41 protein-coding genes (2 of these 41 cut by a window edge) are annotated in these 57,671 nt (G+C 50.9%); 18 read left to right on the top strand and 23 right to left on the bottom strand.

Annotated elements, in window-relative coordinates; translation table 11 throughout:
- From cysD to FN808_RS10315, 4 genes are all read right to left on the bottom strand, one after another.
- Positions 1–532 carry the 5' portion of a sulfate adenylyltransferase subunit CysD gene (gene cysD, locus FN808_RS10330; protein WP_142714514.1) on the bottom strand. The gene continues 374 nt to the left of window position 1, outside the view, so the window shows 532 of its 906 coding nt (coding positions 1–532); its start codon is at positions 530–532; the stop codon falls past the left edge of the window.
- 165 nt (positions 533–697) lie between these two features.
- Positions 698–1,228 carry an adenylyl-sulfate kinase gene (cysC, locus tag FN808_RS10325; protein ID WP_142714513.1) on the bottom strand — a complete coding sequence of 177 codons (531 nt, stop codon included), beginning with the start codon at positions 1,226–1,228 and terminating at the stop codon, positions 698–700.
- 128 nt (positions 1,229–1,356) lie between these two features.
- Entirely contained in the window at positions 1,357–2,121 is a 765-nt protein-coding gene (gene cysQ, locus FN808_RS10320) for a 3'(2'),5'-bisphosphate nucleotidase CysQ (RefSeq protein ID WP_142714512.1), read from the bottom strand.
- A gap of 167 nt (positions 2,122–2,288) precedes the next feature.
- Entirely contained in the window at positions 2,289–4,058 is a 1,770-nt protein-coding gene (locus FN808_RS10315) for an SLC13 family permease (protein WP_142714511.1), read from the bottom strand.
- 261 nt (positions 4,059–4,319) lie between these two features.
- Here FN808_RS10315 and FN808_RS10310 point away from each other — a divergent pair, with 261 nt between their 5' ends.
- The 3 genes from FN808_RS10310 to FN808_RS10300 all read left to right on the top strand — a co-directional run bounded on the left by FN808_RS10310 (position 4,320) and on the right by FN808_RS10300 (position 9,165).
- On the top strand, positions 4,320–6,044 hold the full coding sequence (locus FN808_RS10310; protein ID WP_142714510.1) for a capsule assembly Wzi family protein: 1,725 nt from the start codon (positions 4,320–4,322) through the stop codon (positions 6,042–6,044).
- Between the two features lie 60 nt (positions 6,045–6,104).
- Positions 6,105–7,859 (top strand): capsule assembly Wzi family protein, encoded by a 1,755-nt coding sequence (locus FN808_RS10305; RefSeq protein WP_185958347.1) that lies wholly within the window; start codon positions 6,105–6,107, stop codon positions 7,857–7,859.
- A 172-nt stretch (positions 7,860–8,031) separates the two neighbouring features.
- Positions 8,032–9,165, top strand: coding sequence for a glycosyltransferase (locus FN808_RS10300; RefSeq protein WP_142714508.1), 1,134 nt, complete (start codon positions 8,032–8,034; stop codon positions 9,163–9,165).
- 42 nt (positions 9,166–9,207) lie between these two features.
- Here FN808_RS10300 and FN808_RS10295 read toward each other — a convergent pair whose 3' ends face one another.
- From FN808_RS10295 to FN808_RS10265, 7 genes are all read right to left on the bottom strand, one after another.
- Positions 9,208–9,966: a sugar transferase gene (locus FN808_RS10295; RefSeq protein WP_142714507.1), complete on the bottom strand. Its 759-nt coding sequence runs from the start codon at positions 9,964–9,966 to the stop codon at positions 9,208–9,210.
- A gap of 267 nt (positions 9,967–10,233) precedes the next feature.
- Positions 10,234–13,599, bottom strand: coding sequence for a peptidase MA family metallohydrolase (locus FN808_RS10290; RefSeq protein WP_142714506.1), 3,366 nt, complete (start codon positions 13,597–13,599; stop codon positions 10,234–10,236).
- Position 13,600: 1 nt separating this feature from the next.
- Entirely contained in the window at positions 13,601–15,790 is a 2,190-nt protein-coding gene (gene rnr / locus FN808_RS10285) for a ribonuclease R (RefSeq protein WP_142714505.1), read from the bottom strand.
- Between the two features lie 44 nt (positions 15,791–15,834).
- On the bottom strand, positions 15,835–20,481 hold the full coding sequence (locus FN808_RS10280; RefSeq protein WP_142714504.1) for a translocation/assembly module TamB domain-containing protein: 4,647 nt from the start codon (positions 20,479–20,481) through the stop codon (positions 15,835–15,837).
- 66 nt (positions 20,482–20,547) lie between these two features.
- Positions 20,548–21,663, bottom strand: a complete 1,116-nt coding sequence (gene aroB / locus FN808_RS10275) for a 3-dehydroquinate synthase (RefSeq protein WP_142714503.1) — start codon at positions 21,661–21,663, stop codon at positions 20,548–20,550.
- Positions 21,650–22,195 (bottom strand): shikimate kinase, encoded by a 546-nt coding sequence (locus FN808_RS10270; RefSeq protein WP_185958346.1) that lies wholly within the window; start codon positions 22,193–22,195, stop codon positions 21,650–21,652. Before FN808_RS10270 ends, aroB begins: the two co-directional genes overlap by 14 nt.
- Before the next feature lie 13 nt (positions 22,196–22,208).
- Positions 22,209–23,798: an NFACT RNA binding domain-containing protein gene (locus tag FN808_RS10265; RefSeq protein ID WP_142714501.1), complete on the bottom strand. Its 1,590-nt coding sequence runs from the start codon at positions 23,796–23,798 to the stop codon at positions 22,209–22,211.
- A gap of 52 nt (positions 23,799–23,850) precedes the next feature.
- On the opposite strand from FN808_RS10265, the gene FN808_RS10260 reads away from it, so the two are divergent.
- Positions 23,851–24,504, top strand: a complete 654-nt coding sequence (locus FN808_RS10260) for a hypothetical protein (RefSeq protein WP_142714500.1) — start codon at positions 23,851–23,853, stop codon at positions 24,502–24,504.
- A gap of 137 nt (positions 24,505–24,641) precedes the next feature.
- On the opposite strand, the gene FN808_RS10255 is transcribed toward FN808_RS10260, so the two are convergent.
- The gene (locus FN808_RS10255; protein ID WP_142714499.1) at positions 24,642–24,938 is read right to left on the bottom strand and encodes an HU family DNA-binding protein; all 297 of its coding nucleotides are present in this window, start codon (positions 24,936–24,938) and stop codon (positions 24,642–24,644) included.
- Between the two features lie 211 nt (positions 24,939–25,149).
- Between FN808_RS10255 and FN808_RS10250 the strand changes: the two genes are divergently transcribed.
- From FN808_RS10250 to FN808_RS10235, 4 genes are read left to right on the top strand one after another with little or no spacing between them, the layout of a single operon-like run.
- A complete protein-coding gene (locus tag FN808_RS10250; protein WP_246068330.1) occupies positions 25,150–26,820 on the top strand; it encodes an alanine/glycine:cation symporter family protein in 1,671 nt (556 codons plus the stop codon).
- A gap of 11 nt (positions 26,821–26,831) precedes the next feature.
- Positions 26,832–27,473, top strand: coding sequence for a uracil phosphoribosyltransferase (upp, locus tag FN808_RS10245; protein ID WP_142714498.1), 642 nt, complete (start codon positions 26,832–26,834; stop codon positions 27,471–27,473).
- Complete coding sequence (gene lptC / locus FN808_RS10240; RefSeq protein WP_185958345.1) at positions 27,460–28,023, top strand: LPS export ABC transporter periplasmic protein LptC; 564 nt, start codon at positions 27,460–27,462, stop codon at positions 28,021–28,023. The genes upp and lptC overlap by 14 nt, the downstream gene beginning before the upstream one ends.
- 1 nt (position 28,024) lies before the next feature.
- Positions 28,025–29,584, top strand: coding sequence for an OstA-like protein (locus FN808_RS10235; protein WP_142714496.1), 1,560 nt, complete (start codon positions 28,025–28,027; stop codon positions 29,582–29,584).
- Here the strand turns inward: FN808_RS10235 and FN808_RS10230 are convergent.
- Positions 29,581–31,710, bottom strand: a complete 2,130-nt coding sequence (locus FN808_RS10230) for an elongation factor G (protein ID WP_142714495.1) — start codon at positions 31,708–31,710, stop codon at positions 29,581–29,583. The genes FN808_RS10235 and FN808_RS10230 overlap by 4 nt on opposite strands.
- Positions 31,711–31,921: 211 nt before the next feature.
- Between FN808_RS10230 and FN808_RS10225 the strand changes: the two genes are divergently transcribed.
- Together FN808_RS10225 and FN808_RS10220 are read left to right on the top strand one after the other, a co-directional pair.
- Entirely contained in the window at positions 31,922–32,920 is a 999-nt protein-coding gene (locus FN808_RS10225) for an asparaginase (RefSeq protein WP_142714494.1), read from the top strand.
- A 2-nt stretch (positions 32,921–32,922) separates the two neighbouring features.
- Positions 32,923–33,630 carry a ribonuclease H-like domain-containing protein gene (locus FN808_RS10220; protein ID WP_142714493.1) on the top strand — a complete coding sequence of 236 codons (708 nt, stop codon included), beginning with the start codon at positions 32,923–32,925 and terminating at the stop codon, positions 33,628–33,630.
- A 161-nt stretch (positions 33,631–33,791) separates the two neighbouring features.
- Here the strand turns inward: FN808_RS10220 and FN808_RS10215 are convergent, their stop codons facing one another.
- Positions 33,792–35,063 carry a glucose-1-phosphate adenylyltransferase gene (locus FN808_RS10215; protein WP_142714492.1) on the bottom strand — a complete coding sequence of 424 codons (1,272 nt, stop codon included), beginning with the start codon at positions 35,061–35,063 and terminating at the stop codon, positions 33,792–33,794.
- Between the two features lie 19 nt (positions 35,064–35,082).
- Positions 35,083–36,519, bottom strand: a complete 1,437-nt coding sequence (locus tag FN808_RS10210; RefSeq protein ID WP_142714491.1) for a glycogen synthase — start codon at positions 36,517–36,519, stop codon at positions 35,083–35,085.
- A gap of 295 nt (positions 36,520–36,814) precedes the next feature.
- On the opposite strand from FN808_RS10210, the gene FN808_RS10205 reads away from it, so the two are divergent.
- Together FN808_RS10205 and FN808_RS10200 are read left to right on the top strand one after the other, a co-directional pair.
- Positions 36,815–37,735 (top strand): ABC transporter ATP-binding protein, encoded by a 921-nt coding sequence (locus FN808_RS10205; protein WP_142714490.1) that lies wholly within the window; start codon positions 36,815–36,817, stop codon positions 37,733–37,735.
- Positions 37,736–37,738: 3 nt separating this feature from the next.
- On the top strand, positions 37,739–39,028 hold the full coding sequence (locus FN808_RS10200; RefSeq protein ID WP_142714489.1) for an ABC transporter permease: 1,290 nt from the start codon (positions 37,739–37,741) through the stop codon (positions 39,026–39,028).
- Between the two features lie 58 nt (positions 39,029–39,086).
- Here the strand turns inward: FN808_RS10200 and FN808_RS10195 are convergent, their stop codons facing one another.
- Both FN808_RS10195 and FN808_RS10190 read right to left on the bottom strand, forming a co-directional pair.
- The gene (locus tag FN808_RS10195; RefSeq protein ID WP_142714488.1) at positions 39,087–40,463 is read right to left on the bottom strand and encodes a CehA/McbA family metallohydrolase domain-containing protein; all 1,377 of its coding nucleotides are present in this window, start codon (positions 40,461–40,463) and stop codon (positions 39,087–39,089) included.
- Between the two features lie 63 nt (positions 40,464–40,526).
- Positions 40,527–42,890 carry a M1 family metallopeptidase gene (locus tag FN808_RS10190; RefSeq protein ID WP_142714487.1) on the bottom strand — a complete coding sequence of 788 codons (2,364 nt, stop codon included), beginning with the start codon at positions 42,888–42,890 and terminating at the stop codon, positions 40,527–40,529.
- Positions 42,891–43,069: 179 nt separating this feature from the next.
- On the opposite strand from FN808_RS10190, the gene FN808_RS10185 reads away from it, so the two are divergent.
- Together FN808_RS10185 and FN808_RS18910 are read left to right on the top strand one after the other, a co-directional pair.
- The gene (locus tag FN808_RS10185) at positions 43,070–44,086 is read left to right on the top strand and encodes an alcohol dehydrogenase (RefSeq protein ID WP_221930012.1); all 1,017 of its coding nucleotides are present in this window, start codon (positions 43,070–43,072) and stop codon (positions 44,084–44,086) included.
- Between the two features lie 143 nt (positions 44,087–44,229).
- Positions 44,230–44,367 (top strand): hypothetical protein, encoded by a 138-nt coding sequence (locus FN808_RS18910; RefSeq protein WP_185958344.1) that lies wholly within the window; start codon positions 44,230–44,232, stop codon positions 44,365–44,367.
- A 288-nt stretch (positions 44,368–44,655) separates the two neighbouring features.
- On the opposite strand, the gene FN808_RS10180 is transcribed toward FN808_RS18910, so the two are convergent.
- Both FN808_RS10180 and FN808_RS10175 read right to left on the bottom strand, forming a co-directional pair.
- Positions 44,656–45,978, bottom strand: a complete 1,323-nt coding sequence (locus FN808_RS10180; protein ID WP_142714486.1) for a glycerate kinase type-2 family protein — start codon at positions 45,976–45,978, stop codon at positions 44,656–44,658.
- 29 nt (positions 45,979–46,007) lie between these two features.
- Entirely contained in the window at positions 46,008–46,775 is a 768-nt protein-coding gene (locus tag FN808_RS10175; protein ID WP_142714485.1) for an inositol monophosphatase family protein, read from the bottom strand.
- Between the two features lie 125 nt (positions 46,776–46,900).
- Here FN808_RS10175 and FN808_RS10170 point away from each other — a divergent pair, with 125 nt between their 5' ends.
- Positions 46,901–49,072: a Tex family protein gene (locus FN808_RS10170; protein WP_142714484.1), complete on the top strand. Its 2,172-nt coding sequence runs from the start codon at positions 46,901–46,903 to the stop codon at positions 49,070–49,072.
- A gap of 851 nt (positions 49,073–49,923) precedes the next feature.
- Here FN808_RS10170 and FN808_RS10165 read toward each other — a convergent pair.
- Positions 49,924–50,148: a hypothetical protein gene (locus tag FN808_RS10165; RefSeq protein WP_142714483.1), complete on the bottom strand. Its 225-nt coding sequence runs from the start codon at positions 50,146–50,148 to the stop codon at positions 49,924–49,926.
- A 923-nt stretch (positions 50,149–51,071) separates the two neighbouring features.
- Between FN808_RS10165 and FN808_RS10160 the strand changes: the two genes are divergently transcribed.
- A complete protein-coding gene (locus tag FN808_RS10160; RefSeq protein WP_142714482.1) occupies positions 51,072–51,512 on the top strand; it encodes a hypothetical protein in 441 nt (146 codons plus the stop codon).
- Here FN808_RS10160 and FN808_RS10155 read toward each other — a convergent pair whose 3' ends face one another.
- From FN808_RS10155 to FN808_RS10145, 3 genes are all read right to left on the bottom strand, one after another.
- Complete coding sequence (locus FN808_RS10155) at positions 51,513–52,532, bottom strand: threonine aldolase family protein (RefSeq protein WP_142714481.1); 1,020 nt, start codon at positions 52,530–52,532, stop codon at positions 51,513–51,515.
- A gap of 333 nt (positions 52,533–52,865) precedes the next feature.
- Positions 52,866–53,567, bottom strand: a complete 702-nt coding sequence (locus FN808_RS10150) for a DNA-binding domain-containing protein (RefSeq protein WP_142714480.1) — start codon at positions 53,565–53,567, stop codon at positions 52,866–52,868.
- Between the two features lie 357 nt (positions 53,568–53,924).
- Positions 53,925–54,773, bottom strand: a complete 849-nt coding sequence (locus FN808_RS10145; RefSeq protein WP_142714595.1) for a 3-hydroxyacyl-CoA dehydrogenase family protein — start codon at positions 54,771–54,773, stop codon at positions 53,925–53,927.
- A gap of 281 nt (positions 54,774–55,054) precedes the next feature.
- On the opposite strand from FN808_RS10145, the gene FN808_RS10140 reads away from it, so the two are divergent.
- Entirely contained in the window at positions 55,055–57,499 is a 2,445-nt protein-coding gene (locus tag FN808_RS10140; RefSeq protein WP_142714479.1) for a penicillin acylase family protein, read from the top strand.
- An 84-nt stretch (positions 57,500–57,583) separates the two neighbouring features.
- Positions 57,584–57,671, top strand: the start of a protein-coding gene (locus FN808_RS10135) for a serine hydrolase domain-containing protein (protein ID WP_142714478.1). Its footprint extends 2,858 nt past the window's final position; only the first 88 of its 2,946 coding nucleotides appear in the window; it begins with the start codon at positions 57,584–57,586; its stop codon lies off the right edge, out of view.

Genomic DNA, 57,671 nt, shown 5'->3' with positions numbered 1-57,671 from the left:
CGTGGTTTTTCCGGCCGTTATACAAATTCCAAAGTTCCGGCCGCTGGTTCTTGGGGTCCCACTGGCCGAACTCATCCCGGTGAGAGAAGAAACGCTCCTTGGCACGTGCTTTTTCCTCGTCCCGGCGGGCCCCACCAAAGGCCGCATCAAAGCCGTGCTCCTCGAGCGCATCCAGAAGGGCGGGAATCTGCAGTTTGTTTCGACTGGCATTGGGGCCGTTTTCCTCTTTAACCCGTCCGGAGTCGATCAGGTCCTGTACCTTGGCCACAATCAGGCGAACGCCCAGGTGATCCATCAGCTGATCACGAAACTCAATGGTTTCATCAAAATTGTGACCGGTGTCCACATGTAAAAATGGAAATGGAATCTTGCCCGGCCAAAATGCCTTCTCTGCCAGGCGGGCCATGGTGATAGAGTCTTTCCCACCCGAAAACATAAGAACCGGGTTTTCAAACTGGGCGGCAACCTCTCTCATAATGTGAATAGATTCAGCTTCTAACTGCCGAATGTGGCTTAACTTATACTTTCGCATACAACAAGTTCATTGATTTATTTTACAAAGCTGCTAAAACTAAGCATTAATAGATATAAATACCATTAGAGAACGTCTCCAACAGTTTTTATTGTACTCTTCTTATTTATTTAGAAGCAGGAATGTTTCATCCTATGATTCTTGAGAGAACACACCTGCCTGGTTCTAGTCTCTATTTCTGAGATAGTCCAGAACCATCTGTACGCCTTCCTCCGGTGTAATATCTGTCGTATCTATGGTAAGCTCTGGATTTTCCGGTTCCTCATAAGGGTCACTGATGCCGGTGAAATTATCGATCTCCCCTTTCCGTGCTTTGGCGTAGAGCCCCTTGACGTCCCGTTCTTCGCATACTTCGAGCGGCGTGGATACATGAATTTCCACAAAATCCCCGCACATCTCGCGCACGAAATCCCGTGCTTCCCGATAGGGAGATATAAACGAACCAATGACAAAGACATCGTGCGCCTGAAGCCGGCTGGCGATATATCCCACTCTTTTGACGTGAGCATTCCGCTCTTCTTTGCTGAAACCCGTTTTCGGGAAAATCTCGCGGATGGCATCTCCGTCCAGATGTTCAACCCGGTAGCCGAGCTCTTTCAGGGCCGGGTATACCTTTTCCGATATTGTACTTTTTCCAGATCCCGACAAACCGGTAAACCAGAGAACAGCCGGCTTTAACTTCTTTTCTTCTGACATTGCGTAAATATACTTTTATTCCGTTTAATGTATTATTGTGGTTGCTTAAATTCACTGATCATTTTCGCATGTTTGCCCGGGAAGCCCTCCCAAATATCCTGAAACAGCCTTTTGTCAACAAAAGCTAATTAAAGTTCAATCTGTTCCTCGAGCCCAATCAGGAAACCACTGTTTTTTAAATCCGGCTTGTTGTAGGTCAACGGAGATGCGTGCATCCCATCACGGGCCGAATAGCGATAGACACAATCACCGGCGGCCACATCCCATTCCATCGTCGGTCCCATACGCGGATAAATATCAGCTTTTCCTTCAGCTACCAGACAAAACTTAATTGAACTGCCCGCCGGAACGGTTTCTGTAACCTCCAGGCCTTTTTCCTGCAGCTGGCTTATCAAACTGTCGGATCCATGTGAGCGACTCTGAACGGCCGACAATTTCTTTTCCCTGCTGCTGGACTCAGAATAAATACGTCGCGGAGCCTCATCGTTCACCTGTTTGTACGCCCCCGCTTCCTTCGTCGCGTAATAGGTCGTTTTTTGATCCGGAACATAGACAACCCCCAAAACAGGAACCCCCTCATCAATGAGGGCGATATTGACGGTAAACTCGCCATTCTTTTTTATAAACTCCTTCGTTCCATCGAGCGGATCCACAATCCAGAACGTTTTCCAATCCTTGCGGTTTTCATAATCAGGAATACCTGATTCCTCAGAAATAACCGGCGTATCCGGATCGATTTTTTTCAAAGCGTCGATGATAATTCGATGGGCAGCCAAATCAGCTTTTGTCAGGGGCGAGTCATCATCCTTGTGCATGACATCTATCTCATCACCATAGAACTCGAGAATAGCTTCACCCGCCTTTTGAGCGGTCTCAATAATTTCCTTCAACATCTAAATTTATGGTCTCTTCAATTAACTGTGATTCAGGGGCAGCAAATATAGCAAAAATATTCCTGATTTAAGATTTTTGAATAATAAAAATACCCTCTAATTGTATTGGCATGAATTCAAAATGTTCCTGTAGATCATTTTCATACCCGGCTATTCCCGGTTTTAAACTAAAACGGCCAAATCATCGGAACCAGTATAATTGTAATTGTTGCAACAATAAGATTCAGGGGGAGGCCAATTTTCGTAAAATCCGTAAACTTGTACCCTCCCGGTCCGTAGACCATCAGGTTTGTCTGATATCCAATGGGGGTTGAGAAACTGGCAGAAGCAGCCATGATAATGGTGATAACAAAAGGCATGTAATTGACGCCAAACGATGCCGCCATGGAGACAGCAATCGGGAAAATAAGAACCGCCGCCGCATTATTGGTAATCATTTCAGTAAGTATCCATGTAGCAATATAAGTACCTATCAGAGCTCCATAGGGATTTGATTCTACAAACCCCAGAAAACCTTCGGCCAGCGTCGCTGCAGCCCCTGTTTCCTGCATGGCATTACCGATCCCGAGCGAAGCCGCAATGACCAGCAGCACCGACCAGTCAATATAGCTTTTCGCTTCAGCCGCCCGGCAGCATCGAAATAGAATCATCATTCCGGCCGCTAAAAAGGAAGCCTGAAACATAGACAGGAGTCCCAGGGCAACTGATCCTATCATAACGCCCAGGGTAGCCCATGCGACGCCTGATTTTTCATAATTCGGGGGACTGGAATTACTGATGCCACTTATCAAATAATAGTCACTGGAATTTCGGTACTGTTGTAAGAAATTGGGATGAGCCTCCAACAGGAGTGTATCTCCTGTTTGAAGTTCAATATCCCCGATCTTCTCCTTGACCCGTTCCCCGTTGCGCGCCACCGCCAACACTACAGCATCATACAAGTTGCGGAATCGGCCCTCTTTTATCGTGCGTCCATTAATCGGGTGAGTAGGCGATACCACGGCTTCAATAAGAAGGTGTTCCCGGCGTGAAGAATCAAGCTTGAACAGCTGGTCCGTGGCCGGACTCAGTCCATTGGTCTGCTGCAGATCTATAATAGAATCTACTATACCCGTGAAAATCAACCGGTCATTTCCATTTAATCTTATTTCCGGATCTACTGCCGCCATAATCTGACCCTCGCGGTATATTTCAACCAGAAAGAGGCCGGGCAGGTTGCGAAGTCCAGCTTCTTCAACCGTCTGTCCCACCATCGGGCTTTCGGTATCCACCAGCATCTCTATCGTATATTCGCGAGGGTCTTTAAACGTATCAAAACCGGATCCTCGAATGGGAAGCAGCTTTCGACCGAATACGGCCAGATAAAGAAAGCCGGCTATAGCGCAGGGAATCCCCACAAGAGCAGGTTCAAAAATTCCGAGTGAGCCTGCCGCCGTTTCTTCAATCAGGAGTCCATTTACAATGAGATTGGTGCTGGTCCCTATAAGGGTACACGTCCCGCCCAGAATAGCCGCATAGCTGAGTGGAATCAAAATTTTTGAAGCGGGGATGCGATTTTTTCGGGCCCAATCTTCCAGCGCCGGAATAAAAGAAGCTACAACAGGGGTATTATTCAAAAAGGCACTCAACACCATGACCGGGGCCATCACCCTCAGCTGGGCGCGCCGAATGCTCCTGGAGCGACCAATAATCTTATTCACAACATACTGAATGGCCCCGGTTTCTTTCAGGCCGGCGGCCACAACATATAAAGCCGCCACCGTTAGCATCCCCTCATTGGAGAAGCCGGTCAAGGCTTCGGAGGCAGGTACTACCTGGCTGACAATCAAAATGGTAAGTCCGCCCAGAAAAATAACATCCGCAGAAATACGCGTCTTGATAAGTAGAATCAAACACAATACGATGACGGCAACAACCGTCCATCCAGCTAGAGTCATGAATTGTTGGTTCAGATTGGTTAATAATTTCGGACCGTGATTAAGAAAAAGAAATATTCTAAGTTTTCAAATTTGTTCATTTCATTTTACCTCCTGAGCCGCTGGAGATCAGCCTTCACTGACGAAACTTTACGATTCCATCGGTTCGGGAACAAAAAGCATTAAAAAAGGCTATCCAGATTCGGGTAGGTCTCAATAGATTTTAGCTATTTTAGCCACATTCTTTTACTTTGGTCCATTTAACAATTAGCCAAGATTACCTTGAGTCGTAAAAAAGTTTTTTCCTCTTCAGTTATTGCATGTGCCAAGCTGGCCCTGTGTGTCTTTATCCTGTGGGCCTTTCCCGTGCAACACCTTTTCGCACAGCCTGTTCCGGTTGGCGACATCAAGGATAACCAGTACCGAACCTTACAGCTTCTTTCAGATTCCACCATAGCAACCTCCCTTACCAACCGTCCGCTCTGGATGCCTGACTACCGGGCTCTGACAAGCCAGTTTTCCCCCCCGGCCAACGCCTGGTGGTCCCGGTCATTGGAAGGCCCCCGGACCACTTTTTTTGACTTCTTTGAAGCAGGAATATATGAGCCGGTATTGACCAATACCTACAACAGCAGCCTTCCGTACAGCGAAAATAATGACGCTGCATGGTATGGCCGCGGTCTTAACAGTGAATTAAAAGGTGGGTTTTATCTCACCTCGGATTACCTCACCCTTACCTTTCGACCGCATCTTATCTACACCCAGAACCGGGATTTTCCCACGCCGCGTTTTATCCCGACTGACAGCGAGGGGAATCCCAGATATACCGCTATTTTCTCCAATATTGACATGCCCTTCCGGTTTGGTCCTGATTCGAACAGTGATTTTAGCCTGGGCCACTCCTCGGCCCGCATTCACTATAAAGGGATTGAGGCCGGGGCCAGTACGGAGTCGCTCTGGTGGGGACCCGGGGTACAGTATGCGCTGATGATGAGCAATAATGCCGCCGGCATCCCCCATCTTTTCTGGGGCACGCGCGCTCCCATCCCCCTGCCCCTGAACATCGGGGCTATTGAATTTCGCTGGGTCTGGGGCTGGCCGCGCGATTCAAAGTATTTTAGCCGGAACAACAACCAGCGGTTCCTTAATGCTCTTAACTTCAGCTATTCCCCCTCTTTCATCCCAAACCTGACCGTGGGATTAACCCGCTCATTCCACCAGTATGTGCCTGAAAGCGGGCTCGACGCCGACGATTTCTTTGATATCATCCAGGCCTTTCAGAAAACCAGACAGGACGAATCGGACAGCAGAGGGCTCAACGATACAAAAAACCAGCTGGCTTCGGTCTACTTCCGATGGGTTTTCCCTGAAAGCAATGCCGAGATTTATGGAGAATATTTCCGGGAAGACCATAACTATGACCTGCGCGACTTTATGATGGAACCGGACCACGACCGGGCCTATACGCTGGGCGCTCAAAAGATTGTGGAGAGCAACTGGATCGACTTTGTCAAGCTGAATGCCGAAATCAATTCACTGGTTCCCAACAGGATTGACGAGGTGCGTCCCCAAACCTACTATTACCGACATGCCAAAATCAAGCAGGGGCATACCAGCGAGGGGCAGGTGCTGGGAGCTGCTATCGGGCCCGGCTCCAGCAGCCAGTACATCGGCGCCGAAGGCTATTTCCAGGAAGGCATGCTCGGATTATTTGTTCAGCGCGTGGCTGAAAATGATTTCTTCCATTATGAATATTATGATCGGCCCGATCTGGGTACCGGATATAAAGACATCTGGCGGCACCGCATCAATTTGAATATTGGGTTGCAGGGTTCCTACAAAACCGGCCCTCTGTTGCTGGGAGCCAAATTGATTTGGAACAAAAACTACAATTACGGGCGATATGATTATGGCAAATTGGATGTTGATTTCGACACCGTTGAGAAGAAAGACAGGCTCAACATGCAGCTGCAGTTCTCCGCCCGCTATCTCTTTAATTTTCAATAATCGAAGATGCGGACCGGCAATCAACCAAACGAAGTTCTCGGAATCATAAAACCCAATAGTTTGATCTCCACCTTATTGTATACAGCGACTACCAAATACAAGGCAATAGTCCTTTTGCTTATAGCGCTTATTGCAGCAGCTCCCCTGCATCTGAGTGCCCAAACTATTCCCGTGGGCGATTTCCGGGACACCCAGTTTCGGCTGCTCCAGCTGATGTCCGACTCTACTGCTGAAATCTCTTTTATGAATCGTCCTGTCAGTCACAGCAGCTACCAAAAGACCGTTCAGAACGCGGGAACATCGGCTGCCTGGTGGGCACAGCCACTACAGTCGCCCTCGATTGAGCTCTCTGATGATTTTACGCTCGGCTTCTATGAACCCCGGCTGGCCGGCACCTATAACAATGAGCTGCCATATGGAGAGAATAATGGAGCCGCCTGGTATGGCCGGGGGATGAATACCGAATTTCAGGGGGGCTTCCACCTGACCTCCCACTTTCTGGATATTAATTTTCGACCGCACATTATCTATCAGCAGAATAAAAAGTTCCGGGTTCCACGCTTTGTCCCCGTCGAACGCGACGGCGATATCCGCTATGTAGCCGAAGGTACGCTCCCCGAGGATACCCTAGCACAGCGTATTGACCGCCCTTACCGGTTTGGACCCGACAGCTATTCAACCTACGACTGGGGACACTCATCCGTACGATTTCATGCCCAGGGCCTGGAACTGGGATTAAGTTCCGAACCTCTCTGGTGGGGCCCCGGCGTGCAATATGCCCTGACCATGAGCAATAACGCCCCCGGCGTGCCCCACGCCTTCCTCGGGACGCGCGCCCCCTTCGAACTTCCCTGGAATATCGGCCACCTCCAGCTAAAATGGATCTGGGGCTGGCCGCGTGACTCTGGCTATTTTGACCTCGGAAAACGCTATCAGCGCAAGCGCTTTATGAACGGGCTGAATATCGTATACTCCCCCTCTTTTCTTCCGAATTTTCATGTGGGCACCAGCCGTATCATCCATCAGTATATACCGGACGAAGGGCTCAAAGCCGCAGACTACTTTGCTATTTTCCGCTCCTTTCCCAATCCTGAAGAGAAGGTATTGGACGGATTCAGGGATGCCAGTCACTACCAGGAAAAAAATGCTCTTTCGTCCGTATTTTTTCGGTGGGTCCTTCCCGAAAGTGATGCCGAATTTTACGGGGAATTTTACAAAGAGGATCATAACTGGAATTTTCGGGATTTTCTGATGGAGCCGCAGCACGGCCGGGCCTACACGCTGGGCGCCCAAAAAATCCTACAGAGCAGCTGGATAGACTTTGTCAAGGTTAATGCGGAGATCAACTCCCTGATCCCCCCTCGCGTAGATGATGTTCGTCCACAGACCTACTACTACACACACAAGAAGGTTAAGCAGGGGCATACCAACCGGGGACAGGTACTGGGGGCTGCTATTGGGCCCGGCTCCAGCAGCCAGTACATTGGCATCGACGGCTATTTTAAGAACGGCAAGGTCGGAATTTTCGCCCAGCGAATGGTTGAAAATGACCATCTTCATTTTGAATTCAACCAGCGATGGTATCCCCTGGGAGGCTTTAAAGATCAGTACCGTCACCAGGTGAAACTCAATATCGGCCTTAACGGTAAGTATCGCATTTCCAACCTTTTGCTGGGCGCAAGCATGGTATGGAATAAAAACTATAACTATGGACGCTTTAATTATGGCCGACTCCCAATCAGCTGGGAGGGCCGCTACAAGGATGATCTCATTAATATGCAGTATCAACTATCCGTCCAATACCTGTTTCAATAAAGCAGCTTGACATGCTGCCTTTCTTCATCCGATCTGAAACAAGCGGGAACCGGGAAGACAAAGTGCAGCGCTCTGAAAATCCGGTAACGTTTGTGTTAGAATTTATATTTTATAGTGTATAGGGGGGCATCTCCTCCTCATTGTTGACTTTGAACCTTTACGATCTGCTATTTTGAAGACAGCCATCATTACGGATTTTCTCAATCAATTCGGCGGTGCGGAAATTGTCACCAACCAAATTGCCTCTCTTTTCCCCGACGCGGATATCTACACGATGATAGCGGAAGATGAGATTGTGAATAAGTATTTTGCCAATCACAAGGTGGTGGAACATCCCAAGCTCAGGGATTCGCGATGGCGAAGGAAGCATTATCGCAAGCTGCTCCCCTTTTATCCCACCTATATTGAAGATTTTGACCTGAGGGACTATGATTTGGTTATTTCCAGTTCTTACTTGTGGGCCAAAGCGGTATTATGTCGTCCCGAAACCCTGCACATATCCTATGTGCACACTCCCATCCGACAGGCCTGGGTCAAATACCATGAATACCTGTACAATGAAAACGACATCGGGCGCTTCACCCGGCCTATTTTACGCTATGTGATGAATTATCTGCGGATCTGGGACGTTGCCACAGCAAACCGGGTAGATTACTTTATCGCCAATTCCACGACTGTTAAAAAGCGCATTGAACACATCTACCGGCGGCCGGCCCGGGTGATACATCCTCCCATCAAGGTCGAGGCCTATCGTGATAAATATACCCAGGTTGAAAACGGCGATTACTATATTACGGTTGGCCGGCTCGTTCCATACAAAAGAGTAGACCTCTTAATTGAAACATTTAACGAGTTTCCAGATCGTAAACTACTCATTGCCGGTGCTGGAAATGACAGTGAACGCTTGAAGGCCCTAGCCAAATCCGACAACATTTCCTTCCTCGGCTTCGTAGATGAGGAGACGAAAACCGAATTGGTTGCCAAAGCCAAGGCGTTCCTGTTCGCCGCTGAAGAGGATTTCGGCATGAGTCCCGTTGAAGCGATGGCACTGGGAACACCGGTGATTGGATTTGCCAAAGGAGGAACCCGGGACTATATCAAGGAAGGAGTGAATGGACTCTTTTTTGAGGAGCAAACCTCGGATAGCTTGCGACAGGCGATAACCACTTTTGAGCAGCAGGCCTTTGATAGGGAGGGTGTAATTGACTCAGTTGCTCATTTTGATGAAAAGCACTTTCGCCAACAATTCAAAGCTTTTGTTGATGAAAAGCTCAATGACACCGGTAACGTTAATGTTGAGAGCTGATCCGGTGCAGGTAGACCCAATAGCTAAACAGATCCACCGGATTTAATGTCCATCTGTGTCCAGATGAATCATCTTGAAGATAGTTTGCCCCAGTATTTTCAAGTCCAGCCCGAAACATTGTTTTTCGACATAGATCAAATCATAATCCAGGCGTTTACGCATGTGATCTTCATCCAGCGTGCCGCCCCGGTATCCCTTCACCTGGGCCAAGCCCGAGATGCCGGGTTTTACCGCATACCGATAGTAAAAATCGTTGTACATATTGTTCCAGTGGGCACATTCTTCAACCTGGTAGGGCCTCGGACCAATAAGGCTCATATCGCCTTTTAACACATTGAGCACTTGCGGCAGTTCGTCCAGGTTGGTCATCCTGAGCAAACTGCCAAACCAAAAAACACGTTTGTCGTTTTTCTGGGTGACCACCGGCTTCCCGTCAATACGGCGAAGATCCAGCTGATGCATGGTCCGAAATTTGTAGCAGATAAAATCATGGCCATGCTGACCGGTCCGCCGTTGTTTATACAATACCGGCCCTCTTGAACTGAGCTTGATAAAAACAGCAAAGATTGGATATACCAGCAAAAAGACAAGAAAGGCAAAGCATCCTATAAATAAATCGATGCTGCGCTTTCCGCGAAAAGTGTTATTCGCAAGTGATTCAAACTTGGAATAACTACTGTCTGTGCCCTCGACCGACCCTATGTTCGTATCGTACATTTCCTGTACAATAGATTGTCTGACCGTTTGATATTTCTCTTGAATGACATTATTAGCGGCCACCGATTCGCTTTTATATCCCATCTTAATAATTTATTGAGAAATTGTAGCTAACTTATCTTATAGCCAATACTTATGTTAAAAGTTCCAATACAAAAGTCAAATATAGAACTATTTCGCTAATAGTAAAAAAAGAACTCCACCAACCCGTTTTATTACGTACCCTTCAGCCCCCTTATCACAGTAAACCAACTGCAGCAATGGCCGTAAGTCCGCTCACGAATATCGAAATAAACCGGTGTGTTAAGCCAGGCACAGAACAGCATCCGTTAGGCCAAAGACCAGCTATTCCTAGAAATCGATGCCAATCGTTACGTAATGAATTGGGTCACTTTCAAACCCTCCCCGGTAGTAGGGCCAGCCCACATCATACCGCAGCGGAAAACCAAACAGAATGGTTCTGAGCCCAAATCCTGCACCCATCAGGATGTCTCCCTCATTGACAGCCACGGAACGCTCTCCCCTTTCCGTTAGAAACGTCCGTTCTACTTTACGGGCTACTTTAAAATCAAGCTCTCGGCTGTTCAGCACTTCGGGATCCGCGCCCGGCTGGCCGCGGTATTCGAACAGAATATCCTGACCCCAGGCCATACCAGCATCCCAGAACGCCACCCCCGTCAAGTTATAAAGGGGAATGACAGGAATAGGCCCCGGCAGAATAGCTGCGAAGAGCGGAAATCGGAATTCGGCATTGATGAGGCTAAACTTGTCGCCATAGGTGGCATTATAGGGGTGTCCGCGCAGCGGAAGGGCCGGCAGCGTGAAGAAGGTATCCCCGAGCCGGTCCAGCGGCAGAGAGTTGCCTGACCATTTTTGGTTGATCCAGCCCAGCATTCCGCCCATGAAATAGGTCTGAGAATCGCTGCCGAATGAAGCCGCTCCCGAACCGCGGAATGCCAGGGAATACCGGGAACCAAGATTGAAATACTTTCGAAAATCCCCAAGGACAGACGCAAACTGGGGTGTTTGGCTGGTCACAGGGGGGCTAGCCGTAAGGCTTACCGAATAACGCGATCCTGACACAGGAGTGATAAATCCCTGCAGCGTTTTATCACTGGTATAGGTAATCTGCGGATAAATAAAAGTAGAGGTCTCATTCTGAGTCTGATCGGAATAGGCAATGGAAAAGTCCTGCGCCAACCCTACGGCTGACACCCCGACATCAATGCGCCGGAACTTGTCTATCGGGTATTGTACGTTAACAGCACCGCCGTAGGACCGGAATCGGTAAAGTCGGCCGGAGAAATCCTGGAAATTACTGGCATTATGGAAAAAATTGAAAATCCAGTTGGCCCGATTCTCCATGTAGCCGTACTGCAGGAAGTAACTGCTGTTGCGCAGATCAAAATTCAGGTTACTGCCAAAGGCAATCTGGTGATTGCCCAGCAGGTCACTGAACACGATTTGAGTCAGTCCGTAGGTGCCGTAATAGGTTGAAAAGCTCCCTCCCGCATAGACCAGGTCGGTCGTGAACTTCAGCCGGTACTCCCGGGGAACATAGCGCCCGTCATCGGTGCGATTGCCCTCCAGGTCAAACTTCGACTTGTCGAGGTATTTTGATGCAAACACCGTGTCTTCCTCGACTGATGAATCAAAGACATAGTTTCGAAAATCAATACTGTCGGCATCCGCTTCCTCCTGGTTGGTGGTATCTGCCGGGGCCGCGGTCCCGGAGGTGTCGGCCGGAACCGTATCGATGGTATCCAGCACAGCCGGTTTAGGTTCCCGGCCGCTGACCTGGTCCGAAACCGCCTGAGAGAGGCTGGTCTCATCAACAGGCGTGGTACGAAGCATCTGACGAACATATTCTGTAGCCGGCACCCTTTCTCCAACGCTTTCCCGGGCTCTCCGCTGCGCCCACTCGTTGGGTTCAAGCGGCTGCTCCTTTTTGTTGGACATCGGCGACCGAATCAAAAAGATGTCAAGCGCCCCCTCATTAATCGTATTCACCGCCAGCCGACTGCCGTCAGCACTTACCGACATCTGCATGATGCCCGTCTGCAGATCAGTCAATGGCGCTGTAGTCCGGTCATCCAGATTCATCTGGTAAACATTGGGAATTCCATTTTGATCGGAGATAAAAAACAGCTTCCCATCGCGGGTGGTTATCGGCTGATTCTCGTTCCACTTGGGTGTGATAGTCAAACGCTGGGCCCGCGATGAACCGATGGTAACCGAATAGATATCACTGCTGTACAGATCATCCGTAAGCAGCAGGCGGGAGGTATTTTTAACGTTGTTGAGCCTGACCTCATCCCCACGGTTTGAGACGAAATAGATGGTTTCGGAATCGGAACCCCATGCCGGCTCGTAGTCTGAGATCACATCATTCGTGACATTGTTGAACTCCTCGGTCTGCAGGTTGTACACATAAATATCCTGGAACGGACCGATATTACCGTCAAAAGCGATCTTGTTGCCATCCGGCGACCAGGCCACCGAACCGATTGCATCCAGGCGGGGAAACTTCACCATTTGGACCTTGCCCGTATTGTAATCTACGATGGCCAGGTTGTCATCCCCTTTGGATTTGGACGAAAGAGTAATTTTCGTACCGTCCGGCGACCAGCTGAGGTTCGGGTTCAATATGTTGAGCTCTTCGAAAACAACGTTATCCTCACCCTTGATCAGGGTTTTCAGCTTTTCTCCCGTAAGAGCACTGACTACCACCACGTCAAAATACCCGCGTGTGTTTGTTATCATCGCGATCTTGTCTCCCTGCGGCGACACGGCGGGGCTGGTATTAAACGTGCCAAACTTTTCGCGCTTGGTTACCAGTTCGGCAAAGTCCGTGATGTCCTCGCGATTGGCCACTTCCGGCAGGTACCGTTCACGGTAAAAATCCCTCCACTGCTCCGAAAGCTCCTCGATGTTATAGCCTGTGGTGCGTGTAAATGCCGTTTCCACACTCCGCTGCGTTTTCATGGTCTGGATAATCTCGGTGATCTTCTGCCGTCCGTATTCTTCGACAAGATAGTTCCATACAGACTGCCCTCCCCTGTAGGCAAAATATCCCCCCAGCCGCGGAATAGGAGGCAGATAGTCATTGATGATGGCATCCCGAATCCACATATCGGTCTCTGTATCCCACCCCAAGGAGGTATACTCGGACATCCCCTCGTTAAACCAAAGGGGAATTTGGAGGGCATTTCCGCTCAGGCGCGACTGCACTGTGCCCCCGTAAAACATGTCGTTGATGACCGCATGCACCAGCTCATGGTGCAGCGTACTTCGAAATTTGGTAAAATTCCCCGTAAAGGGCATTGTAATGCGGTTTTTATAGGCATCCGTTACACCGCCGATTCCTTCAGCATCCACCGGAAGGGGAACCACATTTGTCTGGGAAAAATCATTATGAGAATCATAGATGATTATCTGTATCCGATCGGCAATACGATGGTCAAAATCCTCATGCAGCTGCTGGAGAGCCGCCTCCAGGGCAGTAGCTGTAAAGTTGGCCAGATCATAATTTTTTGACGTATAGTAGTATACATCAAAGTGCTCGGACTGGATATAGCGCCAGTCAAAATCATCATACTGCACCCGGTTTTTGCCAAATGAGAAGTACTGGGCATCGACTGTCTGGGTCAGCCCCCCCAGCAGAATCATCACAAAAAAGCCAATGAAAAACCGGAAACCGAATTGTGGCTTATTCATATCAACGAGTTTTTTTAATATTAGATTTATCCCCCTTATCCACAAGCTGAAGATCAATTTGTCGAGCCTTTATGTCTGTTCTAACAACTTTCACGTACAATTCTTTCCCCAACTGGTATTTTTTTCCGCGATTTTTACCAATCAGGCAGTGCTGTTTTTCATCATAAATATAATAATCATCTGATAAATCACTTACCCGGACCATTCCTTCACAGTGGATATCTTTGAGATCAACAAAGATGCCGCTCTCCATCACACCACTGATGACGCCCGGAAAATCTTCTCCAAGATGCTGACTCAGATACTCAACCTGTTTCAACTTGACCGAATCACGCTCGGCATCGATAGCCGCACGCTCCCGTTCGCTGCAGTGCGAACCCAGTTTTTTCAGTTCATTAAAAGTATAACTGGGCTTTCCAGAGGCATAGCTTTTCAATAAACGATGAACTATCACATCTGGATAACGGCGAATCGGACTGGTAAAGTGTGCATAATTATCAAATCCAAGTCCAAAGTGCCCGATGTTATCGGGGCTGTACTCGGCCTTGGCCATCGCCCGGAGCATCAGGTCGTTAACCGTAAGCTCAAGGGAAGTATCCTTGATCTGTTCCAGCAAGACGTTAATTGCCTTGGAACTGACTACGGGACTGTCAATATGAAAGTTGATGCCGATGGGCTTAACATTCTCCTCGATATTCTTCAGCTTGTCCAAATCCGGCTGATCATGAATGCGGTAGAAGAACGGATAGAGTTCGTTGGTGGTCTTCTTGTTCGAACGCTTGCGAAGCCCCTTGATGTGCTTGGCCACCGTCCGATTGGCCATCAGCATACACTCTTCGACCAACCGGTGAGCAAACAGCCGTTTCTTGAGCTTGACATCAATCGGCTTGCCATTTTCATCAAGCACAAACTTGGGTTCCGGGGTGTCAAAGTCAATACTCCCCTCCCGGAAGCGCTTATCAAGCAGGACATGGGCCAGTTTGGCGGCCATCTGCATCTGCGTGGCGTAGTCGCTGGATGCCCCGTCTATCACTTCCTGTGCCTTCTCGTAGGAAAAACGATGATCCGAATGAATAACGGTCTCTTTGATGGAGTGATCCACCAGTTGTCCACTGGGAGTGATCTCCATGAAACAGCTATATGCCAGCTTGTCTTCATGCGGACGCAGACTGCAGACGCCGTTGCTGAGCTTCTCGGGCAGCATAGGTATCACCCGGTCAACCAGATATACACTGGTTCCGCGGTTGTGGGCCTCTTCGTCCAGTACGGTTTCCCGCGGCATGTAGTGAGTTACATCTGCGATGTGAACCCCAAGATAGTAATTACCATTGTCGAGCATCTCGATACTTATGGCATCATCAAAATCTTTTGCATCTTCGGGATCAATGGTAAAAACGGTCTTATCACGGATATCATGACGCCTCATAATTTCCTTTTCAGCTACACCTGTGGAAATATTTTCAGCATAGGATTCGACCTCTTCCGGGAAGCCGGCCTTAATCTCGTTTTCCGCCAGAATGGAAAGCAGGTTGGCTTCATTGGTCCCTTCCCTGCCCAGCACTTCGATGATACGCGCCTCTGGCAGGGAGCGGGGGTGTACCCAGTCAACGAGTTCAAAGGCCACCTTATCCCCGGATTTGGCCGCTCCTATATTACCGGCCAGAACAAAAAAATCAGTGTGAGCTGATTTCTCATCCGGTTTAATCAAGTAATTGCGTTTGCCCTGCTTTTTCAGGGTTCCCACAAACATGCTTCGGCCGCGTTCCAGGATTTCAACTATTTTACCCTCGCGTCGTTTTCCTCGTCCACGACTGAAAAGCTCGACCTTGACCCGGTCATTCTGCAGGGCTGTGCCCAGGTGCTTGGAATGTATGCGCACATCCTCATCAAAAGCTTCAGTGATGAGGTAGCCCGTACCCCGGCGGCTGATGTCGATCTTGCCTGTGATAATGTTGTCACTGCCTCTTTCTTTCCGATCATCGGAGGCCAATTGAATCGCTCCACCCTTTCGCTTGACGATCAAGTTTCGATCAAACAGGCTGTTTATGGCGCCTTTCAGGCGGTTGTTGTCTTTTTTTCCGTCTACTTGTAAGATATTCTGAAGTACATCAAACGGTAGCTGTGCCTGCGGATTTTTCCGCAGTATGTCGAGAATAATCTCTTCAAAGGTTTCTTTCTTGCTCTTATTCATTAAATAAATTTTTAAATCTTTCTATAATTTCAATGTTGTTACTTTTATTCAGTCTCTTCTGTCCTTGTTGCACTCTCACCAATGTTCTCCTCCTCTTTTCGAGCAGGGGTGGATGATGGGCCACCTACTACTTTGTGCCATAATTCCTGCCACGTATTGAACTGGAACTGTGTTTCCAGTCCCACTCCGTCCACACTTGGCGTTATGTCGCCGGCCTGAGACTGAACACCAAAATTACTCAATATCTGGTTCTGCCGGTGAAACGCCGTAAGTGAGAGCCTCCGGCTGATGCGATAGGTGGCATTAAGATCACCAATACGGTCTCCGAGCGTCGTTTGGGGACCACCGCCGGTAATCTGACCTTCACGCCGTAAAATGAGGCGGTCGTTATACAAACGCAATGCTATTCCCAGGTCGACTTCATTATACGCATTCAAATTAAAATCAATATCCATACGGCTGACATCGCTGTCAAGCAGGGCGTTAATCTGATTGGATAGCAACGGACTGATAACCTGATTTGAGAGCAGCGGGTTCAATACGGTTGACCCCCTGGTCAGGCTCTGGCTGAGTGATGCGGTAGCGCTTCCAGCTCCCTGAGTCGGGATAAATTGTCCCGTAAACAGGATACTGGTAGCCTGCAGGAGCTTTTGCTGCTCATCCCGGTTGATCTGGCTGATGGTATACGACAGGGTTGAGCTCGACGAGAGATCCAGCGAACTCGGCAGCTGAAAGTAATAACTATTTTCGACACTATTCAAGGTGCCGGTGATATCAACAATAAGATCAACCGGTGCCTGCTGGCTACTGCTCTGGCCTTGGGATTCTATCGGGCCCTCCGCCGTAAGCGTCGCGATATTGGGGCGCGCATGATATACAGCACTGATATCGAGTCGGGCATTATCAGGAGGCCCCTCCCATACGATCGTTCCTCCGGGTTGCAAATCGAGCTTTCTACTGATGATCTCACCCGTCACAAACTGGTAGGTTCCACTGGCGATTTGATAGCGTCCAAACATCTGCACCTCCTGGTCCTGCATGGTAATACGCATTTGACCCGAACCCCGTGCATTGAGCTCTTCACCCGTTACCGGATCAAAGATCAGGTTGACGGCAATATTGTTGTCAGTGATAAAACGAAGATCCAGATCGAACCGTTCGCTGAAAGTCATCGACTGTATTTCCTGCTGCAGGGCTTCCTCCTGCTGTTCCTCTTCCTCGCCATTGGCCGGCTCCGGTGATTTTTCCCGCTCCTCGAACGAATCTACAAACTGGATAAATTTGCCGGTCTCAGTGAGCTCCGTCTCTTCCAGCAGGGGAATGGAGACCCCAGAATCATCGGTCAGACGCACCGGGCTGGGCGTACGCATATACATGTCGGTATTGGAACCACTCAGCCTGATGGTACCTGTTCCGGAAACATTCCCAAAGAACGGGATATCGGGATCCATGGTGTTATTTAAGAACTGCAGCTCGTCCATGGCCATCGACAGATCGAGGTAGGTGATCGGCTTAAAATCATTCAGATCCACGGTGCCCCACAGTGTGCCCGAACCGCCTTTTGTATCCATGACCGAGAGTGAATCCAGGATAACGCCATCCTGCCGGTCTACTGTTACGGGACCGTTGATAAAATAGTTTGTATTCACAAATCGTGGTTTAACAAAGACGTTCTGTGCCTCAAAATCGGCATGGAAATCCAGGTTATTTAAGTCCCCGCTGACATATCCTTTTCCTGATGCCTGCCCCTCCATCTGCTGGAAAAGGTTATCCACAATCAGGGGAATCAGCCACATATCGATCTGTTTGAAGTCGGTATCAAAATAAAAAAGGCTGTCCTCCCGGGCCGCTGCTTCCGCCGTCGAGAAATAACCGTCAAGCACAAAGTGCTGCTGCACCCCGTCATTGGCCTTCAGATATGCCCCATATTTCTCGGGGTCGGTAAAAACCTCGATTCGCGTATCAAACCGATCGCTGGCCTGGTTATAATTGCTGTCGAAGGTCACATCGCCCACAATCCGGTCATTGAGGCTAAAACGATCAACATCGAGTTCACCCTGGATGGTCGGCTGGTCCACAAGCGACTGGGTCTTCAGCCGACCGTTTAAAATACCTCCAAACCCAACCTTCCCGTTGACCAGGTCCGATATGCGCGAAAGGTTGATGTCCCTGAGAGTATAAGACAGGGAATCCTGCTGACTGCCGCTCAGGGTTCCCTGGAGCTGAAAATATTCATCCTCATTTTCGAAACTGAAATCAGTAAAGACAGCCCTCTTCTGCTCCAAAAAATGCACAACGGGCCTCTCGCGGCTGGTCCACGCATATTGATCATTGCCCAGATAGAATGTTTCAATGGCAGCAACGAGCGAACTGTCCGTTAATCCGCCTGCCAGCTCCAAATCAAAACGAGCGTCTTTCCCAATTCTATTTACGCGTTGCCGGTAGTAGAGCGAATCCTGCTTCATCGCAAAATCCACCCCCACGGAATCCATATCTATCAGGCTCGAGTTCAGGGTTCCAACATCAGCCTTAAAATCAATGGATGACGATACTTTGAGTGGCTGCCCGCTACGGAAACTGGCCGTCAGCTGGGTCTGCCCGTCCTTTATGCTCCATTGGTCAAATTGCAGGGTGTCGGCCCGCACCTCTGCAGAAAACAGTAACCGGTTGCGATCGGAGTTGACATTGAATGTAATACGCGAATCGGTATGAAAAGGGGGCGCATAGGGCAAATACTTCCTGACAAGGCTCAAGTCCTTCGCCCTCACTCTCCCGTCCAGAACAATATTCTGTGAAGGATACGGCAGTTGCTGCAGGGTGCTGTACGAGCTGTCAATGGTAATTTCCTCATGGTATCGTTCCTTTAGATAAGCAGACCAAAAACGGCCCTGCCGCAGGATTTCATCCGGATATATGTTACCGCGGATATTCATGTCAAAAAGAGTACTCGTTACCCTGAAAGAACGCCGCTGGTTATCCAGGGTGTTAATATCCGCATAAAACTGGTGCGCCTTTACCGAATCTCCGCCAATAACCGACGGCGCCACGTCAAAACTGGCCCGTCCCTCGGTATCCGCCAGATCCAGCTCCTCAGCCTCCACGTTGTAATCAAAATTAAGCTGCGTCGGGGCTATCAGGGTATCCCCGGAGATCTCGGCCAGGTTAATATTTTCAGCCCTCCCTTTGAGAATAATCGGCTCCCGTTCACGACTGAAGTCAATTTCACCAGTCCCGGTAATCCGCTGCGATCCTTTCTGGTATTCGTACTGATGATTCCAGCGACCGTGGTCCAGGGCTGAGGTCAGCCGGAACCGGTCGACGGTCAGCTGATTAACCAGGCTCTGCTCAAAAAGAACTTCAACATCCGAAACAGCCTGCTCCGGTTCATAGCCCCTTCCATTAAGCGTCGCTTCAAAATTCAGGGAGGTTGTATCCAGGGCGGTCGCCAGCCAGCTCACATCCATATCACGGGCTCTTATCAACCCCTGGTATCCATGGGGAGCCGTCAGCTGGCCTTGCCCCTGCAGATCCAGCAGTCCGAAGGGCGAACTCACTTCCAGGTCAACATTGATGGAATCCAGGCTGCCATCGGCCTCGCCCCGCATCGTGAGCCCCTCAAGAGCCTCGTACTTCGGCGCCCGCACCGTATCAAGCAGGGCCCGGAGATCCTGACGCCGCACATTCACGCTGTCTATGCTTAGCCGGTATGAAAAGGCATCCCGCTCCCGCAAGTTCCGGAAGGCCCCGTTCAGGCGAAGCAGGCTCTCCCCCTTGCCGATGGAAACCTCATCCACCCAAAGCGAGTCGGTTGATCCCTCCGTATACAACTGGAAGGTAAGCGGTCCCGAGACATCGGGAACGGCTGGAATGACATCCCGCACTTCCTGCGGGTACAGCGCCGTAGAAATGATATCCAGGTCATAATGGGCCGTCAGAAATTGATTCATAAAGTCGGGCGTTCCGAGATCCACCCCATCGATTTCCCCGTTCAGAATCATTTCTGAATTCCCAAAGTGCAGGTAAAACGAATTAAATTCCAAATAACGCTGATCGCTGTATACTTGTCCTGTCATTGAGAATTGCTGCAAATCCAGCGCTTCTGTTTCAGCCGATATGGACTCGATATCGAGATAGCGCTGGTTGCCGGTCCACTCCAGGAAGAAATTGGCATTCAGGTTGGAGATTGTAACCGATTGCGGCAGGTTCACGGCCTGTGACTTGTCGGTAAAATTCTGCAGATGCAGCGTTCCGTTCGAAATCGCCATCCGGGGAGCCAATATTTCCACATTACTCAACCAGGGCTCATCAGACTCAGCCGAAGTATCCGGGGGTGACTGCAGGCGCCTTAAAAAAACAATCTTGCCATTTTCGTCCCTGCGCAGCCAAAGCTCCGGGTTTTCAATGACCAGTCCGGTGATGCTTACTTTATTCTGAAGCAGTTCCCAAATGTCAATCTTGTTGCTGACGCTGCCGATACGGGCCAACGTATCGGTTTCAGCTGCGTCCCGAGAAACCAATACCACATCCTCCAGCTGTACATTAAAGGGCAAGAACCCGTGCAGGTCTCCCACATTCAGTTTGGCATCATACTCCTGCCCTATCCGGCTTTCAATGCGATCGAGCAGATAATTATGGGTAATGTCAAGCTGGAGCAATCCCACTACGCCACCGACGGCTATGAGTATTATCAAAAGAACTATGAGGACAGTGCCCCATAAATATTTCCAGCTTTTATGTAACCAGCGTAGAATCAAAAATCACTTATACCTAATAATATTTACGTTAAACTGTGCCAGCGTATACTGCCACGCTTCCCTGAGCATTGAAAAATCAGTACAAGGGTGAATATAAGGCGAACCCCAGTCTTTCAATAACACTAATTGCAGCGTATTATCTTTTACCTTTTTATCCGTCTTCATGGCTTCAATGAGCGCCTCAATATCCGTGGGCATTGATTGAATCTGTTGCTTGTATAACGGCAGGAAAGGGGCAAAACGTATATCATCAACCGGATGGCCCAGGTGCTGTGAAAAATAGGTCGCAGCAATCATCCCGGCAAAAACAGCCTCCCCGTGAGAAAGGCTTCCATAGCCGGCCACTTTTTCCAGGGCGTGTCCAAAAGTATGCCCAAAATTAAGAAAAGCCCGTTTTCCGGCTTCCAGGGTATCCTCTTCTACAATATCAGTTTTGATACGGATGCTCTCGCTGATAATCTGCGCCCATTCTTCACCCGGCTCAAGGGCGCCCCGCGAGAGGCCGGCCACCTGATCGAACAATTCCGGCGATCTTATCGCAGCATATTTTAACACTTCCGCCATCCCGGTGATCCACTCTTTCTGTTCGAGTGTTTGCAGAAAAGCGGTGTCAGCAAAAACGGCATCGGGCTGATAAAAAGCTCCTATCAGGTTTTTGCCCGTATCATGATTCAACCCCGTCTTGCCCCCGATGGAGCTGTCCACCATGGCAAGCAGGGTGGTAGGCATATGGATCAGCGGGATGCCCCGCAACGTGGAAGCAGCTACGAAACCCGCCAGATCGCCGGAAACCCCTCCTCCCACCGCCAGCAGGGGCGTCCCCCGTTCCACGCCATCTCCGAGAATCCGATCTATCAGTGATTGCCACTGCCCCAGCGACTTGGACCGTTCGCCCTCGGGAACCGATAGCCACAAACTGTCTTGGAAATACTCATCGCAGACCGCCTGTACTTTTTCGCCGTGCAAGCGATGGACCTTCTCATCAATGACGACAATGATTTTTTCCCTGGAATAACGGTTGGAGCAGAAAGAAGGAAATATCCGGCGAATATCCTGCCCTACATGAACTTCATACTGATCTTCAAATGAAATAGATACTTCAATACTACTGTGCGCCATGATTGCGAATTTTTTTAATCAACGTTTCAACTTGCTTTTGGGGTGACTCCCCGTCCCGTATTTTCAATCGTATTGCGGCCTGTTCGTACAAGGGCAGGCGGTCGTTATACAGCATTTGCAGCTCCTCTTCCAGCACCTCGCGCTCTTTCGTCTTTCCGTGCTCATCAAGCAGAAGCGGGCGATTGGGATCCCTGGATATGCGATTTAGAATGAGCTCCATGGGTGCTTCAATAAAAATAAGAAGCCCCTGACGCTTCAAATGATCAAGCAGGTGCTGGTTTTGCAGGCTTCCTCCACCGAGAGCGACGACCCCACTAAAGTTGTCGGCAACCTCCAGGAGCGATCGCCGCTCGACAGCCCGAAATGAACCCTCCCCCGATTCTTCAAATATACGCGGGATGGATTTACCCGCTCTTTCAACAATTCGATCATCCAGATCTAAAAACGGCCGATCCAGTTTCCGGGCCAGTTTCCGGCCGATGGTTGTCTTGCCGACGCCCATAAATCCACAGAGAAAGATAACTCTAGGCATATTCATTAGGTATTTACTGATTGTTAGGATTCATCGGGGGAACCATCTCCACTTCTTCGCGCTCCAGTACCACAGCGCCGGGAGCTCCCCCCTTCGGTTTTCGAACGTACTTGCATTTTGTGTACATCACCGGTACTGATTTCATTCCACGAGCCTTGGAATAATAGGCTGCATAAGCCGCCGCTTGCAGCAGCACCCGCTTGGGAGGATAGTCTTTACGATTTCCCATGCGAATGACCGTATGAGAACCTCCTACGCCGCGGGCATGCAGCCAGATATCCTCTTTATGCGCCAGGCTGGTCAGCTTGTCGTTGCTCTTGGCATTCTTGCCAATCCATACTTCGTATTTTCCCAGCTTGAATTTACGGTAGGGCGAAGATAGCTGTTTATCATCACTGCTGCCAAAACCAAGCTTATTAAGGCTCTCGCTGTTGTTTTTCAGCCAGGAGTCCAAATCCCATAAACGATCGATTTCCCGGACCTCCTCCAGGAGCGATTGAACATGCAGCAGTTCCTTTTCCTCCCCCGGAAGCCGCTTTTTTGCCTCTTCATATGCCTTGCGGGCATCCTTAGCTTTTTCATAATAGCGTTCAGCATTGCCGGCAATGTCGGCCTGTTCTTTCAGGGGAATCGTTATCTCATCATTGTTTTCATAAAAGTCCTCCACTGTTATCTGTTCTGTGCCCGGAGTCAGCTGTTCGTGCGCATGTGCCATAAGCAAGTGACCAAACTTCTCATATTCATCCGCCCGATTCAAGCTTTTTTCAGCCTGGCTCAACTGGCGAACCATCTCCTTCTTTTTTCCCTCAACCCGCTCCAAAAATTGCACAATATCCTCCTTTTTGGAATGCAGGCGACGCAGGTGTACAGCATTCTTGTAGGCAAACGCCACACAGTCGTTAACGGTTTCGCATTCCTTTTCACTGGGAAGGCTCAGCCACTTCTGCGACCACAAACAGAAATCACCGGTCTCAAGCACCCGGGGATGGGGCTCCTCCAGCAGCGACCGGCTAAGTTCACGAGTAAACGTTTTAACCTTCCCGGGACTCATCTGTTCAACCTCATGTTCTTCGATGATATAGGGGAGCAGGTTCCGCGGCAAAAGCGGGTTAATCTCCGTCATCTGGTTTTTGGCATTCCGTCCGGCACTCACTTCCTCCTTGAACACCGGGGCCATCGGCTCCGGCGGTGACGTACCTTTGAGATCTTCCGGGTTTTTGAAGGCATCCACAATGCGATCCCCCTCCACCAGGAAAACATTGGGGCGGCCGCTGAACAGCTTGAAAAGCAGCGAACGCCCCCCTTCAAAGATTATCGACAGCAGCCGGTCTTTATCAGCCAGGCTCGTATCGACAACTCTCGCTCCTTCAAGTGATGGAAAGAAATCTATGACATTACGTTTTTTGGGAGGCCGGTACCGATCTAAAAACAGGGCCGTTTCCCGTGCATTTGCACTGAAAATAAGCCGCGATGTTTCCTTGTCACTTTCAATATAGATATGCAAAACATCTTTGTGAGGACTGATACCAAAACTAAAAATTCCATTCTGGATCTTTTCTTTTATCTCGCGGTTTAAATATATTAACGTGTAAAAGTTATTCATACCATATTCAGCAAAGAGACGTTCAAAAACTAATGAAAAAATGATTTAGCCGATGACATATCCAATTTTTAATTCGGTCATCAACCGGATAGAGGACGACCTACATAACAGAGAGATAACCATCAATACCTTTCGCACCTGGAATGAAGATAGAATAAATGCAACGGGACTGGAAATTGAAATCGACTTAAGTCAGTCTTCGGATTTCATCAAGGCCCTTTCCATAAACCTGGACTGGGATCGATTCCGCGAAACCGTGCTTGCCAAGCAGCTTGACGGGATGCAAGAGCATCCTTTTCTGCAAGAGGACCATATGGTGAGCACATCCATCTCGCCCGCTATTGACATTGAGATTACCTGGCTGTTCAATGAAAAGGCCCACCATCGAAAGCTGGCAGCCCAGAACGGCTATCACAAGGTCGAAGCGGCCAGCTTGTGGATGGAAGAAATAACGCAGGAAGTAAATCAGCTGTTAGCCGACGATGATATCATCACCCGCTGGCATGTAGAGGTTGAAGGTACGCCAAACGGAAAATACCTCTCGGCCGTCAACCTCATCTCCTACTTTCAATACACCCTTGTGGATCTCAAGAGCCTGAACGAGGTGCATCATTTTGTACTGCGGATTCTGCATGAGCTCCTGGTGAAGTCGAACAAAGTGATAAAATCAGCAGAACAAACACTGGAAAGCCAAGTGGCTGCCTGATTTTAACCTGGTCGGAAAAGTTATGCTTTCCTGTCGGAAGGCTTCCTGTGAACGTACTTGAAGTGCACCCACAATGGACGGTTTTCAGCCTCTCTGATCAATGATGAGGGATTCGTATATCAAGCCAGTGTTAATGGTTACTCTTCTTTTTCCATCATCGACTCATTAACTTGATTCTTGAAATCCTTTGACATTTTTAATACCGGGACATACTGCTCGGGTACGATCACTTCTTCATTTGTCTTTGGATTTCGCGCTACACGTTGGGCTCTCTTAACCACTTTGAATGTTCCAAATCCACGCAACTCGATATGCTCGCCGCGCTTCATAGCGTCAATCACCGTCTCCATAAAGCCGTTGACTACAGCTTCGGTCTCTACTTTTGTAAGTCCCGTTGATGAGGCTATAACGTCAACTATATCTGCTTTTGTCATAATATACCACCTTTAGTCGAGTATAGATTAGCTATTCAAAAGTTAGAATAATGAATATATGCTGTTACAAGCTATACTATTTTAATTACTCTTATTTTAACGCTTTTTTATGGATACTCATAGTTAACATCTTAATTTAAACTGAAAAATTCGAAAATCTTTTTTTACCTTCACCTTGGTTCTTTTTAAAAATATCTAAGCCCAAAACCACATGAAAACCTTCGAACGCATCGTTGACTTCCTTGAGAAAATCATTTGGAATACCCCTGAAGCATTTCCAGTCATGGTAGGTCTTTTGCTTGCGTTCGGCATCTACATCACTTTCCGTCTGGGATTCATACAGATAAAAGGCTTCCGCCACGGGCTGAAAGTTGTTACCGGCTTTTATGACGACCCCGAGGATGAGGGCGATATCAATCACTTTCAGGCACTGACCACGGCCCTGTCGGCCACGGTTGGTATCGGCAATATTGCCGGGGTGGCTTTGGCCATCCACTATGGCGGCCCGGGGGCACTCTTCTGGATGTGGGTTACGGCTGTGTTCGGGATGGCCATCAAGTATACCGAAGTGACCCTGGCACAGCAATACCGTGAAACCAATCCCGACGGTACGGTTTCCGGCGGCCCCATGTATTATATTGAACGGGGACTGGGAGCCAACTGGAAGTGGCTGGCTGTTGCCTTCTCGATATCTGCCGCCATCTGCGCCTTTCTGACGGGCAACGCCGTACAAGCCAATACCGTGGCCGATGTGATGCAAAGCGATTTTCAAATCCCGGTTTGGATTACCGGACTCGTCACAGCCAGCTTGGTGGCCGCTGTAATTTTGGGCGGTATTAAACGCATTGGGCGGGTAACTTCACGGCTTGTTCCCTTTATGGGCATTCTCTATGTCACGGGAGCCGTTCTTATTCTCATGCTCAACTACGATGCCATCCTACCGGCGCTGCAAACCATTATCACTTATGCATTCAATCCCCAGGCCGGAGCTCTGGGCGTGGGATCAGGCGCCCTGATATTTACTCTCAGTTACGGGGTACAGCGCGGCATCTTCTCCAACGAAGCCGGACAGGGTTCAGCCCCTATTGCCCACTCAGCGGCCAAGACGGATGAGCCGGTACGTGAAGGGGTGGTGGCCCTCCTGGAACCCTTTATTGATACGCTGATCATCTGCACGATGACCGGGCTGGTTATTGTATCCACCGGAGCCTGGGATATGCAACATAAGACCGCCCTGAGCCCATCCACCGATTCCTTCTCATATACCTTGTCGCAGGGAGGCGTCAACACCGACAGCCAGGCACTCTATTTCAGCAACGGCATTCCCGAGAACGGGGCCATGGAACATTACAATATCCCGGTTGATACGATGTTTACCGATGCCTCGTACAATACCCCCTTTACCGGACGCATTGAACTTGCTGAACTGGCTGGAGCGGAAGGACTTCGCCCCACAGGCGTCTACACCAAAAACGGGGAGCAGCTCAACCAGCTGTATGGAGGCATCGTGGAAAACGGGGCCCCCCTGACGATACGAGCCTTTGATATTGGCCTCAGCCCGCTCTTTCCGGGAGGAGGATATATCGTTACGTTCGCCGTACTCCTTTTTGCTATTTCCACTTCTATAAGCTGGAGCTATTACGGGGATCGCGCAGCCCAGTACCTGTTCGGATTCAATTCCATATTCTGGTACCGGCTGGCCTTTGTAGGCATGCACTTTTTTGGAGCCATCGTAACACTTACCACCATCTGGGCTTTCGGCGATGTCATGCTGGGACTCATGGCCTTCTTCAATATCATCGCACTCTTCGCGCTCTCGGGTAAAATATATCAAATCACCCAGAATTATTTTAGCAAGGAACACGAAACCCCGGACTCTTAATCCAGATTCCCATGGCTTCTCCATCTTCTGAGCATGTCACCCTGATCAAGCATCCGGTTATTGATCGGGATCTCACCATCCTGCGCGATGTCAATACCAAAACAGAAGGATTTCGTGCCGCCACTAGGCGAATTGGGGTTATCCTGGCCTACCATGCTCTTAAAGAGCTGCCTCTCAAGACCTTTCCGGTGTCTACTCCCCTCCGGGAAACCACTGGATATGACATTAACCAGGATGTAATCGTAGTGCCCATCCTGCGGGCCGGACTGGGGCTTTCTGATGCCCTGCTCCAGTTCATTCCGGATGCCAAAGTGGGGCATTTGGGCATGTACCGCGATGAACAAACACAGCAACCCGTGGAATACTATTCCAACATACCCGACGGTGTTGAAGACGCCCTTGTGCTGGTGGTGGATCCCATGCTGGCTACCGGTGGAAGTGCTCATGACGCCCTTTGCTACCTCAAGGAGGAGGGGGCACAACATTTACGATTTGTATCGTTAATATCAGCACCGGAAGGCTTGCAAAAATTAGCCGGCGAGCATCCCGATATACCCGTAATTACTGCTGCCATCGATGAAAAACTTAACGACGACGCATATATCGTCCCCGGATTGGGTGATGCAGGTGACCGCTATTTTGGAACCACATAAACCACTGTTTTCCTTATTATTGAGTCTCGCGCTCACCGCGACGCTGGCTTCGTGCGGTGAACTCTCCGAGGAACAAGCCCACCAGGTGGATGAGGCGCTGGGTGACTCGCTTACCTCCACCACCGAAAGCTGGGATGTGGACATGGAAATCATTGAGGAGGGGATAAAAAAAATGCACCTGACCGGCTCCTATGCAGCTACCTACACCGCAAAAGACAGCAATACCACACGCATCAAGGGACCCGTAGATATCCAGCTTTATGACAGTACCGGGGCCGTGACCACCCGCGCAAGCTGCAACCGGGCCGTATATAATGCCGATAAAGCTATTTTTGAACTCTTTGGGGACGTCCGGGTCAACACCTCCGACAATCGACACCTTGAATCGGAATACCTTCGGTGGGGGCAGGACGATAACCGCATTACCACTCCAAAATTTGTCATTATCAAAACACCCACCGACAGTATTGCGGGCACCGGCTTTGAAGGAACAACGGATTTAGTAAATTACACCATCACGAAACCCACAGGACAATTTCTGGTAGACTGATATGAGGCAGCCATTACCGAAAAATACCGTGGCTAAGCTTCCGCTTTATGCCTCCCTTCTCTTTTTTCTCAGCTTCTCCCTTCTCTCTGAAGAAGCCAGCGCCCAGCAAAAACAGGTTCAGATCCTCAATGCATCCCGCATTGTCGGGGGCGTTTATGAGGGCGAACAGGTCCGCCGTATCCTGGGACAGGTTCATATACAGCACGACAACCTCGAAATGTATTGCGACAGCGCCTACCAGTTCATAAATAAAAATGAAATCCGTGCATTCGGCAATATTGAAATCGACACCGGTGAAGAAAAAATATGGACCGACAGCCTCACCTATTACACCGATATTGACTTCAGCCAGCTCAGGGGGCGGGTGATCATGGAAGCCGACAGCGCTACTGTTTTTGGAAACAGCGTTGATTACCGGTTTTCCAACAAAGTTGCTCATTTTATTGACCAGATACGGCTGGAAGATATGCGGGGAACCCTTAGAGCCGATTCCGGCTACTACTACCGTGCCGTCGACAGTGTCCAATTCAAGGGAAAAGTCCAGCTAGCGGACTCCCTGCAATATCTCGAGGGCGACTCGCTTTTTGGAAATCGCAGCAAAGGATACTACGAAATGCATGGACAGGTCTTCGGAGATGACCGTGAAAACAGCACCATGCTCAAAGGGGAATACCTGGAAACCGACTCCACCGGGCGCCGCCTGCTGGAAACCGAGGCCTGGCTCAAAAATTATGAGTCCGATACCAGTGATACCACACAGGCCGACACCACCCATATTCAGGCCCAGACCATTTTATCCCGGGAACAGCGTAGTGCGGCCGATACGACTGTCATTACCCATGCTTTTGGAAATGTTCGCATCTGGTCGCCCGATTTCTCTGCCATTTCGGATACTTCCCGGTATACCGACAGCACCCAGACGTTTGAACTCTGGTCTAATGCCGTAGCCTGGCACGAAAATGTACAGCTGACCGGCCCTTATATCAGAGCCATTCTCAACGATGGGTCCATCGACAGCCTGAAATCGTACCCTGATCCCTTTTCCGTACAGCAGGATACCACCATCAACCGGCTGAATCAAATTACCGGGGACACCCTCTATGCCGACTTCTCCGAGGGAACACTGCATCAAATTCATGTATTCCAGAACGCGCACCTCTATCGCTTCACCAAGAATCAGCAGCAAAAACCCGATGGGGCTATTGAACTTTCCGCACCCTCTATCAGAATTATCTTCAGCGAGGGTGAGATTGATTCGCTGAAAGCCACCGGTCCGAACGAAGGATCTTTTCTCCCGGAAAATGAAAAAACTGCCCAGCGTCAGCTGGAAGGCTTCAGCTGGAACCCGGACCAGCGTCCCCCGGAACCGGAGGCTCCCATGAAACGACGCTTCCCCCCCCTCGAAGATGAACTCTTCTTTGATTTACCCCGCCGGTACATCCAGCATCTGCGTAACACCCACCCCGGGCATCATCGGCTGCCGGTTGAGGCTGGACCTGAAACACCCCTTGAAGCCGATACGCTGGAAAAGAGTATCCCGGATACCTCCGGATTGGATTAGCCCATCTCCGGCTGCTGCTGCGTTTGCTCCATGACCCTCTTTTGAACATCGCGGGGGGCCTGGGCATAATGGGAAAACTCCCGCATGAATCCAGCACTGCCCTGGGTGATGGATTTCAGCCGTGTGGCATAATGGTCCAGTTCCTCCAGGGGTACCTGAGCCTGTATTTTCTGGATTGATCCTTCTGAATCCATTCCCAGGATTTGGCCCCGCCGGGTGCTGATATCACCCATCACATCCCCCATATAATCGGCCGGGACGGAAACCTCAATGGTATAAATGGGCTCCAACAGTTTGGGAGCGGCCTTTAGGAAACCATCACGGAAAGCCATAAGAGCCGCCGTGCGAAAAGCGGCATCATTGGAATCGACCGAATGCATAGCCCCATCGTAGACAGAAACCCGGATGTCGCGTACCCGGCAGTCGCTCAACGGACCATTTTTCATTTTTTCCATAATGCCTTTCAGGATGGCAGGCATGAACCGGTTGTCGATTACGCCTCCAACAATACAGTTTCTGAACACAAGCTTTCCTCCCCACTCCAGATCAATCTCCTCTTCCTCGCGAACCTTCAGCTCATGGTGTTCGGGCATGGAGTCGCGAAGCGGTTCCATCAAGAGTGATATTTTTGCAAACTGGCCGGCACCGCCCGACTGTTTTTTATGCTTGTAATGCGATCGCACCGCCCTGGTGATGGTCTCCCGGTATGGAATCCTCGGTTCTGTGAATTCAAAATCCAGATGGAAACGATGTTCGAGGGCATGCTTGATCACAGCCAGGTGTTCCTCACCCTGACCATGGATAATCACCTGTTTCAACTCTTTGCTGTGCTCTACTTCCAGGGATGGATCTTCGCGCTGCAGCTGGTGCAGGGCCGTGCCCAGCTTATCCTCCTCGCCATCCTGTTTCAGTTTGATGGCCGTGCGGATGATCGGACGCGGAAAGTGAATAGGATCAATGTCCACTGCATCCCCCTTGGTATAGAGGAGGTCGTTAATATTGGTATTTTTAAGTTTGACAGCGGCTCCAATATCACCGGTATTGATTTTATTAACTTCAGTACGCTCATCTCCATTCAGCAGATAGAGGCTCGATAGCCGCACGGTATTTTCTGTCGAATGATTCAGCAAATCCAGGCCCGGCTCCGCTGCACCTCCATAAACCTTGAAATAAAGCATATCGCCTACGTGCGACTCAGAGCTGTTCTTGAAAATAAACATCAGCGGATTTCCTTCCGGCTTCAAGGGAATCTCCCGCCCCTCCGGTGATTGCGGCGGGTTGGCCTCCAGCGGGTTCGGGGCCACATTCCCCAGGAATCCCATCACACGCCCCGTTCCCATGTTCCGCCTGGCACAGCAGCAAAAAAGTGGAAACAAATCACGGTGCAGCAGTGCCTGCTGCAACCCCTCGCGCATCTGGCTCTCCGTGAGCATCCCCTGCTCGAAATAGAGGTCCAGCAGCGTTTCATCATTTTCGGCCACTGATTCAATAAGTTCATTATGAAGGAGTTCCGCCTGTGCTTGATGCGAATCGGGAATAGGCAGTTTGTCCGGTTTTCCTCCATCTTCCGGAAACTCGTACATCGTCATTTTTAGCACATCAATAATGGCGTGAAAATCTTCACCTTCGCTGTAGGGATACTGCACCACAACAACCCCCCGACCAAACCGTTCCCTGGCCATATCCACCGTCTGCTGGAATTTGGAATGGCTGCTGTCCGGCTTGTTGACGATCAGCAGCGAGGGAATGTTATATTTCTGGGTGTACTTCCAATGCAACTCAGTTCCCACCTCAATGCCGTACTCGGCGTTCAGGGTAAACACCGCGGTATCGGCCACCCGCAGCGCCCCCACGACCTCACCGATATAATCGGAGGTGCCGGGAGTATCTATCAGGTTTATCTTATTGCCCCGCCAATCCAGATTCAACAAGGTACTGAACACCGATTTGCCCTTTTCATGTTCTATCTCATGGTAATCGGACGAAGTGGAACATGCGTCTATCGATCCCCTCCGCTGTTTACTTCCCGATTCGAAGAGCATGGTCTCAGACAAGGTCGTCTTGCCCGTCCCCGCATGGCCCAACAGTACAACATTTCGTATTCTGGATGATGGATAGACTCTCATAAACTACCTCCTTTTTTAATGGATGGGAAAAGGCCGGAAACGGTACGCATGGGTGGATGCCAACAATTCTCTCCACAAGTGCATTGTATGTTCCCCATAACAGTTACCGGCAACTTGGATTACATAGGTAAGTAATACAAAAAAAGATTTGAACTCAATACTTTGTTTTAAATTTGGTAACATAAGCTGCACCCGAACAATATTCAGATCCATGAAAAACATCCTGTTGATTCAGACCGGCGGTACCATAGCCATGGATACCAGCCCTCATCAAAAACCGACCCTGGATACCTCAAAATGGGCAGACCTCATTTCACGCACCCTGCCCGACCTTTCCGAAATTGCCCGGGTTGAGACGCAGCGTCTTTTCCTGGAAGACAGCTCTGATATAAACAGGGCGCACTGGGCTGAACTGGCGTCATTCATCCATCAGCACTATCACCATTATGACGGATTCGTCATCCTGCACGGAACGGACACCATGGCATACACGGCCTCGGCCCTGTCCTTTGCCCTGCAAAATTCGCGCAAACCTATCATCATGACCGGAAGCCAGGTCCCGATGAGCAGCATCCGAAGCGATGCCCGCCGGAACCTGATTAATGCTATTGAAATGGCGACTACCGAACTGCCGGAGGTAGCCATCTGCTTTAATGATTTTGTATATCGCGGCAACCGGGCAACGAAAATAAGCATTGGCGACTTCGATGCTTTTGCCTCTCCCAACTACCCTCCCCTGGCCGAGATTGGCCTGCATATTGACATGCGGCCCACCATCCGGCAGCCGAACGGAAGCCTGCAGCTTTCGACCACCTTTTCCGATGCCGTTTTTCTGCTGAAAATTTATCCCTCGCTCAACCCCTCCTTTTTGAGGAAGCTCCCCCTGGACCATACAAGGGCCCTGGTCATCGAAGCTTTTGGCAGTGGTAACTTTCCCATCCGGGGCGCCCAAAGCCTGCTTCCTTTTTTTGAACAATGCGTCGCCGATGATATTCTGCTGGTTATCACCTCCCAGGCCGCTTATGATGCCGTTGACCTGTCCAACTATGAAAGCGGCCGTAGGGCCCTGGAGATGGGCATCCTCGGGGCCGGGGATATGACCACCGAAGCAACGCTCACAAAATTAATGTATCTTTTGGGGCGGCATGCCGATAACGATACGGCAGGCAGCCTATTTAACAAGAATTTGGCAGGTGAATTAACGAAATAATCATGTTTTTCATTTTTGACGTTGAAACAGTTCCCGATTTTGAATTCGTCCGAAAAGTTATCGATCATCCCGAAGAAGATGAAGACGACCTCTTGATTCAGGCAAGTGAAGAGCTCGCACGCAATACATCCGGCTTCCTCCCCCCCATGTTCCACCGGATGGTCTCCTGGGTAGGGCTATGGATCGAAAACAACGGCTCGCCGAAACAGAAAGTTGCCTGGCATGGCACGGACGAAAAAGAAGGGTTGCGAAGCTTGTTTGATGCGCTGAGCACCTACAAAGATTTTGGTCTTATTCATCACAACGGCCGTGGTTTTGATCTTCCCCTGCTTACCTACCGGGCCATGAAGCACAGCATGCAGATGCCGGTACGGCTCAATCACTACGATATCAAATACCGGTACAGCAATGATAATATCGATCTGCTGGATGAGTTCAGCAATTACGGTGCCAGCTCCTGGCCCAAGCTAAAGCACCTGGGATACCTTATCGACATCCCCTTCAAACAAACCGGGGAAGGTCATGAAGTCCTGGAAATGTATAGGCGGGATGAACTCCCCGAGATCGAGCACTACTGCTATGAAGACGTAATGGCCACCTATGTGGTATGGCTGCACCTGAAATATACGGTCGGTGATATCAACAGAGAACTATTCGAAAACCTGAACGACCGCGCCATGGGCAAACTGAAAGAAATCCAGGACACATAGCATCAGAGCCGGGCACAGGCACATGCCAGGCGGTGCCCCTGGTCCTGAATCATTCCAGTAAGTTTCGGTCTTATCCTCTGTATGTACGGAATCGGGATGGGGCAAGAATCCCGGATACGCTTTTGTATCCCCGACCTTCTGGAAACCCTGGACAAGGAATACTATATTTTAGTCCCATCTTTGATAACCGAACGCTTGGGCACAATCACGATCCCGTCAACCACGTGATATTCCCCGTAGTCGCCGTCTTCCAGGTGATCGCCACCGGCAATACGCACATCATTGCCTATGCTGCAGTTTTTATCAATGATGGCATTGCTGATAAAGCAGCGCTCGCCAATGGCCATGGGTGGCTGGTCGCTGTCTTTCTGATCAAGCTCCTCCCGCGACTGAAAATAGTCGTTGCCCATGATGATGGAGCGCTCGATGGTCGTCCCCTTGCCGATACGCGATCGAATGCCGATGACCGACCGTTCTATGCGGCTGGCCTCAATCAGGCATCCTTCGGCGAGTACCGAATGATCAAAAGTCGTACCCGACAGTTTGGATGCCGGCAGCAGGCGTGCGCGAGTATAAATAAAATCTTCGTTGTCGTAGAGGTTAAACTCTGGCAGATCGTCCGTCAATGCCAAGTTTGCCTTGAAGAACGATTTCACCGTTCCTATGTCGGTCCAGTAGCCGTCATATTCATAACTTTGCACCCGGTAGTTATCCTCGATGGCCTTGGGGATGATGCCCTTTCCAAAATCTGTGGAATCCTCATAGCGGTCCAGCAGCTCTGTAAGCACTTCCTTCTTGAATATGTAGATGCCCATGGAAGCCAGGTAATGGCGCCCCTGGCTGCGAAACTTTTCAGGCATATCCGACTGCCACTGGTCCAGCTCCTCTTTGTCCGGTTTTTCGATAAAGCGTTCTATCAAACCCGACTCGTTGGTTTTCATAATCCCAAAGCCCGTGGCATCCTCGGCCTCGACCGGAATAGTGGCGACCGTGAGATCAGCATTATTGTTTTCATGCTTCTCAATCATTTTACGGTAATCCATCTGGTAAAGCTGATCGCCCGAGAGGATAGCAACATGCTTGTGCTGCTTGTTAGTCATATGGTGAATCGACTGGCGAACCGCGTCGGCCGTTCCCTGATACCAGTTCTTACTCTTCGGCGTCTGCTCGGCCGCCAGGATATCCACAAAGCCACTGCTGAACACATCGAAGTTATAGGTATTTTTAATATGCCGATTCAGAGAGGCCGAATTAAACTGGGTAAGGACATAGATTCGACGAATTCCTGAATTCAGGCAATTCGAAATTGGTATATCCACCAGGCGATACTTGCCCGCAATGGGCACAGCCGGCTTGGACCGAAGTTTTGTAAGTGGATAAAGGCGTGTTCCCTGCCCCCCTCCAAGAATAACAGCTATCGTAGAGCTATGCATAGATGAATGATTTTATCCGTTAATTTGACAGTTCTTTATATAATGCAATATACTTTTTAGCTGAAGCATTCCAAGAAAAATCGAGATGCATAATTTTTTTTCGAAGCGCTGCCATTTTACGCCCCTGTCTGAACAGGTCAATGGCTCGCTGGACCGCATGCCGGGCCGCATCGAGAGAAAAGTCGTAGAAGGTAATGCCGTATCCATCGGGATCGCCCAGATCTACAACTGTATCCTTCAATCCTCCAGTTTTACGAACGATGGGCACGGTACCATAGCGCATGGAATACATCTGGTTCAGTCCGCAGGGTTCAACACGCGAGGGCATAATCATGAAATCGCTTCCCGCATAAATTTGATGCGCAAGCGGCTCGTTGTAGTCCAGTGCCGCATCAAAATAGCCGACAAAACGGCTGCTCATCGCCTCAAACTGGCGGTGCAAATTACGATCGCCCGTTCCCAGCACAATAAAGTTCACGCTCTGCGGCGATTCCAGGAAAGTGCGAAACAGGTCTGGAAGCATGTCAGCTCCCTTTTCGTGCACCAGCCGTCCGATGAACGATATCGTCGGATACTGCGGATCGAGCCCGAACTGCTCACATAACGCCTGCTTGTTCTTTCGTTTTCCGTCCGCCGTCTTTTGACGGTCGTAGTGGTGGGCAATCATCGGGTCCGTTGCCGGATCCCACACCTCGGTGTCAATTCCATTGATGATGCCCTGCGACTTCTGCTTTTCATGCTGGAAAAGACCCTCCAGGCCATGGCTGTCATAGCCAAGTTCTTCCATGTATGAGGGTGAAACCGTCGTAATCTTCCAGCAGGTTTTAAGCCCTGCCGCCAGACTGTTCAGCCGACCGTCCCAATCCAGCAGCCCCTCGGTTTGCGGGTCAAAATACGGGAGCATATTTTGCCGCCCGTGATCATAAACCCCCTGGTACTCGCCATTATGCACGGTAAGTGCCGTAGGAATATGCTTCAATGCCTGATACCGGTAACTCTGAGTCATCATAAAGGGCACCAGCGCGGTATGATGGTCGTGGCAGTGAACCACCTCGGGTTTCCGGGACATCTGGTTTATCCAGTCAAGCACTGCAATCTGAAAACTTATAAACCGCTCAAACTCATCCCCGTAGGGCGCCCCGCTTTCCTGTTCAACATATACGCCGGGGCGGTCAAACAGGCCGGGGATATCCACCATAAACAGCGGAAATCCCAGAGTGTCATCGACTTCTCGCTGGATGCGAAAATCAAATTCCCAATCCCCCAGCGGGGCCCGTCCTTCAAATACCGTTTCAAATTCATGCTTTGAAACCCATTCGTTATCATATTTGGGCATGGCAACCGATGCCTCAACCTCCTGTTGGACCAGGTATTTGGGCAGTGCTCCCACCACATCCGCCAGTCCTCCCACTTTGGCAACCGGGTAACATTCTGCACTCAGGTGAATTATCTTCATATTCTAAAACTCTTTTTGATGTTCTAGGTGTCTCTGCCCCATTTCCTTAACCATAGTACAAAAATAACCAGTCTTATTTCAATGACTAATTAATTAAAGTTTATAGTCCAATCAAAATCTTTATTTTTTGACTAACAAGCATTAACATCCCGTACATTTTGAAACACGATTTATTAACTCCCTGTTTCACAAGCTGCTGTATTCCGTAAATCAGCCCTGGGGCTGGAGAATGCCGGAAACAAATAAAGGCTGTGAACATAATAAGATCACCCCGTGACGAAGGTAGTACCCGCCTATGGCCGTTATCAATGTTAATAGTATCAGCAAATCATTCGGCAAAACCCAGGCCGTCAAGGAGGTGAACTTCGAAGTGGAAAAAGGACGTATCTTCGGACTTCTGGGCCCCAATGGCGCTGGAAAAACCACGGCCATCCGCATGATCAATCATATCATTATCCCCGATGCGGGTACCATCACCATCAATGGCCGCAAAGCAAGTTCACAGACCCAGAAAATGATTGGCTATATGCCCGAGGAACGGGGCCTGTACAAAAAGATGAAAGTCGGCGAACAGCTGATCTACCTGGCCAGGCTGAAGGGGTTAACCTACGATGAGGCCCGGAAGACCACCAGGTACTGGCTCGATCGCTTTGATGCCTCCGACTGGTATCACAAAAAAGTGGGGGAGTTATCCAAGGGCATGTCCCAGAAAATTCAGTTTATCGCTACCATAGCCCATGATCCGGATATCTATATCTTTGACGAACCGTTCAGCGGTCTCGATCCCATCAACAGCGAAATGCTCAAGGAGATCGTCATTGAACTTCGCCAGAAGGACAAAACCGTTCTCTTCTCCACGCACCGCATGGAACAGGTGGAACAGATGTGTGATGACATCTGCCTGTTCAACAAGGGGCAGGTGGTACTCAAGGGCAATTTGCGTGAGATCAAGCAGTCGTTCGGAAAGAATACGGTGACCATAGAATTCCAGGGAGATCCCACCTTCCTCGACCGTCTTGAGCAGGTACGTATCAACAACCGGTCTACGAATTTTGCCGAGATACGGGTACTCAATGGCCAGGACATCCAACAGATACTTCAGCTGGCGATGCAGCATGCCGAGATCTATAAATTTGAACGGGTGGAACCCTCTCTGACCGAAATTTTTATTTCCACGGTAGGCGAAGACAACATCAATCCCAAGGAACTGGCCTGAACCATGAACTTCCACCAGATTTTACTGGTCCTCAAAAGAGAATATGTAACCCGCCTTCGATCCAGGGGATTCATTATTGCCACCATCCTGATACCGCTCGGCATGCTTGCCTTCATCGGCACAGGCATTGGCATTGCCCTATGGGACAGCGGAGCGGAACATACGATCGGCGTCGTCGACAAAACCGGTGCCCTTTATCCCCGGCTGGAAAAGCTGGCGGGCGACCGGTACCAGGATCTATCCCCCCTGTCGGACGATTCTCTTGATGCACGGGTACTGCATGAAAGGATCGATGGTTATGTAGTGCTCAGCGAGGCCCATCTCAGGCTCGAGGAAAATCCCCGCTTTGTATCCAGCGGCGCCGGGGGCATCAGCCTGCAGTCAAGCATCCAGTCCGATCTCCAAACCGTCATCCGCGATGAGCGCATTGCCCGCGCCGAGGTTTCTGAGGAAGTACAGCAAATTTTTGCCACTGGCATTTCCCTGTCGACCGTTAAGCTCAGCCCCCAGGGTGAGGCAACCGAAGATGACACCGGCTTCCTGACGCTTGTGGGCATGGCGATGGGGATCATTATTTTTGGATCTGTCTTGGGCTACGGGGGCATGCTGACCCGAAGCGTCATTGAGGAAAAAACCAATCGCATCATTGAAGTCATCACCTCCTCGGTCAAACCCATTGAACTGCTGCTGGGAAAGATGGCCGGCGTAGGGGCGCTTGCCATCTCTCAACTAACCTTCTGGCTGGCCTCCTTTTTTGCCCTCGCCACCGCGGCCGGGCCGCTGGCCGGCATCCTGCTGCGCTCTGATCCGGGTATGACAACCGTCCCGGAAGGGGCAGGCGGTATAGATCCCGCGATCTTCACGATGCCTGATATTTCACCCTCCCTCATTCTCTATTTCGTTCTCTTCTTTATCCTGGGATACCTGCTGTACAGCTCTCTTTTTGCCGCCATAGGATCTGCCGTGGATTCAGAAACCGACACCCAGCAGTTCATGTTTCCCATCATGATTCCCGTCATGATCGGCTATTTTATCATGTTTCGCGCCATGGAGAACCCTGACAGCACCCTGGCCGTGGCGGGTTCCCTTATCCCCTTCTGTACGCCCATTGTCATGATAACCCGCATTGCGATCACCGATGTTCCCTTCTGGCAGATATCCCTGTCTATCCTTCTAATGATCGTCACCTTCGCCCTGACCATGTGGCTGAGTGCCAAAATCTACAGCGTGGGCATCCTCAGCTACGGCAACAGTGCCGGATTCAAGGAATTGTGGAAATGGATCAGGGAGTAGCTGCCGTTACTCCCTCCTGTCACTATGAATAACCGGCCGCGGCTTCCGTTCACCAAGTTCATTCCACCAATACAGGCTGGGTCCAGGCCATTTCCGTTTCGCCTTCCTGGAAGGGATTGGGGTGTTTCTTGGTAGAAATGATTTTGGCCCGGACGTATAATTCATCGCCCGTATACTCGTATTTGGCCTGCGTGCCTTCCACCTCCCTGTACACTTGTCCGATCTCCCTGCTGTAAGTGCGGGTCGCCCGTATCGGCTTTCCATTTTCATCCAGAACCTCCTCACTTGAGATATCATGATCTTTGGGCGTGCCGATAAACTGGATTTTATAATCAATCCCCTCTTCAGGTTCAATCTCCACCAGGTATTCCTTATCCCTCGCGCTAAAATCACGCAGTGTTACCCCGGTTGTGGCATAGTAGTCGCCCTTTTTAAGAGCGGTTATGATATGACGGGGCGTCAGGTAGCGGGCTTTCACCATCACCCATCCGCGGCCGGGCAAAGCTGTGTGGTCCGTACTCCCATCGTAGTGATGAGCATCGTCGGTGGCCAGTCCATACATAATGCCTTTATCCAGGTGCGCCAGGCGCAGGGTCAGCACAATATCCCAGTACCGGTCCAGGTCCACATGATGCTCATCGCCGTAATTCTGTACGCCCCGGTGCCCGTTATATACCTCAAAGAACCGCAGTCCACTGATATGGGCCAGATCTTCAGCCGTTACGGCATAGTGAAAATTGGGATGGTTCAGGTGAGGCAGCACCGGACGGCCGGACTCTTTCTGGTGCTTATGCACGGCATTCACATTATTCTGGATGATGGCCCGCACGGTTTCTCCGCCCTGCGGCTCAATAAACGAACCGATATTGTGGGCGTTCATATGGATCACCTTTTCATCCGTGATCTCCTCACCCTGGATCAACAGAAAGCGGCCGGGTTCCTCAAAGAGATGGCGGTACTCGCTAAGGGGTTTCAGACGAACCTGCAGGGTATCGTCCTTCCTGTTGAACTCCACCCACTCTTTCCCGAATTCTTCCAGGTACTGCTCAAACACATCCACTCCGCCGGCGGAGGCGGCATACCGGCTGAGGCGGGGTTGAATCCATTTATCACCGGTCTGGAGGGTATTATGATCGGACAGTGACAGGAAGTGATACCCATTATTCCTGTACCACTTTGCCACGGTCTCAGGAAAATGATCACCATCGCTCCACAGCGTATGCGTGTGCAGGTTCCCCTTCCACCAGTAGAAGCCTTCTTCATCGGGCACCGGAGTCGCTTCTTCCCGAGTATCCGGATCAACGGTATAATCAACGGTCTTATGCGTATGGTGAGATGCATGATCCGCCGGGTGAGCTGACTGGGCATCAGCGCCCCCCAACCCAATCATCAGTAATACAGCGGTGATAAATCCCTTTTTTAAACCTGTTTTCATGCTCTGTAATAATGTTATTAATCCCGGTTATTTGTTTTCATCAGCCGCAGGCCTTAGCTCCTTTCAGCGCATACCCTCACTTATCGCCCGGTAGACGCGGGCATCATATTCATCCGACAGATACTCACTAAGGAAAGAAACGATTTCGGAGTTCTGGTGTTGAAGCAGTCCCCGGACGACCAAAAACCGTATGCGCGGATCCCGCGACTCCGTCAATAATTCCCTTCCCCGCTGCAGCCAGTTCTGGGCATTTTCATCATATTCGGTAAGAACCTCCAGGGCCTCCTGCCGCACCCCGTAATCATAGCTCCCGCCGAGGAAGCGCTCAGCCTCGGTCAGCATTCCCGTCTCCCCCTTCGAGGCCAGCTGACGTATGGCGGCCACCGATCGGTAGCCCACGGTATCGCGGCGTGCAACCTCCGAAAGGAATGCGTCAAGTTCTTCCTGTGTCGCAATGCCGGAGAGTACGGATATGCCCTGTTTGAAGATGGCTATGTGGTTTGTACTTGCGGTCATCTGCCTGACCCTTTTCTGAATTTCCACGCTTTCCGGATAATTCTGGAGCGCCTTCAGTCCTGCTTTCTGTACAAGGCGGCTCTCGCTTTGCAGGGCCTCCAGAAACAGCTGCTCCGTACCGGCAGCGCCCCGCGTGATGTCTGCCAGGGACATCAGCAATGCCGCCCGTACGTCGGGCTCTACATTGCCCTCCAGGGCGTCAACAATGGCCAGCTGCAGGTCCGGATTGTCCGTGTGCTTGCCCAGATTGCGGGCGGCCCGTACCCGCTGATTCAATGATTCAGCATTGCGCAGCTCGTAAATCAGAAAAGGAACCGGTTTGTGTTCTTCGATGCCAAGGCGCAGTTCTTGCGGGACCTCAAGACGCAGGGTTCGAATGTCCGGCGATACAGAAACCGTCACAGAGTCGGACAGCCCGGTGAAGGTTACCTCTCCCGTCTCAATCCCTTCGGCGTACACTTTATGCAACCGGAGCGTTTTAAGCTCATCATAGCCCCCCTGTACCGCTTCGAAGCCCAGGGTAATGCTTTCACCCGCCAGGTCGCGGTTGTATCGTACCCGGTAAATTACGGAGTCGGCAACCGTTGTATCGGCGGCCGAGGTATCGTGGGCCACGGTGAGCCGGGGGATCTCAAACATGGGCTGGCCGCTCTTCTGATACCATAAATCGGCATAGTCGCTCCATTGGACGACAGGAGACAGCTGTTCGAGCATCCCGGGATGGGTATCGGATATCATCCAGGCCTTCGACTGCTCTTTCCACTGCAGCCACTGCTGCTGCCAGGCGTTCCACCGCTCCGGGCCAAAGACATCATAAACGCTTGGTGTTGACTGCCGGGGCAGGTCTTGTACGTCAAGCGTTGGCGTGCTGCCGGTCATGGACTGCTGTACAAGCGTCTGGTAAAGGGTAATCGCATCCGCCTCGCTCCACTGCGCGGCCCGCTGACTGCTGCCTATCCACTGCCCGATGATTCCCCGGAGAAGCTGATGCTGCAAACTGCCCCTGTTCTGATAAATAAAAATGGTTCCCCCGCCCCATGATTTGGTTTCCCATCCGTGATCATTCATAATCACGATATTCAGGCGCTCATAGGGAAATTCCGATTGCATCTCCGTTTCCACTTTTCCCAGCCAGTCGTACGACTGCTGTAACAGCTGCTGCAGATCAACCTCACCCGACGGTTCCTGCTCCACGGCCATATTGATTCGCTTGATCCCGAAGGTGGTAGACTGGCTCTGAAAATTTCCAATGGCAAAAGCCAGTTCCGAGGCCGGAATGTCTGTCTTGGAAACAAAGTTATACTGCGTCACTTCTTCATTCACGGCTTCCTCTCCCACTTTGCGTCCTGTTGCCCAGGCCGTAAACTCCGCGGGGACGGAAATTTTAAGATCCGTTGGCATGGCAACATGCGGATTATCGAGGATGGGAACCCAGTGGCGCTGCGCCCGCGGAAGCTGTGAGGTCCAGACCGTGCCGTTATTGTTCTTCAGAAGTCCAAAACCGGGAGTGGTACTGTAGCGAACCCATATTTCATGGTTCTGTCCCCTCTCTGCGGGTTCTAAAAGCGGGATCAGCAGCGAATCGTTCTTCAGCTGAAACTCCACCCTCTCCCCATCCACCGAGGCTGCACTGATTTCCATATGGGCGGCATACAATGTAACCGTATCAGCCCCGCTTATGTTGGCTTTGACCTGGTAGGTTACGGCCCCATTCATGCGCATATTTTGGGGCTGCAGGCCCATTTCAAGCTGCATATGGGTGAAGTCAAAATCCAATTTCGGGTAACGCTCGTAATCAAACGACTGGGCAAAAAGTGCTTGTGCCGGAGCCGACAGGATCCCCCCCAGTATTAAGACAATAAACAATGGTTTCCTCTTTAAAAAATATGAAAGCCCGTAAATGCCGCTCATAATATTCTCCTATAGGTTAATTCCCCTTGCTGAAACAGAAGAATATAAGGAGTCTTATGGAATTGCATAAATTTTTAGTCTTCCGCCCTTGTTTTATTCCCTCCCGGGCAAATGATTTAGCATGATCTGCTGTTACCTTCATACCTCAATACAATATTAACACCAAAGAATTGATACTTATGAGTACAATGAAAGCCATGCAGATAACGGAAGCAGGCGGAGATTTTGAAGCCGTGGAAAAAGATATCCCCACCCCCGGCAGCGATGAAGTTCTGATCAGGGTGCAGGCCTGCGGAATTTGTCACAGCGACGCCTTTGTCAAGGACGGCCTCATGCCGGGTATAGAGTACCCCCGGACTCCGGGACATGAGGTCATCGGAATTGTGGAAGAACGGGGAAGTGACGTAAGCCAGTGGAAAGAAGGACAACGCGTCGGTGTTGGCTGGCACGGCGGACACTGCTATACCTGTGAGTCTTGCCGCAACGGTGATTTTATCAATTGTGAGAACGCACAGGTGACCGGACTGCATTTCGACGGTGGCTACGCCGAGTATATGACAGCGCCCGAAAGCGCGCTCGCCGCCATCCCGGAAGCACTCAACTCAGCGGAAGCGGCTCCACTGCTTTGCGCAGGCATCACCACCTTTAACGCACTGCGAAACAGCAACCTCGAGCCCGGTGATCTTGTCGCGGTACAGGGCATTGGCGGACTGGGTCACCTGGGCGTGCAATATGCCCACAAATTTGGCTGCAAAGTGGCGGCCCTCTCCCGAGGACCGGCCAAAAAGGAGCTGGCCCGGGAACTGGGAGCCCACACTTATATTGATACTGAGGCCACAGATGCCGCGGAGGAACTACAAAAGATGGGGGGAGCCAAAGTTATTCTTGCTACCGCACCGAACAGCGAAGCCATCTCCTCGGTCGTCGACGGACTGGGACGCAACGGGCAGCTGATGGTCGTAGCCGCCACCGGCGATCCCATTGAAGTATCGCCCCTGCAGCTGATCATGGGACGAAAATCTGTATCCGGATGGCCCAGTGGCGATGCCAGGGACTCTGAAGATACGCTCAATTTCAGCGCCCTCCAGGACATAACTCCGAAGGTTGAAACCTATCCCCTGGAACAGGCTAACGAAGCATATGAGCGTATGATCAACAACGAGGCCCGTTTCCGTGTTGTTCTTGACATCGGGTGAACTCCCAACCAGGGCTTCCGGAATGCAAGGAACACATTAAAAGCGTTTCTCAGGCCCTGATGTTCCACTTAACCCATGCGTCAATTATACAATCGTCATTGCCCTGCAAGAAACCTTTGCGGCTTTACTTTCACTTTCCAGGGATGGATAAGTACCCAGGCAATGACGGCGAATTTAACTTCTCTGCACTGGCGGCGAGCCTGGATGCTGATCACCCGGTGGCCGTCGGTGCGGACTTTAAACCAAAATTCGTCGATTCTCTTCCCGGGGCCTCCCGTTGAACTACATCCTTTCTGCCTGACAGCTTTCAGCGCTGTGCATAATTCTGGCTCTTTCAAGCTTAAAGGCTTATCACAGCCAGTATATCTTCGAAAACCGAACAGTATCCAACCATGAAACCAATGGCTCAGGAGACTAACGGGAATATCGTGCCGGGATAATAAACACCGCGGGAGAGGCTCCCTCCAAGAATGACCAATTTCAAAATAAGATCTTGCTCCTGGGCGGCAAGGACTCTCTTTTGGGCTTAGCCGTAAACAGCGCCCGACGGCACCGCCCGTCAAAAGGCCTCATGCTTCAAAATTCACGGCTACAAACACCACATCCATAAGATTATTTCCGGTAGGGCCGGTTTTCACCAGCGTCCCCATATGCTCATGAAAATGATAGGCGTCGTTATCATCCAGGTAGTCCGCCGGGTCAAGCCCCTGTTTCACGGCGCGTTCTATCAGCCGGCCATCCACCAGCGCACCGGCTGCATCCGTGGGTCCGTCAATGCCGTCAGTGCCGGCACTCAGCCAGCAGATCCCTTCCTCCCCTGCAATTTTCTGTGCACCCCGCAGAGCCAGCTCCTGGTTGCGCCCTCCCTTGCCGGAGCCGGTAACCTTCACGGTACTCTCCCCGTAAAACAGGAATAATTGCGGCCTCTCCTTTTCATGTTCACCGGCAAATACCTGTTCCATTATCCAGGCTGCCACCGCTTCCACATCGGCGTTGTACGGCTCTTCAACCACGGAGGCACGGATACCCTTCGACCGGGAAATGTCAGCGGCCCTACGGGCAAACAGGCGCGCCGAGCTTATCACATGCTGTACGTGATTACCAACCGGATCCTCGCCGGGCTGCACCACATCAGGGTCCACTCCATCCAGGCCTCTTTCAATATGACTGCGCACCGGGGCCGGCAGGTCCTCCCACAGTTCGTACTCAAGCAAAATATGATAAGCATCCTGGAACGTAGAATGATCCGGGGTCGTCGGACCGCTCCCGATAATAGCCGGGTCGTCACCCGGCACATCAGAAATCAAAAGGTCGATGAGGGTTGCCTCACCGGGCATATAGCGGAGCAGCTGCCCCCCCTTGATCCGGCTGCAGTGCCTGCGCACCGTATTGATCTCCCGAATAGCAGCCCCCGATTTGTTCAGAAGCTCGTAGGTCCGGCTCAGCTCGCTGATGGAAATCCCCTCCTCCGGCCAGCACATGAGCGAGGAAGTTCCCCCTGAGATCAGGGTAATTACCAAGGCCTCCCGGGGCACCTCCTCCATAAAGCGGGCCGCCCGGCGTCCGGCCCGCAGGCTTCGTTCATCCGGTACCGGGTGGGCCCCCACCAGCACTTCCCCGGCACCGCACGCCGACAGGGCCTCTTTATCCGGGGTTATCACAAGACTTTGAGTAATTTTCTGCCCCAGTATCTCATCCAGGCTTTGGTACATGGGAACGGAGGCTTTGCCAACTGCCAGCACGCAGACCGGCCGACCATGCAGATCCCAGGCCGATTCATTGACAAGCAGTTCTCCATCTCGCATTGTCACCGCATCGGCTATGGCCTGCCCGGGCGAAGTGGCCTTCAGCGTTTCTTTAAACAGGTCTACCAGGTCTTGACATTTGGCCATAATTAGCCTCTGGTTAACAGTATGAGCGATTAATTGAACACTTCCAGCACCTCCGGGAGCAAGGTGCGGCTGCAGGAAAACCCGTTGCCCGACTCGATCGTTTCTTTGCCGGCAGTGTCACAAAAGATGCCTCCTGCCTCCCGCAGCACCGTTAGCAGCGGAGCGGCATCCCAGATGTGCAATTCCGGGTCAAACATCAGGTCGGCCCGTCCCGTAGCCACCATCATGTGCCCGTAGGCATCGCCCCAGGTGCGGTGAAGCCGCGTCTTCTGAATCAGCGTATCAAAGGCCTCCCCGTAGTTACACAGGGCGGGCGTATATACATCCGTGCTCAGAAAGGTGGCTTCGCCAAGGGTTTTACACTCTCGCACGCGGCAGACCTTGCCATTCAGTCGAGCTCCTTTGCCCCGGGCGGCTTCACACATTTCCTCCAGTGCCGGGGCATGAATAATGCCCACCGACGGTTCGTCCTCAATCACTACGCCAATAAGCGTCGTATAAAACGGCACACCGTGGATAAAGGATTTGGTACCGTCAATCGGATCCAGGATCCACTGGATCGAACTGGACTCATTCGTATGACCGTGCTCCTCACCGATAATGCCATGATCCGGAAATCGTTCACCAATGGCCTCCCGCATCACCGACTCCGCCTCACGGTCCGCAACCGTTACCGGCGAATCGTCTGACTTGCGTTCTACATCGACCGATTGTTGAAAATAGTTAAGCGTATGCGTACCGCCCTTCCGGGCAATTTCAATCGCTGCCTGGTGAATAACATCAAGATCCGAATTCATGTGTATTATTAGTCCTAGGGTGATTATTTTCTGCTACCGCAATATAGAATTCAGAATCAAGAATTCAGAATTTTTGAGCATACAGCAATAGGTAATTTCTAATATTCAACCTTCCAACCCCAAATATGACCGAATCACAGATTTATAGCAGCATCGCCAGCGAACTTAACCTTTCAGCCAAGCAGGTCAGTTCAGTGGCTGATTTTCTGGATGATGGTGCCACGGTTCCCTTCCTGGCCCGCTACCGGCAGGAGGCGACCGGCGGACTCGACGAAGAACAGATCCGCAACGTGCGTGACAAGCTCGAATTCCACCGGACGCTGGAAGACCGGAAAAAGACTATTCTAAAAACCATCGACGAACAGGACAAACTAACCGATGAGCTTAAGGAACAGATCAAATCGTGCAGCGACCTGAATACCCTGGAAGACCTCTACCTGCCTTATAAACCGAAGCGCCGCACCCGTGGCGACATGGCCAGGGAAAAAGGGCTTGAGCCCCTGGCTGAGCTCATCTGGGCCCAGGAGATTGAAAAGGGCGATCCCATGGAGCATGCGACCCAATTTGTGGACGAAGAACAGGAGGTTGAATCGGCCGAGGATGCCATGAACGGTGCCCTCGACATCGTGGCCGAGTGGATCAACGAGTCGGTGGAGGTCCGTGAAAAGCTGCGGGAGATCTTCCAGGAACATTCCGTGCTGAAGACGGAAAAGAATCCAGCCGTAGAAAAGCGGACCAACTTTGAGGATTACTACGACTTCTCCCAAAAAACCAAGTACCTCAAACCCTACCAGGTGCTGGCCATCAACCGCGGGGAGCGCGAGAATGTACTGTTTGTCAATGTTGAACTGTGGGATGAAGTAACCCTTGAGAATATCGACGATATCGTCATCACCAACGATATGAGCATCTTCGTACCACACCTGCAGGATGCCGTGGAAGATGCCTATAAACGCCTCCTCTTCCCATCACTCGAACGGGAGCTTCGCAACCACCTCACTGAAGAGGCCGACGCCCATGCCATCGAGACCTTTGCCACAAACCTGTCGAGCCTGCTGATGCAGCCGCCGCTGGATCACAAGGTTGTCATGGGTATCGACCCGGCCTATCGGTCCGGCTGCAAAGTAGCGGTGGTGGATGAGACAGGCAAGTACCTCGAAGGTACCACCACCTATCCCACGCCACCCCAGAACAAAGTGGCCGAAGCCGAGGAGATATATGAAAAGCTTATCGATAAATACGGGGTGAACCTTATTGCCATCGGCAACGGTACCGCCAGCCGGGAGACCGAGCAGATTGTGGCCAACTTCATTCAGAAAAGAAAAGAAAAGCATCCGGACGAAGAACTCAATTACCTGATCGTCAATGAAGCCGGGGCCTCGGTATACTCCGCCTCCAAGGTGGCTGCTGAAGAGTTCCCGGACCTCGAGGCCGCCCAGCGGGGTAACATCTCCATCGCCCGGCGGGTACAGGATCCCCTGGCCGAACTCGTCAAGATCGATCCCAAATCCATCGGGGTCGGACTGTACCAGCACGATGTCAATCAGAACCAGCTGGCCCAGTCGCTGGATGACGTCGTGGAAAGCTGCGTGAACCAGGTGGGCGTCAACCTGAACACGGCCAGCGCTCCGCTGCTTTCACACATCTCCGGACTCAGCCGAAGGGTGGCAAAAAACATTGTAAAAAGACGCGAGACCGAAGGCATTTTTTCGAGCCGTGAACAGATTAAAGAGATCAAAGGGGTGGGCGCATTTCGCTTCCAGCAATCGGCCGGTTTCATGCGCATTCCGGAGTCTGAAAATCCGCTTGATAATACCGCCATTCACCCGGAAAGTTACGAGGCTACAGAGACGCTTTGCAACCTCTTCAATATCGATCTTTCGAAGCTCCAGCAACAGCACGAAGCCATTGCTGAAAAGCTCTCCAATATCGATAAAAAACAAGTGGCCAAACAGGTCGGTATTGGCGTGCCCACACTCGAGCTGATTATCGAAAATCTGCAGAAGCCCGGTCGCGATCCGAGGGAGTCGCTGCCCAAGCCCGTGCTCCGCGAAGACATCATGAAGATGGAAGATTTGAGCACCGGGCAAGTGCTCGAGGGTACGGTTCGGAATGTGGTTGATTTTGGGGCGTTCATCGACATCGGGGTGAAGCAGGACGGGCTGCTTCACATCTCAAATATGGCCGACCGCAAGGTCGACGATCCCCATGATATCGTCTCGGTGGGAGACATTGTAAAAGTGCAAATTGTCTCACTCGACCTGGAGCGCGGACGCATCGGACTTGCCCTGAAATAACGCAAATCCCTCCCTGCAGCTTCGTCATAATACCCTTCCATTTTCAGCCGCTGGTCAGGCAATGACCAGCGGTTTTTTAAACCCCAAAAGAAGCAAAAACATGGACCGGCATTACCGTTTGCGGCTATTTTATTAAATGTAATTTCTATATATTTATCCTAATCCATTGCTATACTTTAAGTTATTGTTTTTAATTTATGCATGATAAATTGTCTCATTATCAATTTCTGCCCTTCACCTAAATTATTTAAGCCTCATAAAACATATCCCGGATGGGTATTGGCCTAATTTATAAACGATCGTAACTTTCTATGCGCCTTACTGTTACCAAATTTACAGCTCTGCTATTGACAACAGCCGTATCTTATTCAATCATATCCACCTAAATTATTTAGGCAGCGCTCAATTATGTCCTCCTCCATATACAAGAAATTTTATTAGGTTATTATTCTAACTCACTGCTATATAGTTTCTTTGGTGTATTTTATAACATTATAAAATCTCACTTGACGCAGTAACATAGTACGACTTTTCTTCAGTTATCCCCGCGAAAGTGCCTTAAATCTACCTAAATCCTATAACCTTCTGATACCCAATAAATTATCTCCCCATATAGTGGGTTTTCACCCTTAGTACCATCAGGCAATGTCAAAATGACGGATTGGTCCCAAATCACTTTTCCTTGACCCTCTTTTCATCTTTTTCCCGGCCTTGATTTACCTGCTGTTTGCCACCCCCTGAAGATATCCCGGTCTCTTATTTCGCTCTTTATCCTGCCCTGCCCAAGGCCTTCTTTTCACCTCCAGATCTTCTTCCCCCCCGGACTGATCAGCCGCTTTCTTAATGATCCCTCAGGCGCCTGACCTCTCCCCCTTCAACCGCAAAGCCGCCCCCGGAATGATCCCAATGGCCCCTTGAAATACGGTACCCCGCCCCCCCCTGATAAGGAAGATTCGAACGGCTTCGTCAGGGGCGGAACCTCTTCTTCGCTTGACTGATTCGATGGCTCCATCACGTCCGCTGACCAGACAACAATGCCTCCGGTATCCCCCCTTGAATTCGTCACTTGATTCCATTCAAAAAGCACAGAAATTCCTGGGCCGTCTGAGCTTATTTTGAAGCCTCCATTCCGCGGTAATTTTAGACCATTCCGCGGCATCAATTCGGGACAAATTCAGACTCCTGTTTCTTTATTGTTCACGCCCTTTTTCAAGTCAAAATTTACGGGCTGACTCATCATAAAAAAGAGCCTTTTCGGGCTCTCCATTTTCTTCCAATCCCCCTCCGGTCTCCGCCGGTCATCGCAGCTTGTAATCTTCCTGTTTACCTCCTCCTTACAACGGTTCCCAGTCCATCTGGTGCAATGGTAAAAACAGGCTGAATCCCAGCTACTCAACACCGGATATCGTTCCAAAAAACAAAGAAGGCATACCCTGTTTTTGCAGATTCCCGACTGCTCTCTCAAAACATTCAAATACGCTCAATTTATCCCCGGAAGGGTAAAATCGGCAATATTTTCGCACATTTATCTCAAAAAGGCCCGAAATTCGCCTGTAAGCGCCGTTAAATCCCTGAAAAGGGAACAAACCATGCCTTTTCATAAGATATGCCTTTAAAATAGCCTTCAGAGGGTCATTTTTCCGGCTTTCCCCATCCAAATGATTCCTTTCTGCCTGTTGCTACCATTCAAAACCGATCCAATAGCTCCGATCTTACCGCTGTTTCAACAGCTAATTCAGGACATTCACCAGCCCTTTGTTTACCGATAGTTTCCTGGCTATGGCTTAATCATCATGGGTTGACCGGCCTTTGCTTCAGGTATGCAGCCGCACGAAACTTCTCTCACAAAGCCAGTGAATCCGGCGCCGAAACTTCCGCTTCCCTGCCTAATTCATACAACAAATTGCCAATTAATCTGTTATTTTAATCCGAAGGGATTTGCTGTATATCCGTAAAGCCAATTGATCCATACGACGTGTCGAAGACCGTTACACATCTGATGTCATGCTTGCTGCTGGTTGGCGGTATTTTTCTCTGCCTGCCCTTTGCGTCTGCTGCCCAGGAACGCGATAGCACGCGGCAGGAGCTTGAACTGGAGGAAGATGAACCTGCCCCTGTACTGTTAAATCTCCAATTTGACCGTCCCGCTTCCGGGGGAGTCATGACAGAGATGGGAAGCTATGAAGTACCTGAAGAAACCGAATATTACCAGCCCCCTTTCAAAGGCCAGGAGTATTTGGATATGGCGGTTGAGGCCTACCGCAAAGAGCTGGAGAAGCATATTGGTCCCGACTGGCTATCGAAGTTCATGCGAGCGGTCAGCCCCTTCATTAACAACCAGTTTGAGTTCGGTTTCTACGGCATCTATGACATGGAACCCACCGTCAAGCGCGACAATCCCCTCTTTCAGTCGCATACCGATGACTCGAAAAAACAGTAGCTAGCCGAAGAGGCTTTGAAAGGCACTCTTTACCTTCTCGAGATCATCGTCAGTAATCTGGAAATGAAAAGTTGCCCGCAGGGTTTGCGGGCCAAAAGGAACCAGGTAAATATCATCCTCCTGCAGGCGTTCAACTGCTTTTTGAGCTGTTCCTTCCAAGACCTCGAAGATCAGGATATTGGTCTCTACCGACTCCGGATCAATGGATAGTTTAGAACAGGTCCGGATTGTACGGGCCAGCTCGCGCGCCCTGCGATGATCCTCCGACAGCAGGGACAGGTGGTTCCCCACTGCATAGTCGGCGGCTGCGGCGAGGATGCCCACCTGCCGCATGCCGCCTCCCCACATTTTACGCATTCGCCGGGCCTTCCTGATACGTCCCGCAGAGGCCAGCAGCATCGATCCCACCGGAGCCCCAAGCCCTTTACTAAAGCAAACAGACAAGGTATCAGCAATGACACCATAGAAGCCGGGATCCGTTTCCGTGGCCGTCATGGCATTCCAGATCCTGGCCCCATCGAGGTGGAGATGCAGTCCCTGCTCGTCGGCATAGTCGCGAAGCTCCCTGAGCTCCTGATCCGTATAGCAGCACCCCCCGCCCTTGTTGGTGGAATTTTCCAGGGCCAGCACCTTGGTATTGGGCTCCCAGTCTTGCGCCCCCCGCACCAGGTCTTTCAGATCCTCTTCGGCAAGCTTGCCTCTGCCTCCCCGGACCGGCCGCAGCTGGACCGAAGACAAGTGTGCCGCTCCCCCCGACTCGTAATTAAAAATATGCCCCGTCTCTTCTATCAAAACCTCATCGCCCGGCTCCGTAAGCACATGTACCCCCAGCTGGTTACCCATGGTGCCGCTGGGTACAAAAAGCCCTGCCTCAAAACCAAAAAGATTCGCCATTTTAAGTTCGAAATTATTCACGGTGGGGTCTTCCGCAAATACATCGTCGCCCACCTCGGCCTCGGCCATCGCCGTTCGCATCTCAGGGGTTGGCTTGGTTACGGTATCACTGCGCAGATCAATCATGGGTGTTCTGTTGGTCAGATTACAATTACATAATTTGGGGATGCCCCAGAGAGGCAGCCTTTCAAAGTATAAGGCAAAAGAAAAGAAAATGCGGGAGCGATATTGGCCTCCCCACGCTGCCTTTGTGTTACAGCACCCGACCTGGAGTGTCATAGCAGAGCCTGTCTGGATATGGCTAAGCATTATGGTTCAGGATAAATAAACCGGCTATGTTACTGCTTTTCAAGTAGTCGGTTTAATCCAAGCCAACCTTATATGTGAAGAGGCTTCAACCGATGGGCTGAAACCTCTTTACATATAGGGTTTCGTTATCTCAAGCTGTATTAATTGCAGTTACTCCACCGTCAGTTCATTATCCAGCACCCCCGTACGTATTGAACTGATTCCTTCCAGCATAGCACGAACCTCCAGCCGGTAGGTTCCAGCAGTGAGGGAGGGATTGTTAAAGATCAGCTCGCCCGGCATATTCCGGAGCATACGCGCATCAACTCTTGTTTGCGTGCTGTCACGGCTGTCAATAAAAAAGACCCCCTGGCGGCTATCCTCTTCATCAAATTTCAGCAGCTTCCCACTGATACGCGCCCCGGCACCAGGCGTGATCATGCCATCCTGGGTTTCGGTCCCATTGTCATAATAATGCCGCAGAACAGGTTTGCGCTCGCGGGACCTGACTTTCTTAATCGTAATATCGTCCTCAATATCGCGCAATCGTTTGCCGGGCCTCAGATTAATGCGAATCCCGTGCCTGCCATCATCAAAGGAATCATCCTCTGCATCGAATACGCCGTAAACGGACGAACTGATATTGACAAGGGGCGTTACGACCGAATGTCCCTGCTCCACGAGGTTCATGATGCCGGCTACCGTCTCTTCAAATCCCGCCAGCGCTTCGGCCCTGGTAATAGTCGATCCCTCTCTCGTCATATGGTCGAAAATATCTTCCAGGTAGTAGGTTTCTTTATTGCTGCTAATGGCTATATAGTTATCCGCGTCTTCCGTCATTCGGTTGGGTACCAGATAGAATTCCAAAGGCATAATATTGTATGATTTGGTTAGTATTCTGAGGTCTCATCTTTGAGCAGGAGTCCCCGAAATGACCAGCTATAAGCGCCTGTCTCAATCCCCTTTCGTTTTAGACTTCGGAGACCCATGCAGGTCAACCTCTTATACCGTAAGACCCGAAAAGATACCAATCCTTACAAAAAACCTGGGCGGGAGGCAGTTTTCGTGCCCGCCGGAACCGCTTGCTGGACAAAGGGCGGAGAGCCGGGAAAAGGGGAGCACCATTGCCCGGTCCCGTCAATATGAAAGCGCAACCCACCGCATTAGACCGGGATACAGCCGGGTATGCGGCACGCCCGCAGCGTTTAGCCCGCAGATAACGTCACTTGCCTAATCATAGGTATAAAATCCCTCCCCCGACTTGTCGCCCAGCTTGCCGGCATCCACCATCTTCACCAGCAGCGGACAGGGGCGGTATTTGGGGTCTTTAAAGCCGTCGTGCAGCACATGCAGTATATCCAGGCAGACATCCAGCCCGATAAAGTCAGCCAGCCGGAGCGGCCCCATCGGATGGGCCATGCCCAGCTTCATCACCGCATCCACGTCCTCGGGATCAGCCACGCCCTCGTATACGCAGTAGATGGCTTCGTTAATCATCGGCATCAGTACGCGGTTCGACACGAAACCCGGATAGTCGGCTACCTCCACGGGGGTCTTCTCCAGCCGCTCAGCCATCTGTTCTACAATTTGCACCGTCCGGTCGCTGGTATCGAGCCCGCGCACCACCTCTACCAGCTTCATCACCGGCACGGGATTGAAAAAGTGCATACCAATAAACTGCCCGGGGCGCGAAGTCGTCGCTGCCAGGCGGGTGATCGATATGGAGGAAGTGTTGGAGGCGAAAATTGCTGCTTCCGGGGCCGCCTGGTCGATCTGGCTAAACACCTTCTTTTTGAGCTCAAAGTTTTCGGGGACGGCCTCCACCACCAGGTCCACCCCTTCCACGCTCTCTGCGACATCGGTAAACGTAGTAATATGCTCAAGCGTCCGCTTCTTCCGGGCTGCATCAATCTTCTCCTTCCCGACCATCCGTTCCAGGTTCCTCTCGATGGCGGCCAGCGCCTTGTCAGCCAGCTCCCGATTCATCTCTGCCAGATGTACCGGAATACCCTGCATGGCGAAGACATGGGCGATCCCATTGCCCATGGTACCGCCGCCGATGACTGCTACTTTCCTGATGTCCATACACTTCTCTGCTTTGGTTGAAATTACCTGCCGTTTGTCGTACTACAAAATGAGAGTATCGAAATTCTGCGGCATATGCAACGCGTGAATAGGCAAAACATGCTACTTTCCGGGCGCCTCCGGGTTCCTTGCCGGGCATACATGCGGCGCTGTCGGGGAGAGCGGACCAGAGAAAGCTCCCCCCCTCCTGCTGCTTCCAAAAACTATTTTCAGCGTTATTGATTAATCCCTATGTTTGCTACTTCCTTGCTAACCATTTAACGTCAGTGCTCTTCATGAAAAAGATCTTGGGCATAGTGCTCGGATTCGTTTTTTTTATAGCCGGTCTTACTGCCATTGCCATCTACTGGACCTTCTATCAGCCCTTGCCGGACTACAAGGCGACCATTAAGCAAACCGAACTCCAGCAGCCCGTCAACATCCACTGGGACAGCCACGGGGTGCCCCATATTTATGCTGATAACAAGCAGGATCTCTACTACAGTCTTGGTTACGTGCATGCCCAGGACCGCCTCTGGCAGATGACCGTCTCCCAGATGGCGGCCCAGGGCCGTTTTGCGGAATTCCTGGGCGAAGAACTGCTCCCGCTGGACATCATGCAGCGCACCATCGGTTTCTGGCGAACCGCACAAAAGATTGAAGCCTCGCTGGCAGATACCACCCGGCGCTACCTTCAGGCTTATGCCGCCGGCGTCAACGGCTATGTTCATACCCATCCCGACAAATTGCCCATCCATTTTGCCCTGGCTGATATGGACCCCATTCCCTGGACCCCCACTCACTCCGTTGCGCTTTCGCGCCTGATGGCCTGGGAGCTGAACCTGTCCTGGAAGTCCGAACTAACCTATGCCCACCTGTCCGAGGAGCTTCCGGAAGAGAAATTCCTGCAGCTGCGTCCCGACAACCGGTTTCTTCCCCGCCCAGTACCGACCGACACCTCCGACTCGCTGACAGCGTCTCTGCTTCCCCTGCTGGATCTTGACCGGCAGTTGCGTACCATCACGGGCTCGCAGGGCATTCACCAGGGCAGTAATGCATGGGCCGTGGCCGCCGAGAAATCTTCAACCGGGGCTCCGATGCTCGCCGGGGATCCCCATCTTGGACTCGGCATGCCCGGCAAGTGGTACGAGGTACACCTGAATACCGGGAAACGCAACCTGGCCGGCGCCACCATCCCCGGCGCCCCGATGCTGGTGCTCGGGCAGAACGACCACCTGGCCTGGTCCATGACCAACGTCATGCTGGACGACACCGATTTTTTTCAGGAGGCCGTCAACCCGCAGAACCCGGAGCAATTTGTGCTCGACACCCTTGCAGGCGAACCCCTGTATGAGAATTTCACCCTCCAACGCGAAGTTATCAGCATCAAGAACCAGGATGATACCGTTTTTACGCGGCGCCTGACCAAGCATGGGCCCGTGATTTCGGACATCTACCCCCAACAGGAACTGATCGGAGACCGGGTGGTTACCATGAAGTGGAGCGGTCACGAGGTCAGCAAGGAGGTGGAGGCACTGCTTACCATGAACTGGGCCCAATCGCTTGAGGAGTTCCAGCAGGGCGCCCGCCAGTTTAAAGTGCCGGGGCAGAATTTCATCTATGCCGACAAGGCCGGCAACATCGCCCAGCTTTCCCTGGCCAATATTCCCGTTCGGAGCGGCAACCCCATCCTTCTGCGCGAGGGGTGGGATCCCGGACAGGACTGGCAGGGCTATGTTCCCTACGAGGAGCTTCCTTCCGAAATCAATCCCGATCGGAACTGGATTGCCAACGCCAACAATCCCCCCGCCGGAGACAATTACCCCTACTACCTGTCCATTTACTGGGAACCCGACGCCCGGTACGACCGCATCCGGCAGTACCTGACGGAGTATGAACAGCTATCCCCGGAAATATTCCGCCAGATGCAGTACGACGCCCACTCCCTTTACGCCCGCGACATGACCCAGCTGATCCTGCCGGTTCTGAAACAGCATGATCAACAATTTGAAACCGTCATCTCCTACCTGGAGAACTGGGATTACTCCTACGAGTTGTCCGAGACCGCGGCCTCGATCATGGATGTATTTCTGCTGCGCCTGGCTGAAAATACCTTCCAGGATGAGATGGACAAAGATGCCTACCAGAAGTTTATCGAATTCTCGGGTCTTCCCAAGCGAGCGCTGATGCGCCTTATGCAATATGAGAGCTCCTTCTTTGATGATGTGACCACCGGTGAGCAAGAAAGCAGGAACCAGATCATCACCCGGAGTATGGAGGAAGCGATCTCTTTCCTGCGCTCGCAGTACGGGGCCGAACCTTTTGAATGGCGCTGGGAACAGCTTCACACGCTGACGCTGCGCCCCCCCCTGTTCGGGGAAGCCGTAAAATCGGGAGAAGCACCCACCTCCCTCAAACTCATTGTAAACAACCTGTTGAATCACGGTCCTTTCGCCGCCCGGGGTCACGGCATGAGTATCAACAATGGGGAATACCTGTGGGATGCTCCCTACGAGATGGTTCTGGGACCCTCAATCCGGCGCATCATTGACTTTTCCAATATGAATTATACCTTGTCTATCCTGCCCACGGGCCAATCCGGAAATCCTTTTTCAGCCTATTACGGCGACCAGACCGAAAGCTGGCTTAACGGCCAGTACAAGTTCCTGTACCAGGATGAAAGCTTTCTCGACCGTGCACAGCACCAGACGATGAAGCTGGTGCCGGAGCAGGAGGGATAATTTTCCGTCCCTATATAAAAACGTTGACTTGACAGCAGCTTTCAACTAATTTAGTTCCATAAAGAAAACATAATTATCCATCTGATGTACTTTACAAAATCTGACACCCGCTGCCCGGCGAATGGCATATTGTGGCTTGTCATGGCAGTTTCGTTGGTTTTTCAATCCTGCA

It is taken from the genome of Fodinibius sediminis (assembly GCF_900182555.1).
Taxonomy (GTDB): Bacteria; Bacteroidota; Rhodothermia; order Balneolales; family Balneolaceae; genus Fodinibius; species Fodinibius sediminis.
This window is presented reverse-complemented; position numbering and strand designations above follow the sequence as displayed.

Bases quoted from the DNA above. Each gene is read 5' to 3' on its own strand.
- FN808_RS10230 (WP_142714495.1), bottom strand. From the start codon at position 31,710: ATGAGAGTCTATCCATCATCCAGAATACGAAATGTTGTACTGTTGGGC.
- FN808_RS10140 (WP_142714479.1), top strand. From the start codon at position 55,055: ATGAAAAAGATCTTGGGCATAGTGCTCGGATTCGTTTTTTTTATAGCC.
- FN808_RS10250 (WP_246068330.1), top strand. From the start codon at position 25,150: ATGAAAACCTTCGAACGCATCGTTGACTTCCTTGAGAAAATCATTTGG.
- cysC (WP_142714513.1), bottom strand. From the start codon at position 1,228: ATGTCAGAAGAAAAGAAGTTAAAGCCGGCTGTTCTCTGGTTTACCGGT.
- aroB (WP_142714503.1), bottom strand. From the start codon at position 21,663: ATGGCGCACAGTAGTATTGAAGTATCTATTTCATTTGAAGATCAGTAT.
- FN808_RS10175 (WP_142714485.1), bottom strand. From the start codon at position 46,775: ATGAATTCGGATCTTGATGTTATTCACCAGGCAGCGATTGAAATTGCC.
- FN808_RS10315 (WP_142714511.1), bottom strand. From the start codon at position 4,058: ATGACTCTAGCTGGATGGACGGTTGTTGCCGTCATCGTATTGTGTTTG.
- FN808_RS10255 (WP_142714499.1), bottom strand. From the start codon at position 24,938: ATGACAAAAGCAGATATAGTTGACGTTATAGCCTCATCAACGGGACTT.
- rnr (WP_142714505.1), bottom strand. From the start codon at position 15,790: ATGAATAAGAGCAAGAAAGAAACCTTTGAAGAGATTATTCTCGACATA.
- FN808_RS10235 (WP_142714496.1), top strand. From the start codon at position 28,025: ATGAGGCAGCCATTACCGAAAAATACCGTGGCTAAGCTTCCGCTTTAT.
- FN808_RS10150 (WP_142714480.1), bottom strand. From the start codon at position 53,567: ATGCCTTTGGAATTCTATCTGGTACCCAACCGAATGACGGAAGACGCG.
- FN808_RS10165 (WP_142714483.1), bottom strand. From the start codon at position 50,148: ATGGAATCAAGTGACGAATTCAAGGGGGGATACCGGAGGCATTGTTGT.
- FN808_RS10195 (WP_142714488.1), bottom strand. From the start codon at position 40,463: ATGAAAACAGGTTTAAAAAAGGGATTTATCACCGCTGTATTACTGATG.
- FN808_RS10185 (WP_221930012.1), top strand. From the start codon at position 43,070: ATGAGTACAATGAAAGCCATGCAGATAACGGAAGCAGGCGGAGATTTT.
- FN808_RS10190 (WP_142714487.1), bottom strand. From the start codon at position 42,890: ATGAGCGGCATTTACGGGCTTTCATATTTTTTAAAGAGGAAACCATTG.
- FN808_RS10215 (WP_142714492.1), bottom strand. From the start codon at position 35,063: ATGCATAGCTCTACGATAGCTGTTATTCTTGGAGGGGGGCAGGGAACA.
- FN808_RS18910 (WP_185958344.1), top strand. From the start codon at position 44,230: ATGGATAAGTACCCAGGCAATGACGGCGAATTTAACTTCTCTGCACTG.
- FN808_RS10260 (WP_142714500.1), top strand. From the start codon at position 23,851: ATGACATATCCAATTTTTAATTCGGTCATCAACCGGATAGAGGACGAC.
- FN808_RS10170 (WP_142714484.1), top strand. From the start codon at position 46,901: ATGACCGAATCACAGATTTATAGCAGCATCGCCAGCGAACTTAACCTT.
- FN808_RS10160 (WP_142714482.1), top strand. From the start codon at position 51,072: ATGTCATGCTTGCTGCTGGTTGGCGGTATTTTTCTCTGCCTGCCCTTT.
- FN808_RS10225 (WP_142714494.1), top strand. From the start codon at position 31,922: ATGAAAAACATCCTGTTGATTCAGACCGGCGGTACCATAGCCATGGAT.
- FN808_RS10200 (WP_142714489.1), top strand. From the start codon at position 37,739: ATGAACTTCCACCAGATTTTACTGGTCCTCAAAAGAGAATATGTAACC.
- FN808_RS10155 (WP_142714481.1), bottom strand. From the start codon at position 52,532: ATGATTGATCTGCGCAGTGATACCGTAACCAAGCCAACCCCTGAGATG.
- FN808_RS10265 (WP_142714501.1), bottom strand. From the start codon at position 23,798: ATGAATAACTTTTACACGTTAATATATTTAAACCGCGAGATAAAAGAA.
- FN808_RS10295 (WP_142714507.1), bottom strand. From the start codon at position 9,966: ATGGGATATAAAAGCGAATCGGTGGCCGCTAATAATGTCATTCAAGAG.
- upp (WP_142714498.1), top strand. From the start codon at position 26,832: ATGGCTTCTCCATCTTCTGAGCATGTCACCCTGATCAAGCATCCGGTT.
- FN808_RS10210 (WP_142714491.1), bottom strand. From the start codon at position 36,519: ATGAAGATAATTCACCTGAGTGCAGAATGTTACCCGGTTGCCAAAGTG.
- FN808_RS10270 (WP_185958346.1), bottom strand. From the start codon at position 22,195: ATGCCTAGAGTTATCTTTCTCTGTGGATTTATGGGCGTCGGCAAGACA.
- FN808_RS10180 (WP_142714486.1), bottom strand. From the start codon at position 45,978: ATGGCCAAATGTCAAGACCTGGTAGACCTGTTTAAAGAAACGCTGAAG.
- FN808_RS10220 (WP_142714493.1), top strand. From the start codon at position 32,923: ATGTTTTTCATTTTTGACGTTGAAACAGTTCCCGATTTTGAATTCGTC.
- FN808_RS10290 (WP_142714506.1), bottom strand. From the start codon at position 13,599: ATGAATAAGCCACAATTCGGTTTCCGGTTTTTCATTGGCTTTTTTGTG.
- cysQ (WP_142714512.1), bottom strand. From the start codon at position 2,121: ATGTTGAAGGAAATTATTGAGACCGCTCAAAAGGCGGGTGAAGCTATT.
- FN808_RS10205 (WP_142714490.1), top strand. From the start codon at position 36,815: ATGGCCGTTATCAATGTTAATAGTATCAGCAAATCATTCGGCAAAACC.